The sequence below is a fragment of the Brenneria sp. g21c3 genome, from assembly GCF_040240345.1.
Taxonomy (GTDB): domain Bacteria; phylum Pseudomonadota; class Gammaproteobacteria; order Enterobacterales; family Enterobacteriaceae; genus Brenneria.
In genome coordinates this window covers 346,029-403,699 of sequence record NZ_JBEIAB010000004.1, presented here as the reverse complement: position 1 = coordinate 403,699, position 57,671 = coordinate 346,029, and the positions used below count along the sequence as shown (strand labels likewise).

At 59.8% G+C, this 57,671-nt stretch carries 53 protein-coding genes (2 of these 53 cut by a window edge); 17 read left to right on the top strand and 36 right to left on the bottom strand.

All coding sequences use genetic code 11. The annotated features are described in order from the left end of the window. The 3 genes in view from ABRZ28_RS09160 to ABRZ28_RS09150 are tightly spaced (each overlapping or abutting the next) and all read right to left on the bottom strand, a layout consistent with a single transcriptional unit that may run on beyond the window. Nucleotides 1–544, bottom strand: the 5' portion of a protein-coding gene (locus ABRZ28_RS09160; RefSeq protein WP_330520093.1) for an ABC transporter permease. Its footprint begins 377 nt before the window's first position; only the first 544 of its 921 coding nucleotides appear in the window; its start codon is at nt 542–544; its stop codon lies beyond the left edge, outside the window. Further along, the gene (locus ABRZ28_RS09155) at nt 544–1,401 is read right to left on the bottom strand and encodes an alpha/beta fold hydrolase (protein ID WP_330520092.1); all 858 of its coding nucleotides are present in this window, start codon (nt 1,399–1,401) and stop codon (nt 544–546) included. The genes ABRZ28_RS09160 and ABRZ28_RS09155 overlap by 1 nt, the downstream gene beginning before the upstream one ends. After that, nucleotides 1,394–2,848, bottom strand: a complete 1,455-nt coding sequence (locus tag ABRZ28_RS09150; protein ID WP_330520091.1) for an NAD(P)-binding domain-containing protein — start codon at nt 2,846–2,848, stop codon at nt 1,394–1,396. Before ABRZ28_RS09150 ends, ABRZ28_RS09155 begins: the two co-directional genes overlap by 8 nt. A gap of 260 nt (nt 2,849–3,108) precedes the next feature. On the opposite strand from ABRZ28_RS09150, the gene ABRZ28_RS09145 reads away from it, so the two are divergent. From ABRZ28_RS09145 to ABRZ28_RS09125, 5 genes are all read left to right on the top strand, one after another. Beyond that, complete coding sequence (locus tag ABRZ28_RS09145) at nt 3,109–4,074, top strand: LysR family transcriptional regulator (RefSeq protein ID WP_319603374.1); 966 nt, start codon at nt 3,109–3,111, stop codon at nt 4,072–4,074. Nucleotides 4,075–4,353: 279 nt separating this feature from the next. Further along, entirely contained in the window at nt 4,354–5,331 is a 978-nt protein-coding gene (locus ABRZ28_RS09140) for a tripartite tricarboxylate transporter substrate binding protein (protein WP_319603004.1), read from the top strand. After that, nucleotides 5,322–5,801 (top strand): tripartite tricarboxylate transporter TctB family protein, encoded by a 480-nt coding sequence (locus ABRZ28_RS09135; RefSeq protein ID WP_330520090.1) that lies wholly within the window; start codon nt 5,322–5,324, stop codon nt 5,799–5,801. Before ABRZ28_RS09140 ends, ABRZ28_RS09135 begins: the two co-directional genes overlap by 10 nt. Then, nucleotides 5,798–7,279 (top strand): tripartite tricarboxylate transporter permease, encoded by a 1,482-nt coding sequence (locus ABRZ28_RS09130; RefSeq protein ID WP_330520089.1) that lies wholly within the window; start codon nt 5,798–5,800, stop codon nt 7,277–7,279. The genes ABRZ28_RS09135 and ABRZ28_RS09130 overlap by 4 nt, the downstream gene beginning before the upstream one ends. A 48-nt stretch (nt 7,280–7,327) precedes the next feature. Continuing rightward, nucleotides 7,328–8,407, top strand: a complete 1,080-nt coding sequence (locus ABRZ28_RS09125; RefSeq protein WP_330520088.1) for an NAD/NADP octopine/nopaline dehydrogenase family protein — start codon at nt 7,328–7,330, stop codon at nt 8,405–8,407. 4 nt (nt 8,408–8,411) lie between these two features. Here the strand turns inward: ABRZ28_RS09125 and ABRZ28_RS09120 are convergent, their stop codons facing one another. The 13 genes from ABRZ28_RS09120 to ABRZ28_RS09060 form a co-directional block, all read right to left on the bottom strand. Further along, a complete protein-coding gene (locus ABRZ28_RS09120; protein ID WP_330520087.1) occupies nt 8,412–9,338 on the bottom strand; it encodes an ABC transporter ATP-binding protein in 927 nt (308 codons plus the stop codon). Continuing rightward, complete coding sequence (locus ABRZ28_RS09115) at nt 9,335–10,336, bottom strand: ABC transporter ATP-binding protein (RefSeq protein WP_330520086.1); 1,002 nt, start codon at nt 10,334–10,336, stop codon at nt 9,335–9,337. The genes ABRZ28_RS09120 and ABRZ28_RS09115 overlap by 4 nt, the downstream gene beginning before the upstream one ends. Beyond that, nucleotides 10,333–11,196: an ABC transporter permease gene (locus ABRZ28_RS09110; protein WP_319603010.1), complete on the bottom strand. Its 864-nt coding sequence runs from the start codon at nt 11,194–11,196 to the stop codon at nt 10,333–10,335. The genes ABRZ28_RS09115 and ABRZ28_RS09110 overlap by 4 nt, the downstream gene beginning before the upstream one ends. Beyond that, on the bottom strand, nt 11,193–12,149 hold the full coding sequence (locus tag ABRZ28_RS09105; RefSeq protein ID WP_319603011.1) for an ABC transporter permease: 957 nt from the start codon (nt 12,147–12,149) through the stop codon (nt 11,193–11,195). Before ABRZ28_RS09105 ends, ABRZ28_RS09110 begins: the two co-directional genes overlap by 4 nt. A gap of 12 nt (nt 12,150–12,161) precedes the next feature. Further along, on the bottom strand, nt 12,162–13,727 hold the full coding sequence (locus ABRZ28_RS09100) for an ABC transporter substrate-binding protein (RefSeq protein ID WP_330520085.1): 1,566 nt from the start codon (nt 13,725–13,727) through the stop codon (nt 12,162–12,164). Between the two features lie 90 nt (nt 13,728–13,817). Then, nucleotides 13,818–15,035, bottom strand: a complete 1,218-nt coding sequence (locus ABRZ28_RS09095; protein ID WP_319603013.1) for a M20 family metallopeptidase — start codon at nt 15,033–15,035, stop codon at nt 13,818–13,820. 247 nt (nt 15,036–15,282) lie between these two features. Further along, nucleotides 15,283–16,251 (bottom strand): rhomboid family intramembrane serine protease, encoded by a 969-nt coding sequence (locus ABRZ28_RS09090; protein WP_330520084.1) that lies wholly within the window; start codon nt 16,249–16,251, stop codon nt 15,283–15,285. A gap of 401 nt (nt 16,252–16,652) precedes the next feature. Next, nucleotides 16,653–17,333: a fumarate hydratase C-terminal domain-containing protein gene (locus ABRZ28_RS09085; RefSeq protein WP_319603015.1), complete on the bottom strand. Its 681-nt coding sequence runs from the start codon at nt 17,331–17,333 to the stop codon at nt 16,653–16,655. Continuing rightward, the gene (locus ABRZ28_RS09080) at nt 17,309–18,262 is read right to left on the bottom strand and encodes a fumarate hydratase (protein ID WP_330520083.1); all 954 of its coding nucleotides are present in this window, start codon (nt 18,260–18,262) and stop codon (nt 17,309–17,311) included. Before ABRZ28_RS09080 ends, ABRZ28_RS09085 begins: the two co-directional genes overlap by 25 nt. A 25-nt stretch (nt 18,263–18,287) precedes the next feature. After that, entirely contained in the window at nt 18,288–20,033 is a 1,746-nt protein-coding gene (locus ABRZ28_RS09075; RefSeq protein WP_330520082.1) for an L-aspartate oxidase, read from the bottom strand. A 2-nt stretch (nt 20,034–20,035) separates the two neighbouring features. After that, entirely contained in the window at nt 20,036–20,383 is a 348-nt protein-coding gene (locus tag ABRZ28_RS09070) for a succinate dehydrogenase/fumarate reductase transmembrane subunit (RefSeq protein WP_330520081.1), read from the bottom strand. After that, nucleotides 20,380–20,709 (bottom strand): succinate dehydrogenase/fumarate reductase transmembrane subunit, encoded by a 330-nt coding sequence (locus ABRZ28_RS09065; RefSeq protein ID WP_319603019.1) that lies wholly within the window; start codon nt 20,707–20,709, stop codon nt 20,380–20,382. Before ABRZ28_RS09065 ends, ABRZ28_RS09070 begins: the two co-directional genes overlap by 4 nt. A 3-nt stretch (nt 20,710–20,712) precedes the next feature. Further along, nucleotides 20,713–21,435, bottom strand: a complete 723-nt coding sequence (locus tag ABRZ28_RS09060; RefSeq protein ID WP_319603020.1) for a succinate dehydrogenase/fumarate reductase iron-sulfur subunit — start codon at nt 21,433–21,435, stop codon at nt 20,713–20,715. Between the two features lie 795 nt (nt 21,436–22,230). On the opposite strand from ABRZ28_RS09060, the gene ABRZ28_RS09055 reads away from it, so the two are divergent. The 5 genes from ABRZ28_RS09055 (at nt 22,231) to ABRZ28_RS09035 (ending at nt 27,065) form a co-directional block, all read left to right on the top strand. Beyond that, nucleotides 22,231–23,286, top strand: a complete 1,056-nt coding sequence (locus ABRZ28_RS09055; RefSeq protein WP_319603021.1) for an ABC transporter substrate-binding protein — start codon at nt 22,231–22,233, stop codon at nt 23,284–23,286. A gap of 3 nt (nt 23,287–23,289) precedes the next feature. After that, a complete protein-coding gene (locus ABRZ28_RS09050; RefSeq protein WP_319603022.1) occupies nt 23,290–24,960 on the top strand; it encodes a thiamine pyrophosphate-binding protein in 1,671 nt (556 codons plus the stop codon). Between the two features lie 71 nt (nt 24,961–25,031). Then, nucleotides 25,032–25,907, top strand: a complete 876-nt coding sequence (locus ABRZ28_RS09045; RefSeq protein ID WP_330520080.1) for an ABC transporter ATP-binding protein — start codon at nt 25,032–25,034, stop codon at nt 25,905–25,907. Between the two features lie 35 nt (nt 25,908–25,942). Further along, nucleotides 25,943–26,809 carry an ABC transporter permease gene (locus tag ABRZ28_RS09040; protein WP_330520079.1) on the top strand — a complete coding sequence of 289 codons (867 nt, stop codon included), beginning with the start codon at nt 25,943–25,945 and terminating at the stop codon, nt 26,807–26,809. Between the two features lie 133 nt (nt 26,810–26,942). Continuing rightward, entirely contained in the window at nt 26,943–27,065 is a 123-nt protein-coding gene (locus ABRZ28_RS09035) for a hypothetical protein (RefSeq protein ID WP_330520078.1), read from the top strand. 267 nt (nt 27,066–27,332) lie between these two features. Here the strand turns inward: ABRZ28_RS09035 and ABRZ28_RS09030 are convergent, their stop codons facing one another. The 11 genes from ABRZ28_RS09030 to epsC all read right to left on the bottom strand — a co-directional run bounded on the left by ABRZ28_RS09030 (nt 27,333) and on the right by epsC (nt 37,392). Continuing rightward, nucleotides 27,333–27,995 carry a methionine ABC transporter permease gene (locus tag ABRZ28_RS09030; protein WP_319603025.1) on the bottom strand — a complete coding sequence of 221 codons (663 nt, stop codon included), beginning with the start codon at nt 27,993–27,995 and terminating at the stop codon, nt 27,333–27,335. Further along, a complete protein-coding gene (locus ABRZ28_RS09025; RefSeq protein ID WP_330520077.1) occupies nt 27,967–29,148 on the bottom strand; it encodes a methionine ABC transporter ATP-binding protein in 1,182 nt (393 codons plus the stop codon). The genes ABRZ28_RS09030 and ABRZ28_RS09025 overlap by 29 nt, the downstream gene beginning before the upstream one ends. Further along, a complete protein-coding gene (locus ABRZ28_RS09020; RefSeq protein ID WP_319603027.1) occupies nt 29,145–29,981 on the bottom strand; it encodes a MetQ/NlpA family ABC transporter substrate-binding protein in 837 nt (278 codons plus the stop codon). The genes ABRZ28_RS09025 and ABRZ28_RS09020 overlap by 4 nt, the downstream gene beginning before the upstream one ends. Nucleotides 29,982–30,338: 357 nt before the next feature. After that, nucleotides 30,339–30,521 (bottom strand): hypothetical protein, encoded by a 183-nt coding sequence (locus ABRZ28_RS09015; protein WP_319603028.1) that lies wholly within the window; start codon nt 30,519–30,521, stop codon nt 30,339–30,341. A gap of 441 nt (nt 30,522–30,962) precedes the next feature. Further along, entirely contained in the window at nt 30,963–32,474 is a 1,512-nt protein-coding gene (locus ABRZ28_RS09010) for a SufS family cysteine desulfurase (protein ID WP_319603029.1), read from the bottom strand. After that, entirely contained in the window at nt 32,461–33,408 is a 948-nt protein-coding gene (locus ABRZ28_RS09005; RefSeq protein ID WP_319603030.1) for a family 2A encapsulin nanocompartment shell protein, read from the bottom strand. Before ABRZ28_RS09005 ends, ABRZ28_RS09010 begins: the two co-directional genes overlap by 14 nt. 56 nt (nt 33,409–33,464) lie before the next feature. Further along, on the bottom strand, nt 33,465–34,640 hold the full coding sequence (gene moeB / locus ABRZ28_RS09000; RefSeq protein ID WP_319603031.1) for a molybdopterin-synthase adenylyltransferase MoeB: 1,176 nt from the start codon (nt 34,638–34,640) through the stop codon (nt 33,465–33,467). A gap of 5 nt (nt 34,641–34,645) precedes the next feature. Next, nucleotides 34,646–34,930 carry a ubiquitin-like small modifier protein 1 gene (locus ABRZ28_RS08995; RefSeq protein ID WP_319603032.1) on the bottom strand — a complete coding sequence of 95 codons (285 nt, stop codon included), beginning with the start codon at nt 34,928–34,930 and terminating at the stop codon, nt 34,646–34,648. Between the two features lie 39 nt (nt 34,931–34,969). Continuing rightward, a complete protein-coding gene (locus ABRZ28_RS08990; RefSeq protein WP_319603033.1) occupies nt 34,970–35,395 on the bottom strand; it encodes a M67 family metallopeptidase in 426 nt (141 codons plus the stop codon). Further along, nucleotides 35,392–36,294, bottom strand: a complete 903-nt coding sequence (locus ABRZ28_RS08985; RefSeq protein WP_319603034.1) for a PLP-dependent cysteine synthase family protein — start codon at nt 36,292–36,294, stop codon at nt 35,392–35,394. Before ABRZ28_RS08985 ends, ABRZ28_RS08990 begins: the two co-directional genes overlap by 4 nt. 114 nt (nt 36,295–36,408) lie before the next feature. Continuing rightward, nucleotides 36,409–37,392 carry a serine O-acetyltransferase EpsC gene (gene epsC / locus ABRZ28_RS08980; RefSeq protein WP_319603035.1) on the bottom strand — a complete coding sequence of 328 codons (984 nt, stop codon included), beginning with the start codon at nt 37,390–37,392 and terminating at the stop codon, nt 36,409–36,411. A 315-nt stretch (nt 37,393–37,707) separates the two neighbouring features. Here epsC and ABRZ28_RS08975 point away from each other — a divergent pair, with 315 nt between their 5' ends. The 7 genes from ABRZ28_RS08975 to ABRZ28_RS08945 all read left to right on the top strand — a co-directional run bounded on the left by ABRZ28_RS08975 (nt 37,708) and on the right by ABRZ28_RS08945 (nt 46,005). After that, nucleotides 37,708–38,451 (top strand): aspartate/glutamate racemase family protein, encoded by a 744-nt coding sequence (locus tag ABRZ28_RS08975; RefSeq protein ID WP_330520076.1) that lies wholly within the window; start codon nt 37,708–37,710, stop codon nt 38,449–38,451. 210 nt (nt 38,452–38,661) lie between these two features. Further along, nucleotides 38,662–40,248, top strand: coding sequence for an ABC transporter substrate-binding protein (locus ABRZ28_RS08970; RefSeq protein WP_330520075.1), 1,587 nt, complete (start codon nt 38,662–38,664; stop codon nt 40,246–40,248). Between the two features lie 60 nt (nt 40,249–40,308). Beyond that, entirely contained in the window at nt 40,309–41,295 is a 987-nt protein-coding gene (locus tag ABRZ28_RS08965) for an ABC transporter permease (RefSeq protein WP_330520074.1), read from the top strand. Nucleotide 41,296: 1 nt separating this feature from the next. After that, complete coding sequence (locus tag ABRZ28_RS08960) at nt 41,297–42,184, top strand: ABC transporter permease (protein WP_330520073.1); 888 nt, start codon at nt 41,297–41,299, stop codon at nt 42,182–42,184. After that, nucleotides 42,181–43,869 carry an ABC transporter ATP-binding protein gene (locus tag ABRZ28_RS08955; RefSeq protein ID WP_330520072.1) on the top strand — a complete coding sequence of 563 codons (1,689 nt, stop codon included), beginning with the start codon at nt 42,181–42,183 and terminating at the stop codon, nt 43,867–43,869. Before ABRZ28_RS08960 ends, ABRZ28_RS08955 begins: the two co-directional genes overlap by 4 nt. 22 nt (nt 43,870–43,891) lie before the next feature. Next, a complete protein-coding gene (locus ABRZ28_RS08950) occupies nt 43,892–44,671 on the top strand; it encodes an SDR family oxidoreductase (RefSeq protein ID WP_330520071.1) in 780 nt (259 codons plus the stop codon). 74 nt (nt 44,672–44,745) lie between these two features. Then, nucleotides 44,746–46,005: a D-amino acid dehydrogenase gene (locus ABRZ28_RS08945; protein WP_330520070.1), complete on the top strand. Its 1,260-nt coding sequence runs from the start codon at nt 44,746–44,748 to the stop codon at nt 46,003–46,005. Between the two features lie 720 nt (nt 46,006–46,725). Here the strand turns inward: ABRZ28_RS08945 and ABRZ28_RS08940 are convergent. The 9 genes from ABRZ28_RS08940 to ABRZ28_RS08900 form a co-directional block, all read right to left on the bottom strand. Continuing rightward, a complete protein-coding gene (locus ABRZ28_RS08940) occupies nt 46,726–47,565 on the bottom strand; it encodes an ABC transporter permease (RefSeq protein WP_330520069.1) in 840 nt (279 codons plus the stop codon). A gap of 1 nt (nt 47,566) precedes the next feature. Beyond that, a complete protein-coding gene (locus ABRZ28_RS08935; protein WP_330520068.1) occupies nt 47,567–48,544 on the bottom strand; it encodes an ABC transporter permease in 978 nt (325 codons plus the stop codon). 45 nt (nt 48,545–48,589) lie between these two features. Beyond that, the gene (locus ABRZ28_RS08930) at nt 48,590–50,188 is read right to left on the bottom strand and encodes an ABC transporter substrate-binding protein (RefSeq protein ID WP_330520067.1); all 1,599 of its coding nucleotides are present in this window, start codon (nt 50,186–50,188) and stop codon (nt 48,590–48,592) included. A 170-nt stretch (nt 50,189–50,358) separates the two neighbouring features. Beyond that, entirely contained in the window at nt 50,359–51,276 is a 918-nt protein-coding gene (locus tag ABRZ28_RS08925) for a 4-hydroxy-tetrahydrodipicolinate synthase family protein (protein ID WP_330520066.1), read from the bottom strand. Nucleotides 51,277–51,303: 27 nt separating this feature from the next. Further along, on the bottom strand, nt 51,304–52,002 hold the full coding sequence (locus ABRZ28_RS08920; protein ID WP_442878680.1) for a TetR/AcrR family transcriptional regulator: 699 nt from the start codon (nt 52,000–52,002) through the stop codon (nt 51,304–51,306). A gap of 38 nt (nt 52,003–52,040) precedes the next feature. Beyond that, nucleotides 52,041–53,744, bottom strand: a complete 1,704-nt coding sequence (locus ABRZ28_RS08915) for a GMC family oxidoreductase (RefSeq protein ID WP_330520065.1) — start codon at nt 53,742–53,744, stop codon at nt 52,041–52,043. Continuing rightward, the gene (locus ABRZ28_RS08910) at nt 53,741–55,216 is read right to left on the bottom strand and encodes an NAD-dependent succinate-semialdehyde dehydrogenase (protein WP_330520064.1); all 1,476 of its coding nucleotides are present in this window, start codon (nt 55,214–55,216) and stop codon (nt 53,741–53,743) included. Before ABRZ28_RS08910 ends, ABRZ28_RS08915 begins: the two co-directional genes overlap by 4 nt. Nucleotides 55,217–55,794: 578 nt before the next feature. Next, entirely contained in the window at nt 55,795–56,556 is a 762-nt protein-coding gene (locus ABRZ28_RS08905; protein WP_330520063.1) for an SDR family oxidoreductase, read from the bottom strand. Between the two features lies 1 nt (nt 56,557). Beyond that, on the bottom strand, nt 56,558–57,671 hold the 3' portion of the coding sequence (locus tag ABRZ28_RS08900; RefSeq protein ID WP_319603037.1) for a class I adenylate-forming enzyme family protein. The gene runs 443 nt beyond the window's last position; only the last 1,114 of its 1,557 coding nucleotides appear in the window; its start codon lies beyond the right edge, outside the window; its stop codon occupies nt 56,558–56,560.

Sequence of the window (57,671 nt, the reverse complement as noted above, 5' to 3'; positions counted from 1 at the left end):
ACACCGCCAGCGTCGCGCCCGGCAGCACCAGATGCGCCAGTCCGCCGGACCCGCCGGTGGGAAACCAGCCGAGATTGACGGCGAAAAACAGGATAAGCATGATGCCGAGCCAGAATACCGGCGTCGCCTGCCCCAGCAGCGCGGCGACCATCACGATGAATTCCGCCAGCGTGCCGCGCATCAGCGCGGCGATCGCGCCGGCGACGGCGCCGAACGCCACGCCGAAAAACAGCGCCGTTCCCGCCAATGTCATGGTGGCGGGCATATGCCGCCACACCACCGACAGCGCGGGCTGCATATATTGAAAAGAGGTGCCGAAATCGCCGTGCAGCATCGCCCAGAGCGTATGGAAGTACTGTTCCAGCAACGGACGGTCCAGTCCCAGACTGTGGCGCATGGCGTCCAGTTCAGCCTGACCGGCGCCCACCGGCAGCAATAGCACGGTAGGATCGCCCAGTACGCGCGTGACAAAGAAAACCAGGGTGACCACGCCCCAAATCGCCACCAGCGCCTCCGTCAGCCGGGCCAGAATATAGCGAAACATCAATCAGCGCCTCCCGCGAGGAACGCCCTGATTTCCGCCAGCACCCGCTGATTGGCCTCAATGTGTACCGGATGATTGGCGCCGGCGATCTCCAGGTAGCGCGCCGCCGGAATGGCATCGGCAATCAGGCGCGACTGCGACGGCGGGCAAATCCAGTCATTGCCGCCGACGATAACCAGCGTCGGCGTCTTGATATCCGCCAGCCGCGCGCGCAGGTCGTAAGCCTTGTCGGCAAACAGCGCATTGTGGGTCTGCGCATGCAACGCCAGGGTGCGCGTGCGCTCCAGCGCCGCGTCGGCGTCGAACTGTTCGTAATAGAGCGGTTGCAACGCCAGCCATATCAGCCGCAGTTCCGTGTCGTCCACCACCCGATCGGAAAACAGCTTGTCGATCATCCCCAGCGATGCGCAAGGCGCTTTATGCAGGCGCGCCTTGAAATTGGCGATGGCTTCCGCCTCGTGATGATGGCTGGGCGCGGTGCCGCGCAGAATCAGATGATTCAGGCCGTGCGGGTATTTCACCGCATAGCTCAGGGCGATCATGCCGCCAAAAGAGCCGCCGATCAGCGTGATTTTGCCGCCGCCGGCCAGACGCTGCCGGAAGGCTTCAAGATCGTCGACCAACTGATCGAAGGTAAACGGCGGCGTCAGGCTGGATTGCCCGCAGCCGCGCTGATCGTAAGCCAACAGGCGATAACGGTCCGCCAGCGGCAGGAAAGCATTAAAATCGCCGCGATGATCGCCGATGCCGCGGCCGCCGTGCAGCACCACCACCGTTTCCGAATGCTCATCGCCCGCCAGCGCGTAAGTGAAGGCGGCGCCGTTGAGCGTAATACGTTGTGTCGCGTGGTTAGTCATGATCCCGTTCTTCCGCGTTGCGCCATTCATCGCCCTGCAACTCCGGCGTATCGAACGCCAGCAGGTCGTCGTAATGTTTCTGCCGATCTTCGACAAACAGGCTGCGGGCGATGCCCTGCGCCAGCCGCCGTCCGCCCTCGCTGACCGCCGGGATATCGCCGGACAACTTGCCGTGCGTCAGGGTCGAGGGATAGTTAAAACTGTGGATGCGCGTCAGCCACCGACATCGGCCGGGGATTTTCGGCTGGAATTCGAACGCCGGCCCCAGATAGGGCGACGTCGCCAGTTCGCCATTCTCCTCGCCGGATTCAGGCGTAAAACGGTCCTGCCAGAAGGCGATCTGGTCGGCGAAAAGACGCAGCTCGGGCCGATGGGATAAATCGACGCGAAATCCGGTGGCGAAAATAATGAAATCCAGCGGGAAACTGCCTGCCGGCGTGGTCAGCTCTACGCCCAGCGCCGTTTCCCGCAGCGCCGTGACCGGGCTGTTGAGATGAAAGAAGGCATTGGCATGGCGCGACACGCGCAGCGTGGAGTCGCGCGGCGGCGGGGTCTGCGCCGCCAGCGTGGTGGAGAGAAATTTCCATTTCCACGCATCGCTCAGGCCAAGAAATCCCTGCACCACGCCCTGACTGGCGATGCCGGTGAACTTGTTGATGCGCGGCAGATCCTGACGGCGAATAAACAAATCGACCTGACCCGCCCCGTATTCAAGCGCGGTGGCGGCGTTATCCATCGCCGAGGCGCCCGCGCCGATCACGCCCACTCGCTTGCCCGCCAGCGCGGCGAAGTCGATATCGTCGGCCGAGTGCGCCCAATATTTTCTCGCCAGCGCCTGCGCGAAATCCGGCACGTAGGGGCCGCCCAGACCGTCGCGGCCGCTGGCCAGCACCACGCGGCGAGCCAGATAACGCCGCGTTTCCTGCGTAACCCGATTATAGGTTTCCACCTCGATCAGATCGTCTTCCGCCGGTTGCAACAGCGTTACTTCCGTCTCGTTTAACACCGGAATATTCAGCGCCTGGCGATACCAGATCAGATAATCCATCCACTGGGTACGCGGGATCTTATCCAGCGCCGCCCACGCCTCTGCGCCGAACTGCGCCTGATACCAGGCCTGGAAGGTCAGCGCCGGCAACCCCAGCGCCGGCCCCGCCAATTGCTTGGGGGAACGCAGGGTTTCCATGCGGGCGAAGGTTTTCCACGGCCCTTCGCGTCCGGCGGGCGCCTTGTCGAAACACAGCACATTATCGATACCGAGCAGCTTGAGCGAGGCCGCCGCCACCAGTCCGCACATGCCCGCGCCTAAAATAGCGACGTCAACGACATACCGTCCTGCCGTATTGCGCGCATGAACCCAGGGCTTGGCCGGCAGTTCCAGCAGTTGCAAGTCTTCCCGCAGACGCGCTTCCAGATACGCTAATCCTTTCCCATCCAACGTGGTCATGTGTACAGCTCTCCCCTAACCATTATCCCCGCCATGTCCCTCTACGGGGGTAGCGATAAGACAAACCAATGATGCTTAAAACGCATTATTAACCGCTCTGTATGTCAATTCTTAATAATAAATTTGTCTGTGCTTATGCGTAAAATTGCGTGTACAAGTCAAAAAAGTTTCCGCATGCTTTAAAAAAATGGTCGACGGGTGAACGCGGCGTCAGTCGCGGCAACGTCGACGCGATGGACAAGAGAAAAGGAATGGACGGCATGTCGAAAACGGCGATTTTAGAAGATTTGGATTTACGTCAGCTTGAGGCGTTCTCAGCGGTGATTTCTTCCGGCAGCATCACCGCCGCGGCGAAAAACCTCCGCCGCTCGCAGCCCGCGGTCAGCCGGCTGATTCAGGAGTTCGAAAATAAAATCGGCTACCCGCTGTTTTTGCGCAACGGCCCGCGCATCACCGCCACCGAGCAGGCTTACCAGTTGCACGAGTCCGTCGAGCACGCCTTGATTTCGCTGCGGCAGGTTCAACTACGGGCGAAGGAAATCGCCGGAGAAGAAGAAAAACCGCTGATCATCGCCGCCACGCCCGCGATGGCGGCGGGCTTATTGCCGACGGCCCTGGCCAAAGTGGAACTTAGCACGCCGTTGCAAATTCTGAGTTATTCGGCGGAGCAAACGCTGCACGCGGTGATCGACGGACGCGCCGATCTCGCCATCAGCAGCCTGCCGCTGGATCATAAAAACGTTCATCGGCACTGGATTGGACAATCAAGGTGCGTGGTGGTGCTCAGTGAAGACGATGAGCTGGCGCGGCAGAGTGAAATTCGTTTGCAGGATCTGGCGTCCCGCAAAATGATTACCCTCTACAACCCCTATCGCCTGCGCCACCGTTTTGAAGACGCGATGAAAAAAGCCCGCATCCAGCCGCGCTACGTGATAGAGACCAACTCGTCGGCCAATGTACTGGCCTGCGTGCGGGCCGGGTTGGGCGTGGCCATCACCGAGCCGGTGACCGCCTACGGCCTGCCGCTGCAAGGCATGACGATCCGCGAGCTGGATATCGAAATTCCGTACCATTTCGGCGTGATTACCCCGCAGGCGAAAACGCCGCGAACCGTGGTATTGCAGATTGTCGACGCGCTGGAGAATACGGCCAGAGAATTATTGCCGAATTTCGCGTTATTTCATTCCGACGATCACCATAAAATCATGCTTTCGTTAAGTCACTAAAATGAAGGAAAAGCCCGGTGTAGGACAGCGATACATTCGCCGGCGGAAACCCCGCCCGCTCATCGGTTCGCTGTCCCCATGATCAGACGCGAACGGTCGCCGTAACGGATTATATTCAATCTCCGTTTCTGCGATTTTAAAATAAACGACAAAAATAAATTTTATTTTTATTCCAACCGGAAGGCATCCGCACGTCGTAATAACGCCGTGGCGGGCGGAGGACTTTCATTAAATAACCGCAGCACCATTAAAATAAAGATATTTATTGCGAGGGTAATAATGAAAATAAAACATCAATACCTTAATAAAGCCGTAATTGGACTGGTTGTATCCGGCGCATTATTTTCCGGCGGCGCGCTGGCCGAATATCCGGAGAAACCGATACAAATGCTGGTGGCCTTTGCGCCCGGCGGCGGTACGGATATCGCCGCCCGCTCGGTCGCCCACTATCTCGAAAAGCATCTGGCGAAAAACGCCAGCGTCGCGGTCATTAATAAACCCGGCGCCGGCGGGGAAATCGGCTGGACGGCGCTGGCGCGCGCCAAACCGGACGGCTACACCATCGGCATGATCAATCCCCCGGCGACCAATGCGCTGGTCGTGGAAGGCAAGGCGAAATACACCATGGATGATTTTCAGCCTATCGCCAATCTGGTTTATGACCCCGGCATTCTGGTCGTCAACCAGCAAAGCCCCTATCAAACCCTGGCGCAATTGATTGATGCGGCCCGACAGACGCCGGATAAGCTGGTTATCGGCACCTCCGGCGCGGCGGGTTCGTCGGAACATGTCGCCATTCTCAACCTCAACCGGCAGGCCGGCATACGGTTTAAAACCGCGTTCTTCGGCAGCACCGCGCCCGTGCGACAGGCGGTGCTGGGCAACCACGTTCCGGCGGCGACCATGAATCTCAGCGAAGCTCTGCCGCTGGTCAGGGAAGGCCAAATACGCATTCTGGGCGTCATGGCCGAGCAGCGCTCGCCGTGGTTAAAAGACGCGCCGACCTTCCGCGAACAACATATCGATCTGGTGGCCGGGGCGTCGCGCGGCATCGCCGCGCCCAAAGGCACGCCGCCGGAAATCGTCGCCCGGCTGGAAAAAGCCCTGCACGACGTCATCAACGATCCTGAGTATCTGGCCGCCGCGCAGAAAGCCGAAATCCCGTTGAATTATCTGGACGCTCAGGGCTACGGCAAACTGATTCAGCGTGTTAACGGCGATTTGGCCGAAACCTGGAAAATCACGCCATGGCGCTGAAATTGAACCCATCCCGCTGGCATACCGAGTTTTTTTTCGCCCTGCTGTGGATAGCGATCGCCGCGGGCATCTACGTCGGCGCGGCGGCATACAGCCCGAGCAGCGCGATCTTCCCGCGCGCGCTGGCGATGCTGCTGGCGCTCGGCGGTCTGGCTCAGACGATCCGGCTCTATCGGCGACGGACGCATGAAAACGGCGCGCCGCGGCGACTGCTGGACGCGCCGCTCAGGGTGGCGATCGGCTTCCTGATGGTCGCCGCCTATATTCTGCTGATGAATGCGATCGGTTATATCGCCGCCAGCCTGCTGTTTGGCGTCACGCTGCCGCTGCTGGCGGGGTATCGACGCCTGTGGCCGATTTTCGCCAGCGTAACGGGCTCGCTGCTGTTGATTGTGACGGTGTTTCGCATCCTGCTGGATCGGCCGCTGCCGCCGGGTATTGTCGAATCCCTGCTGGAGCGCGCGTTATGATCGAGGCCCTGCTCAGCGCCCTGCCGCATGTGCTGGCGCCGTCCAATCTGCTGGCGGTTCTGCTGGGAACCGTCTCGGGACTGGTGGTCGGCGCGCTGCCGGGACTGACCGTCACCACCGGTATCGCCGTTCTCATTCCCCTGACGTTCGGCGTCGATCCCCTCTTCGCGCTGGGCATGATGGCCGGTATGTATAACGGCGGCAGCTACGGCGGCGCCATTCCGGCGATTCTGCTGCGTATTCCGGGAACGCCCGCGTCGGTCGCCACCGTACTGGACGGCTATGCCCTGACGCGTCAGGGCAAGGCCGCCTATGCATTACAGGTGGCGGTTATTTCCGGCGTGATCGGCAGCGTGCTGTCCGCCATCGCCCTGATCCTGTTTGCGCCGGGACTGGCGAAGATCGGTCTGTTTTTCTCGCCGGCGGACTACTTCTGGGTCTCTCTGCTCGGTCTGGCCACCGTCACCTCGCTGCTGGGCGACGACTTTCTCAAGGGCGCGATCGCCGCCCTGCTGGGACTGGCGATCGGCACCATCGGGCAGGATATCTCCACCGGCGACGAGCGCTTTACCTTCGGCCTGCTGGAGTTGGCCGAAGGGCTGGATCTGGTGGTGTTGCTGACCGCGCTGTTCGCCTTCCCGCCGGTCATCCATATGTTTGAACACGCCTCCGCCGCCGGTCTCTCCGGCCATCTGTTAAAGCTGAAGCGTCAGGGCTCCGTGCTGGCGCAATGGCGACAGTTTATGCCGGTCTGGCTGCGCAGTTCGTTTATCGGCATTGTGATCGGCATCCTGCCCGGCGCGGGCGGCAGCATGTCCTGCTACCTCGCCTATAACGACGCCAAACGGCGCGACGACGATCCCGACAGCTTCGGGAAAGGGAATCCGAAAGGGGTGGCGGCCTCGGAAGCGGGAAACGGCGCCGATAACGCTTCATCGCTGATTCCCGCCTTAACGCTGGGCATTCCCGGTTCCGGCGTCGCGGCGGTCATTCTGGGCGGCTTGCTGGTGCAGGGATTACGCCCCGGCCCGCAGCTATTTCAGGAACACCCGGACGTGGTTTACGGCTTTATGCTGCAAATGCTGCTGTCCGCCCTGTTGCTGGCCGTGGTCGGCGGGTTGACCGCCACGCGGATTTTCGGTCAGGCGCTGCGGCTGCCGGCGGTTCTGCTGGCGCCGATCGTTATGCTGTTTATTACCGTCGGCATTTATGCGGTCAACAACGCCCAATTCGATCTTTACCTGTTTTTCGGCATCGGCATCGTCGCTTACTTCATGGAAAAGCTCGACTACCCGAGCGCGCCGATCATTCTCGGCGTGATGCTGGGGCCGATAGCGGAAACCCAGCTCAATCTGGCGTTAACGCTGGGCAACGGCAATCCGGCGACGCTGGCCGACTCCCCCTTGTCCCTGCTGTTGATCCTGTTAACGGCTTTCATCCTGTTCACGCCCTTCTGGCGCTACCGTCGAAAAAAATAACGCTGCCGGCCGGTTAACGCCGCCGGCAGAAAAAACAAAGGAATCATCATGAATGTAGCCATTCTGGGTGGCGGCAATATCGGCTTTGCCACCACCGCCTGGATATCCGGCGCCGGGCATCGGCCGATTCTCTGGTCGCCCGTCGCGCAAGATCTTGCTCCATTGCAGGCCAACGATAACCGGCTCTCTTTTACCGGCGTCATCAGCGGCGAGTGTCGGCCGGACGTCACGACGGATATCGCCTATGCGGTGAACCACGCGGACGTCATTTTCATCTGCGTGCCGGGATACGCGCACAAAACGGTGATTGACGCCCTGACGCCCCATATGCGCGACGAACTGCCGATTATCATCAACAGCGCCTGCTCGCTGAGCGCGCTGTACCTGTCAAAACGGCTGACCGCACGCCATATTGCTGCGCCGATCATCACCTGGGGCACCACCGCGCTCACCGCCCGCCGTCAGGCGAACGGCTATGAAGTCGCCATCATGGCGGCAAGAAAATTCGTCCATGTCGCCACGCTGCCGATGCAGGACAATGCGCGCGCCATCGCCCTGTGTACGGCGCTGTTCGGCCGCCGCTTTCTGGCTCAGCGCAATACGTTGGCGACGTCGCTGATCAATATCAATCCCATCGCCCATCTGGGGCTGGCGCTGTGCAACATCACGCGCATTGAAAGACAGGAAAGCTGGCCGCAATATCATTATCTGACGCCGGGAGTCGCCAATTTGATTTCCTCGCTGGAGCAGGAACGTCAGACGCTGGCGCGCCGGTTCGGCCTACAGTTGCACAGTATCGAAGAACATTTTCAGCAGTCGTTCAATGTTCCGCAAAACGAGCTGGCGGATATTGCGGCCGAACTGCACCGTCGACGCGGCGGCCCGGCCGGGCCGGTCAGCATGGATACGCGTTTCATTCTGGAAGATACGCCCTATGGACTGGCGTTTGCCGAAGCGATCGCGCAGAAAGCGGGAATCAATCTGACCCTGCACTCCTCGGTAATTAACGTGGCGGCCGCGATATGGAAAAGAGATTTACGTCATGAGAATAATATCCTGCCGGAGCTGGGATTGGAGGCGATGTCGCTGAACGAGTTTGATCAGGTTATTTGTTCCGGCTATCGGTGAAGAATCAGCTATCCGGACAGCACCGTACCCGGTGGGTAGGCGTTAACCAGTAATACTGATCCGGATGGCGGTTGCAGGTTTTACCGCCGTGGAACTCGCATCCCGAGGGCTGCGCGGCGCGCGGTAATGCCCGCGTCTGGTTTTTCAGCCGCGGGTGCGCCGGCGGGATCGCCTGTAGCAGATAGCGGGTATAGGGATGCTGCGGCGCGGCGAACAGTTCCGCGACGGCGCCCTCCTCTACGATCAGGCCGCGCGACATCACGCCCACGCGGTCGGCGATATGATGCACCACGCTGAGATCGTGGGCGATAAACAGATATGCCAGCCCCTGCTCGCGCTGCAAGCGCATCAGCAAATTCAGGATCTGCGACTGGATGGAGACATCCAGCGCCGATACCGGTTCATCGCAAACGATCAGTTTCGGCGCCAGTATCAGCGCGCGGGCGATACCGATACGCTGGCGCTGCCCGCCGGAAAACTCGTGGGGATAGCGCCGGCCATCCGCCGGACTGAAACCGACGCGAGTCAATATCTGCTCCACCTGTTGCCTGCGCCTGCCGGCATCGCGCTCGCCGTGAATAATCAGCGGCTCTTCAATGCTGTAGCCGATGGCGCGTTTTGGGTCGAGCGACGATAGCGGATCCTGAAAAATCATCTGCATATCTTTGCGCACCTCACGCCACTGACGGCTGTTTAAGCTCAACAGTTGCCGGCCGTCGAAGATAACCTCGCCGCCGGAAGCCGCGGTCAGGCCGAGCAGGCTGCGTCCGGTGGTGCTTTTGCCGCTGCCTGATTCCCCCACCAGCGCATAGGTTTCGCCGGGCGAAATATGAAAGCTGACATCCTCCAGCGCGGTGAATGGCTTAGCGCGCCATCCCTTGCCGGCAAAGGTTTTACTTAAATGACGCACGGTCAATAACGGTTCGCTCATACCAGCCCGCCTATCTCTTCCGCCCGCCAGCAGCGCACGCGATGGGTTTTATCCGATAAGGCGCGCAATGCGGGATGCTGCTCGCGGCAACGCGCCTGCGCATAAGGACAGCGATCGGCAAAGCCGCAGCCGGGGATGGCGACGGACAGCGCCGGCACCGTGCCGAGGATCTCCGGCAGATCGACTTTGCGCTCGCCGTCCAGTCTCGGCACCGCCTGCAACAGCGCGCGGGTATAGGGATGCAGCGGATTATCGAACAGGCTGACGACGTCCGCCTCTTCCACCACTTCGCCGAGATACATCACCAGCACGCGCTGACACAATTGCGCCACCACCGACAGATCGTGGGTAATCAGGATGATGCCCATGCCGCTATCGGCTTTGACCTTTTCCAGCAGGGCCAGAATCTGCGCCTGAATGGTGACGTCCAGCGCGGTGGTCGGCTCATCGGCGATCAGCAGCGCGGGACGGCTGGCGATCGCCATCGCAATCATCACGCGCTGGCGCATGCCGCCGGAAATTTCATGCGGATACGCCGCCGCGCAGCGGGGCGCATCGTCAATACCGACCTGATGCAGCAACGAAATCACCTCCGCCCGACGCTGCCGGCGCGTCAGCGCGCGGTGCAGGATCAGGCTCTCCTCAATTTGGCATCCCACGGTAAAAACCGGATTCAGGCTGGATAGCGGATCCTGGAAAATCATCGCCATCCGGCTGCCGCGCCAGCGCTGCAATGCGGCGGGCGACAGATCGTCCAACCGTTCGCCGTCAAAGATCATTTCGCCGGCGACGCGGCTGGAACGCGCCGGCAGCAGCCCCATCAGCGCCTGCGCCGTCACGCTTTTGCCGCAACCGGACTCGCCGATGACGCCCAGCGTTTCATGACGGTCGACGGCTAACGACAGATCGCGCACCGGCGCCACCACGCCCTCGCGGGTGGCGAACCTGACCTGTAATCCGTTCACCGAGAGTAAAGTTTGCGACTGACTGTGGTTCATCGGCCTGGGGTCTCATTTTTCAGTTGACGCAGCAGACGGCGCGTCAAGGGTTGCAGCCCGCGATCGGCGCCGTCGCGCAGCGCGTCGCCGACGATATTCAGCGCCAGAATCAACAGCACGATGGCGATACCGGGGAAAAAGGTCATCCACCAGGCGGTGAAAATCACCTTTTTCCCTTCCAGCAGCAGGTTGCCCAGACTGGGCATCGGCGCCGGAATGCCGGAGCCGAGAAAGCTCAGCGCCGCTTCGGTCAGAATGGCCACCGAGAAAATCCAGCTGACCTGTACGATCAACGGGGAGACGACGTTCGGCAGCAGGTGCAGCCAGATAATGCGCGCGCCGCTCGCTCCCTGGGCGCGCAGGGCTTCAATATAATTTTTCTCTTTGATCGCCAGCGCGGCGGCGCGGATCACGCGCGCCACCGAGGGGACGTACACCAGCGACAGCGCCAGCACCACATTGGCGGTATTCGGCCCCAAAATACCGACGATGGCGATCGCCAGCAGCAGCGAGGGAAAGGCGAACAGCCCGTCGCAGATACGCATCAGCAGCAGATCCAGCCAGCGATACCAGGCGCACAGCAGACCGATCGTCATCCCGATCACGCCCGCCGCCAGCGCGACGGCCGCGCCGACGGAAAGCGAAATCCGCACCGCCAGCGCCACGCGGACAAACAGATCGCGGCCGAAATTATCGGTGCCGAACCAGTGGGTCGCGCCGGGCGGTTGCAGGCGGGTTAACGGACTGATGGCATAAGGGTCGAACGGGCTGATGCCGCTGCCGCACAGCGAAAACACCAGGATAATCAACAATAGCGCGCCGCCTGCGACAAGCTGCGGCTGGATAAAAAACTTTTTCATGAGGCTTTACCGCTGACGGAAAGACGGGGATCGAGCAGATAGCTGAGGATATCGACCGCCAGATTAATCAGCACATAGCTGACGGTAATCAGCAGCACGGCGCCCTGAATCACGGTAAAATCGCGTCGTTCGATGGCATCGACCACCAGCGAACCGACGCCCGGAATGCCGAACACGCTTTCAATCACAATGGCGCCGGTGACCAGCGAGCCAAAGGATTCGCCGCAAACGGTCAGCACCGGCAGCAGCCCGTTTCTCAAGGTGTGGCGCAGCAAGACCGTGCGTTCCGGCACCCCTTTGGCGCGGGCGGTTTTAATAAAGCCTTCCTGGAGCACATCCAGCATCACCGCGCGCGTCATCCGCGCAATCAATGCCGCGATGCGAAAGCCCAGCGCCAGCGCCGGCAGGGTTAAATACCACAGGTTCAGCCACATATCGCCGCGGGTGGAGCTATACCCCACCACCGGAAACCAGCGTAGCCGCACGGCGAAAAAGAAAATCAGGAACAGGCCGAGCAAAAATCCGGGGATCGACATCCCCAGCGTCGCCAGCCACATGATAATGCGATCCAGAAGCCTGCCGTGCCGCCAGGCGCTGAGAATGCCGCCGCCGACGCCGAGCAGCAGCGCGATGCCCTGCGCATAAATCGCCAGCGCCAGCGTCGGTTGCAGGTGCTGGAGAAACAGCGACAGCACGCTGGCGTCCATCAACAACGAGTGGCCGAGATCGCCGCTCAGCACCGCGCCGAACCAGTGCGCGAACTGCGCCGGCAGGGGTCTATCCAACCCCATTTGCCGACGCAGCGCGGCGATGTCCTGCGGATTGGCGTCATTACCCAGGATCACCAGCGCCGGATCGCCCGGCGCCAGATGCACCAGGCAGAACACCACCACCGACACCACAAACAGCACCGGCAGCAACGCCAGCAAGCGATGGAGAATATACCAACCCATGCGTTGCTCCGCTTACTGCGCCGTGATGCCGACATTCCACAATACCGGCCCGATCAGGTCGTAATAGCCGTGAACATGATGTTTGATCGCCACCGCGTCCGGCGTGGTGCGTCCCAGCACGATCACCGGCAGGTATGTCCAGATTTGCAGGTGCAGTTTATCCACCAGCGGTCTGGCCGCCTGCAACGACGGCGCCTGCTTGATGTCGTCCAGCGTGGCGTCGATCTCCGGGCTGTTGCTCAGACCGGGAAATTTGGCGCGCGAGTCGAGGAAAGGATACTGGTGCAGCACCTGACGCATGGAGAACTCCAGCGCGCACAGATCGAACGTGCTCGGATCCTGACGCCGTTGCAGCACCGTGGCCCAGTCGTAGACATCCAGTCGGGATTTCACCCCAATCTGTTTGAGCACCTGCTGCGCCACAATCGCCAGGTTATACAGCTCGGCGTACTCCTTGGTGGCGATGATCACCACCTCTTCGCCGTTGTAGTCGGATTCCTTCACCAGTCGGCGCGCCTCATCCAGTTGATGCTGATTCCAGTATGGTTTGCCGGCTTCGCTATACCAGTCCACCTGCTCGGGAAAACCGAGGGAGGAACCCGCCTTGAAAAAGCGCTCATCGCTGTAGCCGGCCAACAGCGACTGATGCACATCCAGCGCCAGATTGAACGCCTGCCGCAGCTTCACGTCGGCGAACGGCCCGCGATGCTTATTGAACAGATAGGTGATCAGCGATCCGCCCGCCTCCGGCCGGTACAGTTCGACATCGCGCGCGTTGCTGAGCGCATCGATGTTATCTTTCGGCAGGTCGAAAACCACGTCATATTCGCCGGTCAGCGCCCCGGCCAGCCGCGTGGACTCATCGGTGATATAGCGGAACCAGATATCCCTGACGTCGGCTTTTTTCTGCCCCGACAGGCCGTTTGCCGGCTCGCTGCGGGAAACATAGTCGTCGTAGCGGGTGAGATGCAGGTACTCGCCCGGTTTAAACTCCGCCAGCTTATACGGGCCGGTGCCAATCAGTTGGCTGACCGGTTTTTTGCCGGCATTGGCTTCCTCTATCAGCCGTTTGGGCATGATCGAGGCCAGATTTTTCAAATCGGCCAGCACGTTGAGCGTGATCAGCGACGGCGTCTGCACCGTCAACCGCACGCTGTCATCATCGACTTTGCTGAACTGCGCGCCCGGCAGGTTGGCTTTGCCCTGCGTCGACACCGCCAGCCAGCGGTTCATCGACGCCACCACATCATCCGCCGTCAACGGTTGACCGTCGTGAAAACGGATGCCCTTGCGCAGCACAAACGTGTAGGTTTTGCGGTCATCGCTGAGCGTATAGCTTTCCACCAGCTCCGGCACCGGTTCGAACTTGTCGTTGATGGTGAACAGTTGTTCAAAAATATGGCGCACCACATCGGTGGTGGCGCTGTTGGTGGTCAGGTAAGGATCGAGCGTACCCGGCCGCTTGCCGTAGGCGATATTCAACGTCGCGTTGCGATCGACGGCATCGGCCTGCGCGATTCCCCAGGGTAAGCTGGTCACCAGCAGCAGTGCGGCGAGCGGAAAAGTGAACCACTTCATTGATGGGAAACTCCCTTAATGTTGTCATGGCGAAATTGTTGTCATGGCGAAATCGTGGTGATGAGAACGGCGTCGTTACGGCAAACGCATTCAGGCCGCGCGCGTGACAGCGTCACGATTGGCGAATTCGTCTTTGATCTCCTGCAACAACCGGGCATCCGTCAACAGACGCAGCCCGCTGCGCGCCAGTACTTTCGCCCCGGCGAGCAGCGCCGTGTAGCCCAGCGGCGAGTTGGCCGCTTCCCGAAACGGCACCGTGTGGCCGACCAGGTCGTCCGGGCCAATCTTGATGGTGGGATGCGCGGTGGGCACCGCGTGGCTGATATCGCCGGCGTCGGTGGAGCCGATGCCCTGTTTGTCCGTCAGATCGACGCTTTCCCCTACTGCGGTAAACTCCTCCAGCAGCAGGGTATTCAGCCGATGGTTGATATTAAAATCACGCGGGCCGACCTGATGCTCAATCTTGACCGTCGCGCCGGTCGCCAGCGCCACGCCCTCGGCGATGGCGCGAATGCGCGGCTCCAGCGCGATCACTTCCTCGCGGGTTTTGGCGCGAATGTAGTAATGCGCCGAGGCGTATTCGGGGATCACGTTCGGCGCCTGACCGCCATTGGTGATGATGCCGTGTACCCTGACGCCATCGGGCAACTGCTGGCGCAATACGCTGATGCCGTTGTACAGCAGCACCAGCGCATCCAGCGCGTTGACGCCTTTATCGGGCGAGCTGCCGGCATGGGAAGGTTTGCCGTAAAAATGGAAATAGAGATGATTGTTGGCCAGCGACGGGCCGGTGAGGCGGGTTTTGCCGGACGGATGCACCATCAGCGCGACATCCACATCCTCCAGCAACCCGTGCTCGACGAAACGCGCCTTCACATTGCCGTTCGGGCCGCCTTTGCCGCGCAGTCCGCCCTCTTCGGCCGGCGTACCCAATACCGCCACGCGTCCGCCGGTGACGTTGATGACCGACGCCAGCGCGATCGCCGCCGCCACGCTGGTGACCCCGATAATGTTGTGGCCGCAGGCATGGCCGATATCAATCAGCGCGTCGTATTCCGCCAGAAAAGCGATGGTCGGGCCGGGTTTACCGCTGTCTTTCAGCGCATAGAAGGCCGTTTCATGCCCCGCCACGCCGGAGGTGACCTGAAACTGATGCTTCGCCAGCAGCCTGGTAAGCAGCTGATTGGCGTAATATTCGTTATTGCCGGTTTCCGGGTGGGCATGAATATCCCTGGAAACCGTAATATATTCCTCACTGTGTTTTTCGATGCTCTCTTCCAGTTGCGAAAATAACGCCGCGACGCTCATGTTTATGTCACCAGATTGTTATAAAACGAGAGCTACAGTTAACGCGGCGCGTTTAATAATTAAAAGCATCGATTTTTGCTTTCTATATACATTTTTTGATTAAAACGACAGACCGATAATGCATTGCGGATAACGAACCGGGAGCAAAAGCCCCCGGTTCGCGATGATTTATTGGGTCTGTTCAGTCAGACAGCGATAGCGCGGCAGCGACTGCTCATCGCGCATTGTCTGAGAAACCGGCAGACTTTTATTCATATCGATAAATTGAGTGCGCCGGTTCTTCAACCAGTCGCAGACCGTTACGCGGCGTCTGCGCCGGATCGGCGGCATAGTCCGGCCACTCCTGACGGGCTATCTCGATCTGCGCCAGACGATCAATTTCAGCCTGCGCTTTCGCCTGCCGCGCCCGTAATTCATCCGCGCTTTTCTGGACTTCTTTCGCCATTGCCTCCAGTACCGCACTGCGCACGCTGTCGCTGCGTTTATCATTATGCCGCGCGCTCAGGTTGTAGCCGACGGCGCCCGTGATCATCAGCGCCAGCGCCACATAACTCAGGATCAGTGCGCGCCGGCTACACCGATGCAGGGCATAAATCGCCGCCGGCAGGCTAATCAGCACGCCGAAAATAAAGCCGCTGATGTGCGCGATATGATCGATGTTCTTTTCAAACAGGCTATAACCAAACAACATGAAGAGCGCCAAAGCGCCGTTTTTAACATCGAAGGTCAGTTCATTATAAGTATTGAAAGTAAGAAACCGCCTGACCGCTACCCCGGCAATCGCGTAAATGGCGCCCGATGCGCCAACCGTCAGGAAGATCATGATGGGAGAAGCGTGGAACATCGCCTGATAAAGTTGGCTGGGATGGTCGTTAAAATGCCATGCGGCGCTAACGAAATTGGACAGAACGCCGCAGCTAAGATAGATAAACAGATAGAAAATCCGTCCAATCTGTTGTTCGGCCAGTGTCCCGACGGCCAGCAAAACCGCCATATTCATCGCCAGATGTTCGAGATCCTGATGCAGGAAAAGAGCGCTGAGCAAACGCCAACCGTCGCCAGTCACAGAAAGCTGCGCAACATTCGCGCCCATCTTGTAAAGATCGCCCAAGGAAAACGAAAGATCCCCGTCGCCCACACGACATTGCCAGATAAACACCGCCACATTGACCGCAATAATAAGCAGCGTGACGATGGGCGCTCGCCATCCTTTCATGATATGAAACTCCCTTTTTCAATTTTTTATATACCCTAAATAATTCGAGTTGCAGGAAGGCCAATGCACCAGCAACTTGAAGTATGACGGGTATGGTAAATAAATTTAACAATAGCGGAAAGTAAACCTTTCCTCGCACATCCGGCAACGGCGACCGCCGAGGCCGGAAAGGCATGCATTTTAAAGTCAATGGCGATGAATAACCACTGTGATACGCGTCGGCAAAAACGGGGGATTTCGCCATAACGCAACTATGCGGCTTTAGGAAGCGCGGTGTGGTTGATGAAACAGCGCGCCATTGCTGATGGCTTATTTTGCGGATGTATGCCCGGCGCAGCGATTTGAACGACCGCTTTTCCAGCGCCGCGCGGGGAAACGGCGTGAGATGCGCGGCCGTCCGGCTACATCAGTTCCTGTCGGCGATCGTCGGTTTCGCCGTAGCGGTGCAGCGTCGGCGGCTTAAGCCCCTGATAAAGCGCGTCGATGCCGGCATTGATGAGCTGATTATGCTGTTCAAACAGCGAGTTGCCGCGCAGATCGCTTTCGACGATAAACGGGCCGAACCGCTCCACCTCAAACAGCCACATCGCCTGGGCGATGCCCAGTTCCGCCAGCCAGTGAACGTCGATAACGCGCCTGATGCTCCGCCCCAGCAGCGCGCCGGTGCCGTAACCGACCGTGGTCAGGTAGATCGCCCCGGCCGGCACCAGCACCTGCCGGTATTGCTCCGCCGGCATGCCGCCCTTGCCGAGCACGATATTGCTGCCGGAGAGCGACAACCAGCGCGCCATCCAGTTGGCAAAGCGAAAGCTGGCGGTGGCGGTGACGGCGCCCACCTGATAGCCGCCGACGCCGTCCGGCGCCGCGGCCGGCGAGCAGTGGAAATTCACCTGGCTGATCGCGCGCAAATCCAGCGGCAACGGGCGTCCCTCATCCAGGATCAGGCGATAGACGCCTTCGCGGGCGGTGTAAATATTGCCGCTGAGATACACCACCGTGCCGATTTCCAACTGCGCCAGATCCTCGGCGGATACCGGCAACGTTAGTTCAACCACTTTCAGTTCGTCAGATTTTCCGGCCATTCCACACTCTCGCGTCGCAAATAAGGCGTGAACCAGACGGGGTCGGTACGATAGCTGACCGAGCCGTCGGCATGGATCCGCGCCGTGGCGCGGCGTGAAGCAAGACAAAAGGTATGCAGGCTGACCGGCATGCCGCCGGTATGGGTGTAGCCCACTTCGATATGGCAGTCCGCCACCATCGAACGCCCTTCCAGACCCATCGCGCCGATGCCGAGCGAATTGCCCAGCGCCAGAATGTCCAGTTCCAGTTGGGCGATGCGCGGGTCAGGGTTACGATCGCCCACCACCCGCAGGCAGGCGGCCTGTTTGCCGAGTTGCATGCAGGTGTCCTTCGAGCCGCCGATGCCGATGCCGACGATCGCCGGCTGGCAGGCCAACCCGCGCTTGCCGAACGCAATCAGCGTATCCAGCGCGAAACGTTTGATGCCGTCGATGCCGTCGCCGGGAAACAGCATGCGGTAGTCGGTGCCGAACAGCCCGCCCTTGTGTACGGTCGTGATATCCACCCAGTCGGCGTCCGGTTCGAACGACCATTCGATTTCCGGCGCATTGATGCCGACATTGTTGTTGAACTCCGTGCGCCATAAAGGATGAACGCGATTGGGGCGCAAAGGAATATCCTGCGTCGCCCGCGCGGTGGCGCGGCGCAGCGCGCGCTCGACGCCGACAAAGCCGTTATCGACCGCGGCATTGTTGCCCCACTTGATGTAATAACGCGGCAGCCCGGTATCGGCGCACATCGGCCGGCGATCGTCGCCGGCGGCCTGCCAGTTTGCGATCATCGTATCCAGCACGAAACGCGACAGCGCGCCGCTTTCCTCCCGCAGCATGGATTTGATTTTGTCGCGATAATCCGCCGGGATATCGATGGCGGCGCGTTGCATGATTTCGTAGGCAGCCTGTTCCACCCGTTGGATGGCGACGCTCATGATGCGAACTCCCGATTGAATAATGTCATATTGCTTCCTTTTCGGCGGGTTCCGTCAACAGCGTTTCCCCCGGCCTGACGAGGTCAAACGCCACCGGCACCTGCTCCAGATGCAGCGTCGCGCCAGCGTCATCGCTGCTGATGCGCGTATAGCGGCTGGTCGCCAGATCGCCGGTGGCGGGAAAATCTTCCCGGAAATGCGCGCCGCGGCTGTCGTTGCGCGCCAGCGCCGCCGTGGCGATAGTGCGCGCGATCAGCAGTTGGCTGTCCACATTCAGCCAGTCGTGCCAGCTCAGGTTGTAGCGCCGCTCGCCGTCGCGCACGCCAAAGGTCGCCAGTTCGCCGAGGTACTGATCCAGCCGGTCGGCTCCGCTGACGATGCCCTCGCGGGTACGCATCACGCCGACGTGATCCCACATGGTCTGCGCCAGTGCTTCACGCAACGGCGCCAGCGAGCCGGGCCGGGCGGCAAAGGCACGTTCGGCGCGGGCGATGCCCGCCTCGATGCGCGTACGATCCGGATCGCGCCAGCCGTCGCCCCGCTGAAGATAAGCCGCCATCGCGTCGCCGGCGATACCGCCGAATACCGTGGAGCAGGCCACGCCGTTGCCGCCCAGTCGGTTCGCGCCGTGTACGCCGCCGCTGTCCTCGCCGGCCACATACAAACCGGGCGAGGTGGTGGAACAGTCGACCTCGAACTCCACGCCGCCCATCAGATAGTGCGCGGTAGGCACCACTTCGACCAAGCCGCCCGCCAGGTCAAAACCGCAGTCGGCGCAGCGGGACACCATGCCGGGAAACAGCCGGCGCACCTTCTCTTCCCCCAGGTGCTTCATCTGGATAAACACGCCGCCCATCGGCCCGGTGCGGCCCGCCCGCATCTCGGCGTAAATGCCCCGGCTGACCACGTCGCGCGTGGCGCGTTCGCCGCGCGGATCATAGCGCTGCATAAAGCGCTCGCCCTGCCCGTTGAGCAGATAGCCGCCCGCGCCGCGCAGCCCTTCTTCCAGCACCGTACCGGTCATGCGCGTGTCCGGCCCGCCCAGCAGCCCGGTGGGATGGAACTGCACCATCTCCATGTCGCGCAGGCGCAGGCCGTAGCGCAGCGCCATCGCCAGCCCGTCGCAGGATTTCTCGCCGGAGGGCGTATGGTAACGATACATGGTGGGGCCGGCGCCGGTGGCCAGCAGCACGGCTTTCGCCTGAATCAGACGATAGACGCCGCGGCGCAGATCGATAAACAACACGGCGGCGATGCCCGAACCGTCCGCCGCCGGGATCAGTTCGATGGCCCGGTGCTCTTCCAGCTCGCGCACGCCCGCGCCGCGCACCTTCTCCATCAGCCGATTGATGATCTCGATGCCCGTCAGATCGGACTTGTGTACCGTGCGGTCGAAGGTCTGACCGGCAAAGGCTTTTTGATGCAGGGTGCCGTCGGGATTGCGGTCAAAAAAACAGCCGACTTCGTTCTCCAGTTCGCGCACCCGTTCTATTGCGCCGGCCACCAGTCGCCACACCAGATCCTGCCGCGGCAGCCATTTGCCGCCGTTCAGGGTGTCCATCACGTGCCGCTCTATCGAGTCGCCGGCCGCCAGCGCCACGTTGTAGCCGCCCTGCACCATCCGGGTACAGCCGCTTTTGCCGAGCAGCCCCTTGGTGGCGACGGTCACGTCCAGCGCGGGATTGGCCCGGCGCGCGTGCAGAGCGGCGAACAGCCCGGCGCCGCCGGAACCCAGGATCAAAATGTCGGTTTTTATGCTCTCGAACGGCATCGCTAGAGCACTCCCATAATAAAGACGGCGCCGACGGCCAGGGAGAATCCCGTTCCCCAGCCAATCCAGCCGAAGCGCGCCTGTTGCGGATGACGCCAGTTCAATGTTTCCAGCGCCAGCAGACGCAGCCCAAAGCTCACATGCAGGCAGAGCAGCACCACCAGTCCCCACTCCGCCGCTTTCACCAGCGGCAGATCGCTGAAGCGGATCACGCGCTCCAGTTGGGCTTCTCCCTCCAGCGCCAGACCGAGCACCAGAAAATGCGCCGGCAGAAACAGCGCCAGCGCCAGCCCGGACAGACGATGGCCGATAAAAGCCAGATAGCCTTTTTGACGGCGTAAAACCTTCATAGTCCCCCCACGGCGATCACGGCGCGCATGCCGAGGATCAGTAATAACACGGCCAGCCCCAGGCAAATCCCGCCCGCGGCGCGGTAACCAACGCCCGCCCATTCGATCAGAATGGCGCGCACGCCCAACGGCGCATGCAGGGCGACGCAGATCACGAAGGCGGAGTAAAACAGCAGCCAGCCGACGCTTCCCTGAGTACGCCCCAGGATGGCCCCGGCGCTAAGACCGCTGTGCGTCGCATAGAGGATGACGCCCAGATGGATCAGCACAAAGGGGATCAGGAACAAGGTGCTGAGCCGTTGAATAATGAACAGTTTTCTTTCCATCGCTTACGCCTTCCTGAACCATTGCCAGAGCGAAACCCGCTTCAGACCGGCGATACTGCGGGTAGGACTCAGCCCGATCGGACAGCAGGCCATGCAATTGCCCTGCATATGGCAGGCGCCGACGCCGCCGGCCGCCGTGACGCGCGCCTGCACATCGGCGGCCGCCTCATGGCGCTCATCGTTGACGAGCGTCCAGGCGCGGTTTAGCGCGGCCGGGCCGAGGTAGCGTTTGTCCCAGGCCACCACGTCGCAGGCGGCATAGCAAATGCCGCAGTTGATGCACTCAATCGCCTCGCCGGCGAGGCGGCGGCGAGCGCCTTGCGGGTCGATACGCGCCGGATCCTCCCGACGGCTGCGGCTGGCGCTGAACTCGCCGCCCGCCTGTCGCCACTTGGTGAAAAATTCGCGCATGTCCACCACCAGATCCTTGATCGGCGGCAGATTGCGCAGCGGTTCCAGCACCAGCTCGCCGTTGTCGGCCACCCGGCTGACGTGCGTCCGGCAGGCCCAGCGCGGGGTGCCGTTGACCATCATCGCGCACGAGCCGCACACGCCGACCCGGCATGAAAAGCGGTAAGACAAGCTGGGATCCTGCTGCTGCTGTATTTCCGTGACCACGTCCAGTACCGTTTGATTATCCCGCCGGGGTACCGAATAAACAGCGTGTTTATTACCCGGTTCGCCGCGCGCGATTTTCACCCGTAATATTTTTGCTTCCTTAGCCATTTTTTCATTAACCATTTATTTTTAATTCGACATTGCCGCAACTTCAAATGAAGAAAGGAATAAGTCTGTTAGATATATATCCACAACGGACATTACCGGCAGCAATCACCCTCGCCCAGTCCACGGGCGCTAATAACATTAATAATCATTCGACAATAATAAATGAAATATACCGACCATACTGTCGCCGGCATGATAGATAGAAGATATTGCGGTATACCACTATAATTCCCAGGGTTACCCCTCCAAACAATCAATTGTGGATAAGTAAAACCAAAATTCGCAAAAAGGAAAAATGTGTAATGGCCGCTTCCCGTCGCCGCGGATAATTACTTATAACGACAAGAAAATAAACAAACGCGCCCCGCACAAGCGCCGTCTCCCGTGTTGCAACGCGGCGCGCGCGGCCGACCGGGCGCGATAAAGCGCTCGTTTTCAGCGGAAAAACGTGTTATTCAGTTTTTGATCGATTGTTTATCTTCTATGCCATGAGGAAACTGTTTCATGAAATGAAATAACAATTACACATAGCTTATTACAAAATGCGCTTTAGCAAAAAAAGACGCTGAGCTTATGCTGCACCCCATATTTCGCTAGCACGGAATATATTAAATTAATGTAATCAATAATAGTTAATTAATTATTAGCGGGTCAACATCACATTATTAATAAAATATCGGACACGGACATTTTCATCAGCAATATCGCGGTTGAATCAGATCAATGCCACGCTCGATATTTTAGTTGTGCATGATTGACCATCGTGAATTTCACACATTTCAATGGACTCTATGTATGAAAAAAATAAGCAACAACGCGGTTAAGCCGACCCGTTTTTTGTCCCGCAAGCTGATCGGCATAACCTCGGCGGCCAGCCTGCTGGTCTCGTCGCTGGCGCTGCCGATGCAAGCCTACGCGGAAGGCCAGTTACGCATCGCGCAGCAGTTCGGCATCGTCTACCTGCTGCTTAATGTGGCGCAGGATAAACAACTGATTGAAAAACACGCCAAGGCCGAAGGACTGGATGTCAAGGTAGACTATCTCCAGCTCTCCGGCGGCGCGGCGGTCAACGATGCGCTGCTGTCCGGCTCGGTGGACATCGCCGGCGCGGGCATTGGTCCGTTGTTCACCCTCTGGGATCGCACCAAAAACCGGCAAAACGTGCGGGCCGTGCTCGCGACCGGCAGCTTCCCTTACTACCTGGTCAGCAACAATCCGAATGTGAAAACCATCGCCGACTTCACCGATAAGGATCGCATCGCGGTGCCGGCGGTCGGCGTTTCCGTCCAGTCCCGCTATCTGCAACAGGCTTCGGCGAAACTGTGGGGCGACAAGGAGTACAACCGCCTCGATAAGCTCCAGGTGGCCGTGCCGCATCCCGACGCCACGGCGGCCATTATCAGCGCCGGCACCGAAATCACCGCCCACTTCGGCAATGCTCCCTTCCAGGAGCAAGAGCTGGCGGGCAACCCCAACGCCCATATCGTCCTGAACTCTTATGACGTACAGGGCGGCCCGACCTCGCCGGTCGTGCTTTACACCACGGAAAAATTCCGCAAGGAGAATCCGCGCACTTACCGCGTGTTCGTCAACGCCCTGGCTGAAGCGGCGGACTTCACCGCGCAGAACCCGGAAGAAGCGGCCGATGCCTTTATTCGCATCACCAAGTCCAGAATCGACCGCAAACTGTTATTGGATATTCTCAAGAGTCCCGAGTCGAAATTCAGCATCACCCCGCAGAATACCTTGCAGTTGGGGCAGTTCCTGCACCGCGTAGGGGCCATCAAAAACAAACCCGAGTCGGTGAAGGACTACTTCTTTGACGATCCGCACGTTGCGTCAGGGAGCTAAATCATGACGCTGGCTTCCGGCGCCGATGTCGTGACGTCCGCCAGGCCGGCAGACGCCGCCGCCCGCAAGGTGGCGGACGCCGTCGCCGAGACGCTGGTCAACTTCGGGGCGCGCTTCGTCTTCGGTATTCCGGGTAATGACGTGCTGGAACTGATGCGCGCCTGCGAGGAACAGGACATCCGTTATGTTCTGGCCCGCTCGGAGCCCTCCTGCGCATTTATGGCCGACGCGGTCTATCAGCTTACCGGCGCGCCCGGCGTCGTGCTGCCGGCGCTGGGGCCGGGTCTGGCGAATATGGTTTCGGGCATTGCCGGCGCCTTGCAAGATCGCAGCGCGCTGTTGGTGCTCGCCGGCAGCGTCGAACGGGATCTGGCCGGTATTTACAGCCACCAGATCATCGATCAGACCGCCTTGATGCGGCCCGTTACCCTGTATGCGGACACGCTCAATCCGGCGCGTTCGGCGCAGCAGACCGCCAGAGCGCTGGATATCGCCACCGGCTATCCGCCGGGCCCGGTTTTCCTTGATGTCGCGGCGGACGTAAGCCGCGCCCCCAGCGCGGAACCGGCGTTTAGCCCGCAAAGCCGTCATGCCGGCGGCTATCTGTCGCAGGATGAGCAAACGCAGATCGTCAGCATGCTGCGCGGGGCCGAACGCCCGCTGGCGTTGATTGGACAGGGAGCCTTGTTCGGGCCGCAGCCGCAAACGGTCAGCGACTTTATTCAGGCCAGCGGACTGCCGTTTCTCACCACCTATAAGGCCAAGGGCATCGTCAGCGAATATCACCCCAACAGCCTCGGCGCGCTGGGGCTTAGTCCGGTGATAGACGCCATCCAGCGCGAGGCCGTCGACGCGGCCGACCTGCTGGTGCTGATAGGCTTCGATCCGATTGAACTGCGCAGCGCCTGGCTGGATGCCTGGCCGGCCGGGAAAACGGCGATCACGCTGGACTGGGCGGCGCTGAATCAGCGGATATTTCCGGCGGGCCGCGCGTACTACGGCAATCTGCACGGCAACCTGCAACGTTTGCAGCAGCGCTGGAACAGCGAGCCGCCGGCGCGACGGGCCGACTGCCAGCGCCACCGCGCCCGTCTCGCGCCGCTGGTATCCCCGCCCCCGGCGCATCGGGATATCAGCCCGGCGGCGCTGTTCGCCGAGCTTGATCGCCAAATGACGGCGGAATGGCTGGTCACGCTGGACGTCGGCGCGCATCGGATTCTGGCCAATCACGTCATTCGCTGTCGCCGCCCCCGACAGTTGCTGCAATCAAACGGATTTGGCTGCATGGGTTACAGCCTGCCGGCCGCCATCGCCGCGCAATTGCTCTATCCGCGGCGGCCGGTCATCGCCGTGACCGGCGACGGCGGTCTGCTGATGACGCTGGGTGAACTGACGGTCGCGCGCGACCTGGCGCTGCCGCTGGTGGTGATAGTGCTTAACGACGCGGCGCTATCGCTGATTCGCCTCAAGCAGTCGAAGAGCGGGCTGGACGAGCGCGGCGTGCGTTTCCGCGAGACGGATTTCGCCCTGGTCGCGCAAGGGATGGGCGCGCGCGGCATTCGGGCGCATAACATCGACGAGTTCCGTCAGGCCCTGCGTGAAGCCGTCGCCGGCCGGCAGTTCACGGTGATCGATGCCGCCATCGATCCGACGGAATACACCTGCCAGATGTGACGGCGAACGGCCCCTATCGGGGTTGTCCGTCAGCCACGCTGGCTTTTAGCACACAACGAGAGGGGAGAATCATGCCTTTTCAGTCATTGCAAACCGCCGGCGCGTCGCCACAGCCGGCCACGCCTTTACTACAGGTGGAAGCGGTCAGCCTGGAATACGCCACGCGCGAACGCCGGGTACGCGCCACCGACGAGGTGAGTTTCGATATTTTTCCCGCCGAGCGCTTTATCCTGCTCGGCCCTTCGGGCTGCGGCAAATCCAGCCTGCTGAAAGCCGCGGGCGGATTTCTGCCGCCGGTCAGCGGCCGTATCCTGTTGGAAGGGAAAGAAATCACCAAACCCGGCCCGGAGCGGATGATGGTTTTTCAGGAGTTCGACCAGCTTCCGCCGTGGAAAACCGTACTGGAAAACACCCAGTTCCCGCTGCGGGTCACCGGCAAGCTGTCCGCCGCCGAAGCGCGGGATCAGGCGATGTATTATCTGGAAAAGGTCGGTCTGGCGGATTTCGCCCATGCCTGGCCGCATACGCTGTCCGGCGGGATGAAGCAGCGCGTGGCGATCGCTCGCGCGCTGGCGATGAAGCCCAAAGTGCTGCTGATGGATGAGCCCTTCGCCGCGCTGGATGCGTTGACCCGTCGCAAAATGCAGCAAGAGTTGCTGGAATTGTGGGAGGAAGTACGCTTTACCCTGCTGTTCGTCACCCACTCCATCGAAGAGGCGCTGGTGGTCGGCAACCGGATCCTGCTGCTTTCGCCGCATCCGGGACGGGTGCGCGCCGAACTCAACAGCCATCAATTCGCCCATAACGATGAGGGCGGCAGTGAGTTTCAGGCCGCGGCGCGGCGGATTCATGATTTGCTGTTTCCAACCGGCCAGCCGGTGGAACCGGTCGCCGCGGTTCCGGACGCTGAGCCGCATCGCTCGCTGGCGGGTCAACATACCGGTTGAACCCTTCGCTTTGTCATATTGAAAAAGGTTTTACCATGAGTCAACTTCCACCTGTTCGACCGGAGTATCTGAGAGATCTGGCTCCGCTGTCCGATGCTAAAGTCGTCCAGCCGCTGCCGCTGATCAACCGCCTGTGGAATATCAGCGCGATACGCAAAACCGTGCTGCTGGTCTTGCTGGCGCTGTTATGGGAACTGGCGGCGCGCTGGCAAGACAATGATTTGCTGCTGCCCTCTTTCACCCAGGCGGCGGCGGCGTTTATCGACGATATGCGCAGCGGCGAACTGCCGGCGAAAATCGCCATTTCCCTCGGCACGCTGATTAAAGGCTATGTCATCGGCACCGCGCTGGCGCTGGCGCTTAGCGCGCTGGCCGTCTCCACCCGGCTGGGACGCGATCTGCTTTCCACCCTGACCTCCATGCTGAATCCGCTGCCGGCCATCGCGCTGCTGCCGCTGGCGCTGCTCTGGTTCGGCCTTGGCACCAATAGCCTGATCTTCGTGCTGATTCATTCCGTGCTGTGGCCGATGGCGCTCAATACCTATTCCGGTTTCCTCGGCGTGTCCGATACGCTGCGCATGACCGGCCGCAACTATGGCCTGAGCGGACTGCGTTACGTGTGGCATATCCTGATACCGGCGGCGCTGCCGTCGATTCTGTCCGGGTTGAAGATCGGCTGGGCCTTTGCCTGGCGCACCCTGATCGCCGCCGAACTGGTATTCGGCGCATCGAGCGGTCAGGGAGGGCTGGGCTGGTATATTTTCCAGAACCGTAACGAGCTGTATACCGATCGGGTTTTCGCCGGTCTGGCATCGGTGATCATTATCGGTTTGCTGGTTGAGACGCTGATTTTCGCCACGATTGAGCGCATCACCATTAAGCGCTGGGGTATGCAGCGCTGATAGGCACGCCCCCCTCCGTCATTCCCGCGCAGGCAGGGGGCAGTCAATGGCTGCATGCGGTTTCAGCAACCGATCCCCGCCTACTGCCGCGGGGATGACGAGGTTGTGAGCCGCGGGGATGATGAAAGCGTAGATGTGGATGGCAAGAGTGCAGACCACCACTTACGCCCCCTCCGTCATTCCCGCGCAGGCGGAAATCAGTCAATGGCTGCATGCGGTTTCAGCAACCGATCCCCGCCTACTACCGCGGGGATGACGAGGTTGTGAGCCGCGGGGATGACGAAAGCGTAGATGTGGATGGCAAGAGTGCAGACCACCACTTACGCCCCCCTCCGTCATTCCCGCGCAGGCGGGAATCAGTCAATGGCTGCATGCGGTTTCAGCAACCGATCCCCGCCTACTACCGCGGGGATGACGGGGTTGTGGGCCGCGGGGGTGATGAAAGCGTAGATGTGGATGGCAAGAGTACAGACCACCACTTACGTTCCCCTCCGTCATTCCCGCGCTGGCGGGAATAGAGGGTTCAGCGATTTCTGAGCCGCCGCGCGTAGCGGTCGCCGGTAAGTTGCACCACGGTAACCATGGCGATCAACATGGCGATGACGATAACCATCACCTGCGTATCAAAACGCTGGTAACCGTAGCGGATCGCCAGATCGCCCAGCCCTCCCGCGCCGACGGCGCCCGCCATCGCCGATGAACTGATCAACGCCACCAGCGTGATGGTTAAACCGCCGACAATCCCCGGCAGCGCCTCGGACAGATAAACATGCCACACGATGTCCCACTTCTTGCAGCCCATCGCCTGCGCGGCCTCCACCAGACCGGGATCGACCTCACGCAGATTGACCTCGACAATGCGCGCGAAAAACGGCGTCGCGCTGATCGCCATCGGCACGATAGCCGCCCAAACGCCGATGGTGGTGCCGGCCACCCAGCGGGTAAACGGAATCAGCGCCACCAGCAGCACGATAAACGGGGTGGCGCGAAACCCGTTGATAATGCCGCCGACGATGCGGTTGAAACGGGGAGACTCAAGAAAACCGCCGGGAACGGTGACAATCAGCAGCACCGCCAGCGGGATGCCGGCCAGAAAGGCGATAAATCCGGAAACGCCGACCATGGTCAAGGTATCGAAAAACGCCTGCGTATACCGGTCAAACGGAATAGTGAGCGACAGGGACATAGCCAATCACCTCGATTTGGTGCGCAACGGCCTGCGGCCCTTGCGTCAGCGTGGTTAAATCAGGCAGCGCCGCATCGGCGGGCATCGCCAACAGCAGTCGGCCGTGCGCGTGTCCCTGTATGCGGTCCATGCCGCCGTGTATCAGACGAACCGACGTCTGCAACGCCTGAGCGATACGGGAACAATCCGGCTCCAGTCCCCCCGCGCCGGTGTAGGACAGCCGCAGGATACGCTCGCAGGCCACGCCGTCCGCCGGCGGAAGGGATTGCAGGCGATATTGCAAATCATCCGGCAAACCCTGCTGCAACGGCGCCAGCAGCGCCCGCGTCGCTTCGTGCCGCGGCGAGCCGAAAACCTGCCACACGTCGCCCGCTTCCGCGATGCGTCCCTGCTCCAGCACCAGCACCCGATCGGCGATGGCGCGGATAACGCTCATTTCATGGGTGATCAGAATAATGGTGATGCCCAGCCGCCGGTTGATATCACGCAGCAATTGCAGGATGGATTGCGTCGTTTCCGGATCCAGCGCCGAGGTGGCTTCGTCGCACAGCAGAATCTCCGGCGAGGTAGCCAACGCTCTGGCGATGCCGACACGCTGTTTCTGCCCGCCGGAGAGTCGGCCCGGATAGCTATCCTGCTTATCCTGTAGCCCCACCAGCGCCAAAAGTTCGCCGACGCGCCGCGCGATTTCATCCTTCGCCACGCCCGACACCTTCAACGGCAGCGCGATATTCTGCCATACCGTCTTGGCCGACAGCAGATTGAAGTGCTGAAAGATCATGCCGACCCGACGGCGCAAACCGACCAGCTCGGACTCGCTCAGTTCGCCGATATCCACGCCATCGACCAGCACTCTGCCGCTCGTCGGCTTATCCAGGCGGTTGATGGTGCGCAGCAGGGTGGATTTCCCCGCCCCGCTGCGGCCGATAATGCCGAAAATACAGCCCGCCGGGATCGTCAGGCTGATGTCCTGCAACGCATGAACCGGCGCATGCGCCGAGGGGTAAATTCTGGAGATATGCTCAAACGTCACCGAACCCGCGCCGCGATTGCCGGTCTGCGCCGCGGAGAACGGCGCATCGGCGGGCCGTTCGCCCGCCTGCGTTTGCAAAAAGGCCGACGCCACTTTCAATACCGATGTCGCCTGCCTCATTGCGCTTTTCCGTCCTTCAGCCACGGCAACGCGTACAGATTAGGATCATTATTGAAGCGTTTGGCGATGGTCTCGCGCACCGCCGGCGAGTTTTGATAGATGGCGACAAACTTTTTCAATACCGGATCGTTGGCGCGATCGCTGCGCGCGGTGAAGCTCATCGCGTAGTAGCTATCGCTTACGCCGGAATAGAGTAACGCCTCGCTCGCTTTCTTTGGCGTACCGGCGTTAAAGAAGTAAGAGGGCCAAACCACGGACAGATCCAGATCCTGCAATGAACGAATCAACTGCGGCCCTTCAATCTCGAAAAATTGCAGGTTTTTCGGGTTCTCGCTGATATCGTTCAGCGTGGCGTCGGTGGCGTCGCCGTTGCGTAGCTTGATAAGTCCGGCTTTCTGCAACAGCAGCAGGCCCCGCCCCTGATTCACCGGGTCGTTGGGTACGCCGACTTTGGCGCGTTCCGGCACCGCTTTCAGGTCGGTTATCTTGTTCGAGTAGATACCGATATTCTGAAGCAGCCCGAAACCGATATTCTGTAACTTGTAACCCCGTTCTTTGATGGCGTTTTGCAGGAACGGCTCATGCTGGAAAAAGTTCAGATCGATGTCGCCGTTATTCAGCGCTTCATTCGGCAGCGTCCAGTCGGTAAATTCCACCAGTTGCACGTCGATGCCCTGCGCTTTCGCCTCATCGACGACGGCCAGGACGGCATCGGAGGTCGCCCCGGCCGTCGAGCCTATTTTCACCACATCGGCCGCCTGAGCCGTCAGCGCCAACGCCAGCAATGCAGCCGCATATCCTTTAGCCAGTATTTTCATGTTGATGCTTTTCATATATTTCCTCATTAGCGCAATACGTATTGCTAATAACCTTTTAATAAATAGGGTTAGCATTCGAACGCAATGGTTGCGATCGAATATTTAATTATTTTCAGCAGTGAAAAATGATGATGTTGTTGATTAATTTCGACAGCGATTCATGAAGTGACCGTTTGATTATTTCCAGAGGCGGATGAGATAAATTATCCTGACCTGAATATTTCCGTACGCGTGAGGATCGCGCCCGCTATCCCTGCTGTTTTTAAATTGCCGTATGCATCCTTTTGTCAGCCGGCGTGTTATTGCCCGGTCGCTGCATTAGCCGGGCACAGCTCATTCCAGTAGCTCTGGCGAATCAATCGACGGTAATGGCTATTCCGTTCGATTTGATACCAGATAGACGTTACCTGTTTCGATGCCATAGATATATCCCATAGAGAGAATGACTTCCGATATTCCCGATTCGTCCGCCGCCGATACGATAAGCGGCGGCGTTATTAATTGGTCAATCCGGCAACGCAGCGCATCCGATATATTTGCCAACCAGTTCGTCATATTTTTTCTCCTTGCCTCGCTATCGTTCGGTTTATTCCCTCTCAGTGATATCCGTCATACTTCAAGCTGCATGTGCGTTGGCTGCGTTCAGTCACCTGAATCACTTACCTGTGTAAACTCATCGGGATTAAATGAGAGACTTCCTGTCTCTCACCGAAGGCCAGCCGTTGGCTGGTCAAATTCGTTCCCGACGAATTCGTCCTTCCCTTGCCGCCTTCCTGCAACTCGAACTATTTAGGGTATAAGCGCATAGCCCAAAAAAACAAAGTAATTATTTATGCTTTGATTATGCGTGAGACGGATAATGCGAATTAACATGGCGCGCCGACAAAACCTATAATGACGGCCCGGCCGCCCCCGGCGGGGAAACGCGGAAGAACGCCCTCCGCGCTTGCTCCGTCCAGCCCGCTTGATCGGCGTCGGCAAAACAAAACCCGGCGATCAACGAAAAGCGGATGCCGCCCCGTCGGCCAACCGCGCTATTTTTTCCGCCAGCAAATCGATCTCCTGCGGCGTGTTATAAAACGCGATGGAAGGCCGTACCGTGCCTTCATAGCCGTAATGACGCAAAATGGGCTGCGCGCAGTGGTGTCCGGCGCGCACCGCAATCCCTGACTGGCTGAGATAACGACCGACGTCCTCATTGGCATGATGGTCGAGCACGAACGACAGCACGCTGGTCTTCTGCGGCGCGGTGCCGATCAGACGTAGACCGGGGATCTGCGACAGCTTTTGAATGCCGTATTCCAGCAGCGCATGCTCGTAGGCGGCGATATTCTCAATACCCAACGCCGTGACATAATCAATCGCCGCCCCCAGACCGACCGCGTCGGCGATATTGCCGGTACCCGCTTCAAACTTGTGCGGCGCCTTCTGGTATTGCGTCAGTTCAAACGTCACGTCCGCAATCATATTGCCGCCGCCCTGATAGGGCCGCGCCTGCTCCAGCGCCTCCGACTTGCCGTACACCACGCCGATGCCGGTCGGCGCGAACACCTTATGGCCGGAAAAGACGAAGAAATCCGCATCCAGCGCGCTGACATTGACCGGAATATGCGAAATGGACTGCGCGCCGTCAATGGCGATCCGTACGCCAAAACTGTGCGCGATACTCACCAGTTCCTGCACCGGCGTGATGGTTCCCAGCGCGTTGGAAACATGCGTCGCCGAAACGAAACGGGTTTTCCGGTTAAACAGCTTGATGTATTCGGACAGGATCAACTGCCCGTGCTCATCCACCGGCGCCACGCGGATAACCGCGCCGGTCTCCTGGGCAATCAACTGCCACGGTACGATATTCGCATGATGCTCCAGCAGGGTAAGGATAATTTCATCGCCGGGTTGCAGCAGCGGTTTTACGTAACTGTGCGCAATGAGGTTCAGTCCCTCGGTGGTGCCGCGGACGAAAACGATATTGTCCTGACTGGGCGCGCCGATAAAACGCGCGACCTTATCGCGCGCGGCTTCATAGGCATCGGTCGAACGGGCGGCCAGCGTGTGCGCCGCACGGTGGATATTCGAGTTTTCATGCTCATAGTAGTAGCTGATACGCTCGATAACCTGCTTTGGCCGATGGGTGGTGGCGGCGTTGTCCAGCCAGACCAGCGGGTGTCCCTCCACCCGTTCGGACAGAATCGGGAAATCGGCGCGAATCTGATCCACCGGCACCGATCCGACCCGCGATAACGGCGCCGGATCCGGCGTCCGGGCATGCAGCGACGGGTAGCCATTAACCGGCGACGGCGCGGCCTGGTCATGGTGTCCCAACGGCACGACCCGTGGCGCGTAGGGCGCCGCCTGTCCTCCCGTCGCGTCAGGAAAATGGCCGGATAGCAGCGCATGCAGATCGCTTTCGTCCGGCAAGCCGTAATCATGCGCCGACAGGCCGTCGGACTGATAGCCCGAAAACGACGCCCCCGGCTCAAAAGGAAGCCGCGATTTATTCGTAGTCATAGTACTCACCCACTTCAACATCTTCTAATACCGCGATGGCATCATCGGCCAGAATGGCGGCCGAGCAATAGAGTGAAAGCAGATAAGAAGCGACGCCGTTGTCGTCGATGCCGCGGAAGCGGACGGATAATCCCCGAGATTGCTCATTGGGCAGACCGGACTGGTACAGGCTCAGCACCCCGCGCTTCGCTTCGCCGGAGCGAATCAGCAAAATATTGGTTTTCCCGCCCTGTCCTTTCGGATTTTTCAACCCGTCGACGAACAGCTTATCGCTCGGGATCAGCGGAATGCCGCGCCACAAAATAAATACGCCGCCGTTAATCGTCGCCGTTACCGGCGGCACGCCGCGGCGCGTCGCCTCGCGCTGGAAGGCGGCGATGGCGCGCGGATGCGCCAGGAAAAACGACGGTTCTTTCCACACTTTGCTCAGCAACTCATCGAGATCGTCCGGCGTCGGCCGTCCGTTGCGCGTCTGAATGCGTTGAGAATCCGCGATGTTCTTCAATAAACCGTAATCGTCGTTGTTGATTAGCTGGCTTTCCTGACGCTCCCGCAGACTCTCAATCGCCAGCGCGATCTGCTCGCTGGCCTGATCGAAGGGCGAACTGTAAACGTCGGCGATTTTGGTATCGATGTTAACGATGGTGGCGATGGAGTCGAGCTGATACTCGCGCGGACGGGTTTCATACTCGATATAGCCCTGAGGAATCTCGACCTGCGAAGGATCCTGACTGCACAGCACATCCAGCGGCGTGTCGCCCTCCACCACTTTATTCACCCGGTATATCCCGGCCTCCAGCCCTTTAGACTCCAGAAAGCGGGTAACCCAACGCGGCGTAATCGCGCCGAACTGCGGCGCCGTTTTGGTTACGTTGGCCAACTGATAAGCCGCATCACGCCCAAGCGCATTAATTACTGGTTTTTTATCTGCCATGATTATTCCTTAAATTATCCAGAACACATTTTGATTGGTACACGAATAAAGCGCTTTCAATATTGCGGCAAGCTGGTATCCACTTCTCTGGCCCAGGCATTGACGCCATCTTTCAGGTTCAGCAGCTTGCCCTGGTAGCCCGCCTGCTGGAGCGCCCGAATGGCGAAAATACTGCGCTGACCTATCTTGCAGAGAAATACCGCATCGACGGCCGGATCGAACTCATCGATGCGGCGGGCGATCTGACCTAACGGCACCACCTTCGCGCCGGGGAATTTGACGATTGCCCGCTCATGGGGCTCGCGAATATCAATGAGTTGCAGCGGCTCACCGGCGTCCAGCCGCGCCTTCAACTCCGCGGCGCTGATGCTTTCCACCGGAATCTCGTCCTCTGCGGGTTTAAGGCCGCAGAACTCTTCGTAATCAATTAACTCTGTAATGTGCGGATGCTGACCGCAGATCGGGCAGCCGGGATCTTTTTCCAGCTTTAATTCGCGCTGGGACATCTGCCACGCATCGAACAGCAACAACCGCCCGACCAGGCTATCCGCGCCGCCGACGATCAGTTTGATGACCTCCGCCGCCTGAATGGTGCCGATAATGCCCGGCAGCACGCCGACCACGCCGCCTTCCGCGCAGGATGGCACCAGTCCGGGCGGCGGCGGCGCCGGATACAGGCAGCGGTAGCACGGGCCTTCTTTAGCGTAAAAGACGCTCGCCTGACCTTCGAACTGAAATATCGAGCCGTATACGCTGGGTTTGCCCAGCAATACACAAGCATCGTTAATCAAATAACGCGTGGGATAATTGTCGGTGCCGTCAGCGACCACATCATATTCCCGAATGATATCCTGCGCATTCTTGCTGTTGAGTTGTGTGTTGTAGGTCACGACATGGCAATCCGGATTGATGGATTTGATCCGATCTTTGGCCGATGCCACTTTAGGACGATTAATGTCTTTGGTGCCGTGAATAATCTGGCGCTGTAAATTCGACACTTCGACAAAATCGAAGTCCACCAGACCGATGGTGCCGACCCCGGCGGCGGCCAGATATAACCCCAGCGGCGCGCCCAGGCCGCCCGTTCCCACCAGCAGCACGCGGGCGCTTTTGATGCGCTGTTGTCCTTCAAGGCCGATTTCGGGCAATAACAGATGGCGACTGTAACGGGCTATTTCCGCATTGGATAATTCCACCAGCCGCTCATCAGGAATAATACTTGCGAGTTGCATGCCGTTTAGTCCTTTGTTCCACCGGCGATGGCCGGCACTAAAATAACCTCATTGCCTGCGCTCACCGGCGTAGCCAACCCGCCGGTGTTTTTGATATTGCTGTCATTCACATACAGATTGATAAACGAACGCAATGCGCCATCCGCTTCGTATAAATGCTGACGGATATCGGGGTAGCGATCCGCCAGCGCTTCGATTAACTGGCCGACGGTATCGCCCTCCAGCTGAATTTTTGACTGACCATCGGTAAAAGCGCGCAGCGCTGTCGGAATCAGTAAGGTGACGGACATAGGGTATACTCCTTAAATCTTGCGTTGATTGGGTTACGGTCAAATGACGTCGACGTTTTCCTGCTCGAATTGTTTGCTCGCGGGCGAGAGCCGCCAACTGGTAAACGCCCCCGCCTCGCGGGCGGCGACCGCAACGATGATGTAGGAATAAAACGGCAATGCGTGCGCGCGGTCATACTCCGACGGCAGCGCGGGATGATCCGGGTGCGAGTGGTAAAAACCGACCACATCCAGCGCCTCGCGTCTGGCGATACGCTCCGCCCACAGGAAATCATCCGAGGTGATGACGAACCGGTGATACTGCTCGTCTTCCTCACGGGCGTTGTCTATCGGCAAAATCTGCGCCACGATGGTGTCGCCCTGCGTATCGCTGGCGCCCAGCAGCACGCCGCAACATTCGTTGGGATAGGTTCTCTCACCCTCGCGTCGGATTTTCTGCTCGATGTCTTTCGTTAGCTTGATCATGATTCTTCGTCCCAAAAAGTGTCCGACAGATAACGCGAACCGGTATCGCACAGCAGCGTCACCACCGAGGAACCCGCCGGCAGCGTGGCGGCGAGTTTCAACGCGGCCGCCACGTTCGCTCCGGACGATATCCCGACGAACAGTCCTTCACGCCGGGCCAGCAGCCGGGAGGTGGCGTAGGCTTCCTCGGTGGTGACGGTAATTACGCCATCCGGCAGGCTTTCATCCAAAATGCCCGGCTTGATGCTGCTCGCCATATGTTTGGTCCCCTCAATGCCGTGAAACGGCGAGGCGGGCTGCACCATAAATGATTTAATCGCGGAATTTTCCTGCTTTAAGCGGCGGGAACAGCCGATAAAGCTGCCGGAGGTACCCACGCTGGCAACAAAGTGGGTGACGCGCTGCTCGCTCTGCCGCCAGATCTCCTGGCCGGTGGTGGTGTAATGAATCAACGGATTAAGACTGTTGTTGTATTGATCCGGATAGAAATACGTCCCGTCATCGGCCTCCACCAGCGCTTGCACCGCCAGATAGGCGCCGTCGGATCCTTCCAGCGAATCGGTCTCCACAATCTCCGCGCCAAAGCTGCGGATAATTCGTTTGCGCTCGGCGCTGGTATTCTGCGGCATAAAAAGTTTGACCTTAAAACCGAGCACCGCGCCCAGCATGGCGTAGGCAATGCCGGTATTCCCGCTGGTGGCGTCGACCAGCGTTGTTTCGCTGGTCAATTTGCCGCTGGCGAGGCCGTCCAGCACCATGGCTTTCGCCGCCCGATCTTTTACCGAACCGCTCGGATTCATAAACTCCGCCTTGCCCCAGACAGTCACGCCTGAAGTATTTCCGGGTAAATGATTGAGCGCCAGCAACGGGGTATTTCCCACCAGATCAAGAAGAGTCATCTCGATTATTTCCGTTATTTCATTATTATTTATTCAGCCACTGCGATCGTTGCTATCGTTCGTTTATTACTGGCTTGCTTTAAATAACGTTTTAAAAAAAACGTTAAGATAGAATTAAATACCATCGCCATCCTGATATTTGGTTTGCAATACCGACGCCTGCCGAATATTACTGCCGGGCGGCACGTCGCGGGTTACCCACACATTGCCGCCTATCGACGATTTCGCGCCGATGGTGATACGCCCCAGCAAGGTGGCGCCGGCGTAGATAACCACGTCATCCTCGACAATCGGATGGCGGGGATAACTCTTTTGCAGCACGCCGGAATCATCCACCAGAAAGCGCTTCGCCCCCAGCGTCACCGCCTGGTAAATACGCACGCGTTTGCCGATGATCGCGGTTTCGCCGATCACCACGCCGGTGCCGTGGTCGATAAAAATTCCCACGTCGATCTGCGCGCCGGGGTGAATATCAATCCCGGTTTCGCTGTGGGCTTTTTCACTGACGATCCTCGCCAGCAGCGGCAATCCGAGAAGATAGAGCTGATGGGCGATCCGGTAATGGATCACCGCGTAAACGCCCGGATAGCAGAGCAGCACTTCATCGACGCTCTTGGCCGAGGGATCGCCCTGATAAGCGGCCAGAATATCGATATCCAACTGCCGACGGATGGACGGCAGTTGCGACGAAAACTGTCTGACGAGATGAATCGCTTTGGCCTCATCGCTGTCCTCGTGCGACGGCGATGAACCGGACTGACGCGCCAGATTGGCGCTGTAGCGTAATTCGAGATACGCCTCTTCCATTAAGCGGTCGAGCGTATTACTCAATAAATAACCGACATAATAATCTTCGCTCTCTTTTCTTATCGAGCTGATGCCCAAACGCATGGGATATAATATTTTCAGAAGATTATTGACGACGGCGGAAAGATTTTCTTTGGAAGGCAACAGGCGTTTATTCTGATATTCACCGACCGAATGATTATCCCGCCATTCATTTCTGGCCTGACTTAATTCCGATACGATGCTATCCAAACCCCAACGACTATTATTTTGCTGAATAAAAATAGATTCACTGACTTCTACATTATTCATAACCGATTACCTATTAAAGCCAGAGATTTATATCTAAAAGTTATTTACATAAATAGGCTTATTACTTCCTGAAAGCAAATGTTTTTATTTGCTTTCAATTGCCGAAATACAACTAAAGAAAGGCGTGAGCGCATCGCGGCGCGGCCAATGCCGCCAAAGCGCTTTATGCGGCGTCATCCGACGATTGCCGATATGCGCCGGACGAAAATGGATATTCAATAAATTTTCTATGCCGCGAGCCTATTTTTGTTAGCGTTGCGCCGGTGACGCCTCAGGTCATAAAACCTTTAACCTAATGAAACATAAGGCATTAATATGAATATCGATGTTGATGCGGCGCGACAGGCCGCTCCCCTCCCCACGCTGGGCATCCTGCTGTTGAACACCCGTTTCCGCCGCTATCAGGGCGATATCGGCAATCCCGCCACCTGGCCGTTCCCGGTGCGCTATCGGGTGGTTGAACAGGCGGAACCCCGGCATATGGGGCATCTGGCGCAACACGATCTGCTCGCGCCGTTCCAACAGGCGGCGCAGGCGCTGATCGACGACGGCGTGGTCGGCATCGTCACCAGCTGCGGCTACCTTGCCTATTATCAGCAGGAACTGGCCGCCTGGTCGCCAGTCCCCGTAGCCACCAGCAGCTTGCTACAGTACGGCTTAATCCGGCAGTTGCTGCCCGCCAATCGCTATCCGCTGATTCTGACCTTCGACGAAAGCACGCTGACGGGCGATTATCTGCAAAAGGTCGGGATCCCGCCGCAGGCCGCCGTCGCCGGCGTCGATCCGCGCACAGCCTTCGTGCGCGCCATTCGGCAAGGCGAAGATGACGTTCCCTACCAGCTCATCAGGCATGAGGTGCTGAGCGCCGCGCAACAGGCGCTGGCGCGTTTCCCCGCGGCGGGCGCGCTGTTGCTGGAATGCACCAATCTCGCTCCGTTCAGCGCCGAACTGCGTACCCGTTTCGGTCTGCCGGTATTCGATGCGGTCACGCTCGTCAACGGTTTTTACGCGGCGCTGCGGCCGCCGGTCTGGGATGGCGGCGCGTCTTGGAATCTGTAGCGCGCCGCTTACAGTTTTAGCGGGAGATTGCCGCCAACCGTCTCTTTTTTCATCCGTTCCGGCGGATCGCCGCCGGCGATGATTATGCATTTTTTGACCAAGCATAGCCAAATTTAAACGTTCGTTTTAAATGGTCGTTCAAATACGATGACGACAATGCTTGCAAAGTAAAGGCATATGACATGTCCAGGCGACTACAGGATTGAAAAGATGAACAAACGCATTGTCCTCTCTTTACTGTTATTCATGAGTTCGAATGCTATCGCCGACGCCCAGACGACCGGGCAAACGCCTCAGCGCGGCGGTACGTTGAATTTTCTGGTGGAACCGGAACCGCCGGTGCTGACGACGCTGGTCAATACAGCGGGGCCGATATTGAAAGTGAATGCCAAAGTGATAGAAGGGCTGCTGAGCTATGATTTCGATCTCAAACCCATCCCGCAGTTAGCGACAAGTTGGGAAATCAGCCCGGACGGCAAGCGCTATACGTTCCATCTGCGTCAGGGCGTGAAGTGGCACGACGGCAAAGATTTCACCGCCGCCGACGTCGCGTTTTCCCTCCTCGCGGTGAAAAAGTACAATTCGCGCGGCCAGGGAACTTTCGCCAGCGTCACCGCGGTAAAAACGCCCGATCCCCATACCGCCGTCATCGAACTGTCGCAACCGGCTCCTTATCTGATCAGCGCATTTTCCGCCAACGAAGCGCCCATCGTACCCCACCATCTGTACGAAGGAACGGATATCCGCAGTAATCCGCACAACGCCGCCCCTATCGGCACCGGGCCGTTCGTCTTCAAGGAGTGGGTGCGCGGCAGTCATATCATTTATCAACGTAATCCTGACTATTGGGATCGGCCGAAACCCTATATCGATCGATTGGTGGTCAAATTCATTCCCGACGCCGCCGCCCGCACCATCGCTTTCGAAACCGGCGCGGTCGATCTGGGCAGTGAAACGCCGGTCCCGCTAAGTGAAATCGCGCGCATCAAGAATAACCGCAAACTGGGCATCGAAACCGGCGGCTACGGTTACGGCCCGACGCAAACGCGCATCGAGTTCAATCTGGATAATCGCTATCTGAAGAACCTGAAAGTGCGGCAGGCCATCGCGCATAGCATCAACCGCGATGTGCTGAAAAACGTGGTGTGGTACGGCTATGCGGTCAACTCCCCTACGCCGATCACCCCTGAACTGGCCCGATTCCACGACGCCGCGCCCTCCCCCTACGCCTTTAATATCAAGCAGGCTGAAACGCTGCTGGATGAAGCCGGATTCCCCCGCCGGGCCGACGGTATCCGTTTCCGACTGACCCACGACTACTTGCCGTACGGCGACGGCTTCAAACGCGTGGCGGAGTATGTCAAATCGGCGCTGGCCAAGGTGGGGATCGACGTCACCATCCGTTCGCAGGATTTCGCCACCTACATTAAACGCGTCTATACCGATCGCGATTTCGATTTCACCAACCACTCCATTTCCAATTTGTTCGACCCGGCGGTAGGCGTACAGCGCCTGTACTGGTCGCAGGCGTTCCAACCCGGCGTTCCCTTCGGCAACGGTTCCCACTACCGCAACCCGGAGGTCGATCGCCTGTTGGAGCAGGCGGCGGAGGAGATTGACCCGGACAAACGCGCCGAGCTGTATAAAGCGTTTCAGCGCATTGTGGCGCAGGAATTACCCGACCTGAATCTGTTGCAGATCAAGCGCCTGACCCTCTACAACCAGCGCGTCCACAACCATCTGACCGATATTCAGGGAGTCAACGGCTCGCTGGCCGATGTCTGGCTGGAACAATAAATCGACCCGACCGTCGTTCCCCGCCGGCGGGGAAACACCGGCAAACGCGAAAGGAAGACGATGAATAAATTTGCACGAACAGGGCGCGTCCTGCGACGCACGATACTTCATGCGCTCCCGACCGCCATCGGTATCGTCATCGCGGTTTTTTTCCTGCTGCAACTGGTACCCGGCGATGCGGCGGACGTGCTGGCCGGGGAATCAGGCAGCGCCACCGCGGAAACCCTGACCCAGTTGCGCAGCCAGTTCGGTCTCGATCGGCCGATTCTGCATCAGTTGTACAGCTATCTGCACAATCTGGCGCATCTCAGTCTGGGGTTTTCGCCGCGCTATAACGCGCCGGTAACGGAACTGATCCTGTCACGTCTGCCCGGTACGCTGTTGCTGATGCTGCTCTCGCAGGCGGCGTCCGTCCTCCTCGGCATCGCGTTGGGAACCGTCATGGCGGTTTGGGCGGGCAAATGGCCCGATCGCCTGCTGTCTTTGCTGGCCCTGTTGCTCTATTCCACGCCTGGTTTCTGGATCGGTCTGATGGCGCTTATCGTGTTTTCCGTCCATCTCGACTGGCTGCCTGGCGGCGGCAATATCACCATCGGCGCCGACCTGCGCGGCTGGGACTATGTTCAGGATATGCTGCGGCATGCGGTGCTGCCGGTGCTGGCGCTGAGCAGCTTCTTCATCGCCATCTATGCCCGGCTGACCCGCGCGGCCATATTGGAAATCAACCGGCAGGATTTCGTGCGCACCGCGCACGCCAAAGGCCTTGCGCCGCTGGTCATCACCGTGCGTCACGTTCTGCGCTGCGCGCTGCTGCCGATCACCACGGTGGCGGGAATGCACTTCGGCAATCTGCTGGGCGGCGCGGCGGTGGTGGAAACCGTGTTCAGTTGGCCGGGACTGGGACGTCTGGCGCTGGACGCCGTGCTGGCGCGCGATTTCAACGTCCTGCTCGGCGTGCTGTTGCTCTCCGCTTTGCTGGTGATCGTCGCCAACGTGCTGGTCGATTTACTGCAAGCCTGGCTCGATCCCCGCATCAAGGTACAGTGAAATGAAAAATTCTCATTCCGCCGCTACGAGCGCGCCGCGGCAAAATCGCCTGTCGCCGGAACTGCGCGCCTTTGTGCGCAATCCGGCCGGCATGGCGGGACTGACGCTGCTCTTGCTGGTCGTGTTCATGGCGCTGGCCGCGCCGGTTATTTATCCCGACGATCCGCTTGATATGGCGGCGCAGCCGTTCCTGTGGCCCGGACAGGATCCCGACTATCCGCTGGGAACGGATTCCCTGGGCCGCGACGTCGCCGCCGGTATCGTCCACGGCGCGCAGGTGTCGCTGCTGATCGGCTGCGGTTCGGTGCTGGTGAGCCTGCTTATCGGCACGCTGGTCGGCAGTCTGGCCGGTTATTTCGGCGGCCGGGTCGATGACCTATTGGTACACCTCACCGAATTATTTCAAACCTTCCCGACCTTTCTGCTGGTGGTGGTGCTGGTGGCCATCGGGCAGCCATCGGTGACGCTGATCTCCAGCGCCATCGGCATCGCGTCATGGCCGACTATCGCCCGTCTGGTGCGCGCCGAGTTTCGCACGCTGCGCGAAAGCGACTTTGTGCTTGCCGCGCGCAGTCAGGGATTCTCCAGTCTGCGCATCATTCTACAGGAGATGCTGCCGAATGCCCTGCCGTCGATTATCGTCACCACGTCCGTTATGGTGGCTTCATCCATTCTGATTGAATCGGCGCTCTCGTTCCTCGGCTTTGGCGATCCCAATCGCGTCAGTTGGGGCTCAATGATCGGCGCCGGACGCGAATCCCTGCGCACCGCCTGGTATCTGACCACGCTGCCGGGCTGCGTGCTGGTGCTGACCGTACTGTCACTCAATCTGGTGGGCGATGCGCTTAATGACGCGCTGAACCCACGTCTGCGGGAGAGAAACACATGACGCCGTTATTGGATATTCAGGATCTGCATGTCGCCTTTCCCGGTCATCAGGCCGTCCGCGGGCTGAACTTAACCATTCGGCCCGGCGAAACCCTGGCGCTGGTCGGCGAATCCGGTTGCGGCAAGTCGGCCACCGCCCTGTCGCTGATGCGTCTGATCGCCGAACCCGGCCGCGTAAAGGGGCGTATTCTGTTCGAGGGACAGGATCTGCTGACCCTGCCGGCATCCGCGATGCGCCGACTGCGCGGCAACGCCGTTTCGATGATTTTTCAGGAGCCGATGACCTCGCTCAATCCGGTGCTGTCCATCGGACGACAGATCGGCGAAACGCTGCGCGTACACCAGTCGCTGAAACCGGCCGCCGCTCGCGCCAGAGCCATCGAGCTGCTGGATTTGGTCAAAATCCCCGAGCCGGCCCGGCGCATCGACGACTATCCGCACAATCTGTCCGGCGGCCAGCGCCAGCGGGTGATGATCGCCATGGCCGTCGCCTGTCAGCCGCGCCTGCTGATCGCCGACGAGCCGACCACCGCGCTGGACGTCACCATTCAGGCGCAAATTCTCGAACTGCTCGACCGTCTGCGCCATGAGCTGTCGATGAGCCTGCTGCTCATCACCCACGATCTGGGGCTGGTGGCGCGCTGGGCCGACCGGGTCGCCGTGATGTACGCCGGACGCAAGGTGGAAGAAGCGCCGACGGCGCAGCTGTTCGCCGCGCCCCGACACCGTTACACGCAGGGCCTGCTCGCGACGTCGTTACACCTGGAACAGGATACGCACTACCATACCGGCCGTCTGGCGGAGATCCGCCACGGGTTCGAAAACGACGAACCGACCTTCACCCTGTTCACGCCGCCGTCGTTGCCGGCGCATACTCCCGACCGGAACGGTCGCCCGCTGCTGTCGTTAAAAGGCGTCCGCACCGAATACCAGACGTCGCAGGGACGTATCGCCGCCGTGGATGACGTGTCGCTGGATATTTTTCCCGGCGAGACGCTGGGTCTGGTGGGCGAATCCGGCTGCGGCAAATCCACGCTGTCGAAAACCATTCTGCGCCTGCTGCCGTCGGCCCAGGGACAGGTGATCCTCGACGGTCAGGACATCACCCGTCTGAAAGAGTCGCAGCTACAGCCGTTGCGCCGTCAGGTGCAAATGATATTTCAGGATCCCTACGCCTCGCTCAATCCGCGGCACGATATCGCCCATATTCTCGAAATACCGCTGATCGTACATAAGATTGGCGACAAAGCCGAACGCCAGCGCCTGATCCGGCAGATGGCCGACCGCGTCGGGCTGACGCAAAGCAGCCTGTCGCGCTATCCGCATGAGTTTTCCGGCGGCCAGCGCCAGCGCATCGGTATTGCCCGCGCGCTGATCGTGCGGCCGAAACTGGTCATCTGCGACGAACCGGTCTCCGCGCTCGACGTCTCGATCCAGGCGCAAATTCTCAACCTGCTGGTTGAACTGAAAAACGATATGGGACTGGCGCTGCTGTTTATTTCCCACGATTTGGCCGTGGTGCGCTATGTCGCCGACAGAGTCATGGTCATGCAGTACGGACAAATCGTGGAAAGCGGCGATCACCGCCGAATCTGGCGACAGCCGCAGCATCCCTACACCCGTCAGCTTATCGATGCGGTCCCCAGCGGACAGCGGAATGCGCCGCCGCGCCAGGCTAGCGCATAGTCATCTCACCGGAGTTTGTGCAATGAATTTAGGCATTGAAGGCAAAAAAGCGCTGGTCTGGGGCGGCAACCGGGGGTTGGGTAAAGCCGCGGCATTGCAACTGGCGCGCGAAGGCGTGCAGGTGACATTACTGGCCAGAACGGCGTCCAGTTTGCAACAGGCGCAGCAGGAAATCCGGCGGCTCAGCGGCACGACGCCGTCGACGCTGACGGCCGACATCACCACCGAACAGGGGCGGATGGCCGCGCTGGCGCTGTGTCCGCAACCCGATATTTTGATTAATAACGCCAGCGGCCCCGCGCCCGGCGACTTTCGTCAGTGGGATCGCCAGCAGTGGCTGGCGGCGCTTGACGGCATGATGCTCGGCCCGATCGAGATGATGCGTCTGACCGTCGACGGCATGACGGCGCGCGGTTTTGGCCGCATCGTCAATATCACGTCGCGCAGCGTCAAAATCCCCCAACTGGAGCTGGGCTTGTCCAACAGCGCCCGCTGCGGCCTTACCGGCTTTGTCGCCGGGCTGTCCCGCTCCGTGGTTCGGCATAACGTCACCATCAACAATATTCTGCCCGGCATCTTCGCGACTGAAGGTCAGTGGCGACACATTCAGGCGCTGGCGCGACAAACCGGACGCGATGTCGATCAAATCCGACAGGAACGCGCGGCGGCCAACCCGGCCCGACGCTACGGCGAGCCGGAAGAGTTCGGCGCCGCCTGCGCCTTTTTGTGCTCTCGTCAGGCCGGTTTTATCACCGGCCAGAATCTGCTTATCGACGGCGGCAGCTATCCCGGCACCTTTTAGCCATGGCGCAGACGACCAGACGATGCCGCCCCGACGCAAATTCCCCCTATTTCATCTCAGACAGGAACATAACCATGAAAGTGATTGTACTCGGCGCCGGCGTGATCGGCGTCACCACCGCCTGGTATCTGCACCGGCAGGGATTCGAGGTGGAAGTGATCGACCGCCAGCCCGGCGCGGGGCTGGAGGCCAGTTTCGCCAACGCGGGCGGCGTCTGCCCCGGATTTTCCGGCCCCTGGGCCGCTCCGGGCATGATGATGAAAGCGCTGCGCTGGCTGTTCGACGCGCAGGCGCCGTTGAAATGGCGGCCCCGCCTCGATGCCGCTCAGTGGCGCTGGCTGTGGCTATTCGCCCGCGAATGCCGGCTCGAACGTTACCGGACCAACAAGGCGCGCATGCAGCGCATCGCCCAGTACAGCCAACGCTGCCTGCAAGAACTGAAAGAAGAAACCGGCATCCGCTACGAACAGCAAGCGCTGGGCGTTCTGCAACTGTTCAGCACCCAACAGGAGTTGGATATGGCCGGTCAGGCGTCCCGCGTGCTGACGGGCTTCGGCGTCGATCACCGTATCGTGGACGCCGCCGGCGCCAGGGCGATCGAACCGGCGCTGGCGCAGGCCAACGTGGCGCTGACCGGCGGGCTGCACCTGCCGCGCGATGAAACCGGCGACTGCGCCCTCTTCACCCACGAACTGGCGCAACGCCTGCGACGACAAGGAGTATCCTTCCATTTTAATACGGCCATCGCCGCGCTGATGCGGGACGGACGTCGGCAACGCGTCGTAGGCGTCGAGACCGACCGCGGCCCGCTTACGGCAGACGCGGTGGTGGTCGCGCTGGGCAACAATGCCGCCCAACTGGTCAGGCCGCTGGGCATCCGGCTGCCGATCTATCCGGTCAAGGGTTATTCCGTCACGCTGGATATCAATAACCCGGATGCCGCGCCCCGCTCGTCGGTGATGTTTGAGTCCCGTAAGGTGATGATTACCCGGCTGGGCGACCGTCTGCGCGTGGCCGGTATCGCAGAAGTGGCCGATTTTTCCACCCGACCGAACGACAAATCATGCGCTTTCGTCGCCGACACCGCCAGGGCGCTCTTTCCCCACGCCGGCGATTATCACAATATCGAGCAGTGGTGCGGCCTGCGCCCGATGACGCCGGACGGCCCCGGCTACATCGGCGACACGCCGTTCTCCGGACTGTTTCTGGCCTGCGGCCAGGGCTCCAACGGCTGGACCCAGGCGGCGGGCGTCGGCCGACTCGTCGCGGACGCCATCGCCGGCAATGCGCCGGCGATCGATCTGGAAGGATTGACGCTCGAACGCCATCTCTGACCCTGGGCGGGGAATCTGCCGATGGCGGTCTGCGGTTTCAGTAGAAGATCCCCGCCTACTACCGCGGGGATGACTGGGGGGGAGCCGCGGGGATGACAGGGTTGTGAGCCACGGGAATGACGAAAGCGTAGATGTGGATGGCAAGAGTGCAGACCACCACTTACGTCCCCCACCGTCATTCCCGCGCAGGCGGGAATCACTCAATAAGGGTCTGTGGTTTCAGCAGAAGATCCCCGCCTACTACCGCGGGGATGACGGGGTTGTGGGCCGCGGGGATGACAGAGTTGTGGGCCGCGGGGATGACTGGGTTGTGAGCCACGGGGATGACGAAAGCGTAGATGTGGATGGCAAGAGTGCAGACCACCACTTATGTCCCCCACCGTCATTCCCGCGCAGGCGGGAATCACTCAATAACGGTCTGCGGTTTCAGCAAAAGATCCCCGCCTACTGCCGCGGGGATGACAGGGTTGTGAGCCGCGGGGATGACTGGGTTGTGAGCCGCGGGGATGACGAAAGCATAGATGTGGATGGCAAGAGTGCAGACCACCACTTACGTCCCCCTCCGTCATTCTCGCGCAGGCGGGAATCACTCAATAACGGTCTGCGGTTTCAGCAGAAGATCCCCGCCTACTGCCGCGGGGATGACTGGGGGGGAGCCGCGCGAATGACGGGATTGTGGGCCGCGGGGATGACTGAGGGGGGTGAGGATTGCGCCGTTTATCAGCGTCGGCGTATCAACCGGGGATTGCCGGCATCGTTGATGGCGTCGCCCAGCATATTCAGCGCCAACACCGTCAACAAGATGCAAATGCCCGGAATAATGGCGATATACCAATTGGTGCGAATCGAGGCCCGGCCGAGATTGACGATGGTTCCCCAGCTCATCACGTTGGGATCGCCCAGACCGAGAAACGCCAGCCCGGCCTCGGTGGTGATGGCGCTGGAAACCAGCACCGAAGACGCCACCACGATAGGAGACAAACTATTGGGCAGGATTTGGGTCAGCAGAATGCGGCAATCGGACATGCCCAACACGCGGCAGGCCTGCACAAATTCGGCGCTCTTCACCCGCATCACCTCGGCCCGCATCAGCCGGGCGACCATCGGCCATGAAACCAGCGCGATGGCAAAGATAATGGTGCCGATGGACGGCGTAAGCACGGCGACGATCACGATGGCGAACAGAAAGCTGGGAACGGTCTGGAAAGCGTCGGTGATGCGCATCAGCACGCTATCGACGGCCTTGCCGTAAAAACCGGCCAGCGTGCCGAAGGCGATCCCCACCACACAGGCGGCCAACGTAGAGGCCACGCCCACCCACAGCGAAATACGGGCGCCATACAGCAGGCTGGTCAAGATATTTCGTCCCAGCGTATCGGTGCCGAGCGGCTGACCGGGGTTCGTCATCGGCCACTGATAAGGTCTGGCCGCCATCGTCCACGGGCCGTTCGGATAAAAATAGTGAGCGGACAGCGCCATCAGCAGCACCATCAACAACAGCAACGCGCCGATAGCGCCGGAAGGCGACTTCAGCACGCGCAGCAGATAGGCGTTTCGCATATCAAGACATCTCCACTCGAGGATCGATGCGGGTATACACAATATCAATCAGCAGATTGACCACCACCACCACGCAGGAAGTGACGATAAGAATACCGAGGATCACGGCGTAATTGCGCTGGAAGACCGCGTTATAGGCCAATTGGCCGATGCCCGGCAGGCCGTAAATCGTCTCCGCCAGCACCGCGCCGCCGAATAACTCGGCTATCTGGAGTCCGGCCATGGTGACCACGGGCAGCAACGCGTTGCGCAACGCATGTCCCAGGATCACATGCGAGGTTTTCAGACCTTTGGCATAGGCGGTACGGATATAGTCCTCGTCCATGACTTGCAACATGGCGGCGCGGGAGAGCCGCGTATAGATGGCGATGTAATACAGCGACAGCGAAAGTACCGGCAACACCAGATGGCGCGCCACGTCCGCCGCATGACCGAGCAGCGACGTTTCCAGCCCCGGCGTGCCGAGCCCGGATAAGGGAAGCCATTGCAGCTTGACGCAAAAGATGATGATCAACCCGATCGCCGACAGAAATATCGGCGTGGCATAGAAAAACAGCGCCATCACGGAAATCAGCACATCCACCGGCCGGTGGGCGAAACGCGCGGCCAGCACGCCGTTCAGCGTGCCGATAAACAGCGCGACCACCACCGAGCACAGCACCAGCAGCGCCGTCGTCGGCAGCGCATGCAGGATTATCGGCAAGACGGGCGAAGCATCTTGCAGCGAATACCCCAGATCGCCGCGCAAGATATTGCCGACATAGGCGTAAAGCTGAATCAGCACCGGCTGATCCAGGCCCAGCCGCTGCCGCAGCGCATCCATCAGTTGCCGGTCGCCGCTCTGCCCCACCATCACGTCCACCACATCGCCGGGGATGGCGTGCAGCAGAATAAAATTGCCGACGATGACGATCAGCAGGACGCATACCGACTGTAGCATGCGTTTGACGATATAACGCCAGAATGTCCGATTCACCACAGTAGCCCCCCGTCTCTCATCTCATGTCTGCCCGACAAAGCGCGCTTACCTGCTCAACCAGACGCTGGCGAAATTGCTGCCGCCCGCGCCGTGCGCATTCACCGTATGGTTGTGTACCTTGTTGCTGGCGACGGTAACGTGTTCGACGGAGATCAGCGGCAACACCGGCAGCTCGGTCATCGCCAGGCGTTGAAACGCAAGGTAGTGCTGTTTACGTTTTGCCGGATCAATCTCGCTGGCGGCCGCCTCCAGAATGGCGTCCATCTGCGGATTGATATAGTGAGCGCCGTTGGAGAAGCCGACGCCGATCTTGAAGCTTTGCGACCAATAGCTGCGATGCGTACCCACCGTGGGATCGGATCCGCCGTCCATATCATTGATCGTCATCTGGAAATCCCGGTCGGTATAAACGCGCTTTACCCAGCCGGCAAAATCCTGCGTCCGCACCGTGACGTCAATCCCGACCTGTTTTAGCGCCTCGCGGGCATAGGCCGCGATCTGGTTCTGAAAATCGCCGTAGGGCAGCGGATCGATCGTCAGCTTGAAACGCACGCCGCCGGCTCCCGGTTTATAGCCCGCCTCATCCAGCAATTTCTTCGCTTTCTCAATATCGTAGGGATATTGCGGCACGCCGTCGGTGCTGTGAAGCTCGGTCAGACTGGTGTGGATCGGCGTATCGGCCGGTTGGCCGTAACCAAAAAAGATATTATCGCGGATCCAGTTGCGATCGATGGCATGGGCGATGGCCTGACGCACCTTCTGATTGCTCAACACCGGATCGTCCAGATTGAACTCGGCCAGTTCCACTTCGTTCTTGGTCTCATAGCCTTTGGTGGTAATGGTGAAACGCCCCGACGCCTTGAGACGCGGCAGATCGGCCAGCGGAATCAGGCTCTGCTGCGCCAGTTGCGCGCTGCCGGACTCCAGCGCCGCGGCTACCGTGGCCGGATCGCTAATGAAGCGGAAAACCACCTTGTCGAGATAGGGCTTGCCCTGATCCCAGTAATCGGGATTACGCACCAGAACCAGATCCGCGCCCGGCGTAAAGGAGGAAAACTTGAACGGACCGGTGCCGACCGGCTTCAGGTTATACGGGTTGGTCAGGACATCCTTGCCCTCGTAGAGATGGGCGGGCAATACCTGCGCCTGATCGGCGCCCAGACTCTTCAGTATCCCCGGCGCCGGCTTGCTCAAAATGAATACCGCGGTATAAGGGTCCGGCGTCTGCACGTCGCTCAGTTGACCGAAAATGGTGCGCCCGCGCGGATTATGAACTTTCCAGACATTCAGCGCCGAATAGGCGACGTCTTTGGCGGTAAACGCCTGACCGTCGTGCCAATGCACGTCTTTGCGCAGATGAAAGGTGATTTTCAGACCGTCGGGACTGATTTCCCAGCGGGTCGCCAGTTTCGGCTGCGGGTTAAGATCAAAATCATAACTGACCAGCCCGTCGAATATTTTGGTGGAGGTGACGATACTGGCGCCGGCGGTGGTCGGCCCGGAGGTCAATATTTGCGGCGCCGGCGAAACGATCATATCAAGGGTGCCGCCTTTCACCGGTTCTTCCGCGAAGATAAAGGAGGAATAAGAACTTATTGTCAGTAGCAGAGACGCCGACAATGCGGTTATTTTATGTGGCAACATAATTCTGTCCTCTTTTCATAAATAGATGTATGCGTCATTATTTTATTCAGCGATAAATAAATATTATTTAAATTATTGCTAAACGCGCGCAGCAGAGCAGCCTGGCGTTATTATTTCCGCCAGCCATTTTTATTTATTATTCCTTTATTAGATTTGTATTTTTAATTCAATTAAAAAGACCAACCGTATTTTTCGGCCAACCCCAATTGCTTAACCACATCGACGCCGCGCTGCAACGCATCGCCCTGAAGATTGCTCAGCGGACGACGCAGACTGCCCGCCGGCAGACCGACCGCCTTCATCAGCGATTTCACCGCCACCGGATTAATGGCCGAATAGGTATAGTGCAGCAGCGGCAGCAGATGTTGATACGCCGCGCGAAAACGCGCCGCATCGCCCGGCTCGCGCCACGGGCGGGAGATCTCCGCCAGCTCGGCCGGCGCGATGTTGCCGGTCATATTCGCCGTGCCATGCCCGCCCAGCGACATCGTCGGCACCACCAGCCCCAGATTGGGCGAGTCGCAGCACATCACGGCGACATTGGGATTGCCCGCCAGAACCTGCGCCACCTGCCCCACCCGCGTTGTGGATTCCTTATGAATGACGTAGTTGGGATGCTGGAAAATACGCAACAGCGAATTCCAATGCAGATCGGTTTTCACCCGCGGCGGATTATTATAAATACCCAGGGGCAAATCCGTCGCATCCGCAATTTCCAGAAAATAGCGCTCAATATCATCTTCACTGGCGCAAATATAGGCCGGCGCGGCCAAAATCGCGCCATCGGCGCCCTGATCACGGGCATAACGCACATAATCGATACTGGTATCGGTGTTATTTCCCGTGCAACCATAAAATATTTTCATGTCGCCGGTTTTAAACGACGCGGTGCGCCGGATAATTTCTTTTCTCTCTTCGGGAGACAACATGGAAACCTCTCCCGTCGATCCCATAATCAATACCGCCGACGTGCCGTTACCGGCCTGAAAATGCAGTAAGGTGCGAAACGCTTCATAGTCCACCGTCCCATCTGCATTAAAAGGGGTAATAATCGCCACAAAAGACCCGGTAATTAAGTCGTTGCTCATCGCTGCCTCCCATAGAAAGAAAATGCGTTATTTGCCGTCGTTGCCGGCGCCTAATCCCAGCGGCGGCGCGTTAAAGCCGGCCTCCACGAAGCGCAGCAAATTAGCCAGCACCTCATCGTCGTCGTCGCTGTTGCACAATCCGCGGGACAGAATAGCCAGTCGTCCGGACTGCGGATCGGAGTCCGCAAGCACATGCATGGCCGCGCCGCGCGCGAATTCATAGCGCCAGATGATTTCTGCCCGCGTCAGCTGCGGCGCCGCGCGCTCAAACGCCGCGAAAAAACGCTCCGCGACGTGATCAAACTTGTCCGATACCAGCGCGGTGACCGACTCCCTGGGCGCGGCGCGCAGATGCTGGAGCAGTCGAACCGCGATGCGTCCGCCGTCCGGCGCGCGCGCCGTTTGCACCAGCGGCCGCAGCAAGGCGTCCAGCACCGCCGCCGCCGGCGGCGCCTCGTGGCGGTATTTCTCCTCCACCGTATCCAGCAGGCGCAGACGCATGGCGTTCAGCGGATCCAGCACCGTGTTCAAGACCGCCTTCAACAGGCCGTCTTTCGAGCCAAAGTAATAGTTCACCGCGGCGATGTTGACGCGCGTCGCTTCGGTAATTTCACGGATCGTGGTCAATTCTCCGCCCTTGCTGGCAAAAATATTGATCGCCTCGTTCAGGATCCTTTGCCGGATATCCGGCTCCCTGGTTGCCGTTTCTGATCTGCTCTCTGCCACGATGTCATTCTCCTTCAGGGGTAAATAGCCCTATCTTCCTACGCCGTCGCCGCCTCGCGCAACGCGGCATCCGCAATTTTTTCCGCCACCATCATGGTCGGCAACGCCGTATTGGCTCGCGGCAACGTCGGCATGACCGACGCATCGGCCAGCCTTAGCCCCTGTACGCCGTATACCCGACCGCCGGGGTCGCATACCGCCAGCGGATCGTCCGCCGCGCCCATGCGCGCGCCGCACGACACATGCCACACGCCATGCGTTTTCTCGCGCACGAACGCTTCCAGCAGGCCGTCGTCATTCAGCAAGCTGTCCAGCGGACGGCCCTCCGCCATCGCATGGCGGGTCAACAGGCGGCGTAATGGCGCGGAATGATCGAGCGCGAAGGCCAATAGGGTGGTCAACAGCTTATTGCGGAAATTGATTTGCCCCAGATCGCGGATACGTTCGCTGTAACTGGTCGGGAACAGGTCGCTGACGCAACCCTGTAAATCGGGATGCTGGAATAACCGGGCGATCAGCCGGAACCCCGTTTTCAGACGTTCGATATCCCGCCGATCGTCCAGCAGATTGAGCTCTACCCGCGGCTCCTCATAGGGATCCGCGGACGTCACGGTGATGCGCCCGCGGGAATACACCTTGTTGATCCAGGTCATCAGCGCGCCGATACGTTTGCCGACCGGATGCCAGCCCGCCTTCATCATCGCCACCATATACATATCGCTGGCCGGCATCTGTTCCAGCCCGGAGGAGTAGCGCAGCGCGACATGAATGTGCCGACGCAGGCTGGCGGGCAGCATCTTGTCCGGCGGCAGAATGCCGCTGATGGAGATGGTGGGATGCTCCTGTACGTTGGCGCCCACGCCCTGCGCGTCAACCACCAGCGGAATACCCGCCGCCTCCAGTACCTGCCGCGGTCCGATACCCGACTTCAGCAGCAGCGCCGGCGTATAGATGCCGCCGCAAGACACCACCACTTCCCGTCCGCGCACGCTGCTCTCCTGCCCGTCAGGCTGACGCAGCCGGACGCCGACCACGCGCGTGCCTTCCAGGATCAACGTCAGCGCCTGAGTATGGGAAAGAATATGCAGATTCGGGCGCGAACGCGCGGCATTGTCCAGATAGCCGATAGCGGTGGAAACGCGGCGATTGTAAAGGTTGGAAATGGCGACCGGGAAATAGCCGTCGCCGAATTCCGCGTTCTGGTCTTGCAGCCGCGCGTAGCCCGCCGCGCCGAACGCCGCGGCGGCGGCTTTCGAGAACGCCGGCCAGACATCGGGATAGATGCGCCGGATAGGGATGGGGCCCCGATCGCCGTGCAGCGGCCCTTTGAAATCCATATCCCGCTCCAGCCGCTTGTAATAAGGCAGCACGGCGTCCCAGTCCCAACCTTCGGCGCCCGCGTCCACCCACTCCTGATAGTCTTCGGGCGTTCCGCGATTGGCCTGCATATCGTTCAGGCTGGAGTTGCCGCCCATCAGCCGTCCCTGCTCATAGCGGACGGGCGGTTGGTCGCCGCGTATCGCGGCGGGATGCAAATGCACCCGCAGCTTGCCCCACAGGTTGCGCTCGTTGAAATAGGCGATCCGCGGATAACTGTCGAGGATCGCCTCCTCAACCCGATCCGGCGGCGTATCGCGCCCGCCCTCGATCAGCAGCACCTGATGACGCCCGTCTTCGGACAGCCGCGCGGCCATAATGCAGCCGGCAGTACCGCCGCCGACCACAATGTAGTCATAAATCATGATTCCACCCTTATGCTTTTGTACTGCAACCAGCCGTTCAATCCGGCCTCCCCGCCTTCATACCCCCATCCGCTCTGCTTCACGCCGCCAAAGGGCGTAAACGGCGAGCTGGCGGTAAAACCGTTCACGCCGACAATGCCCGCCTCCAGTTGACGGCTTAACCGACTGCGCACGGTTTCATCGCCGGCCAGCACATACGCCGCCAGTCCGAGCGGCAGGCGGTTGGCCTGCTGCACGGCGTCGTCGAGACTGTCGACGCTATTGATGAGGGCGACCGGGCCAAAGGGTTCTTCCTGCATGATGCGCGCGGTCGACGGCACGTCGGCCAGCACGGTCGGCGCAAAAAAGTAGCCGACGCGATCGCGGCGTTCGCCGCCGGTCAGCAGCCGCGCGCCCTGAGCGACCGCATTCTCCACCAACGCCTGTAACGCAGCGAGGCGTCCGGCATGCGTCAGCGGGCCGACCTGAACCTGCGGATCGTCGCCGTCGCCGACAATCAGCGCGTTGGTATGACGCACGAATGCCTCGCTGAACGCGGAGGCGATGCGGCGATGTACATAAAAGCGCGTCGGCGAGGTGCAAACCTGTCCGGCATTACGGAACTTGGCCGCCACCGCCTGTCGGGCCGCGAGTTCGATATCGATATCGTCCCAGACGATCACCGGCGCATGGCCGCCCAGTTCCAGCGTGGAAGGCAACAGATGTTTCGCCGCCAGTTCGGCCAGTTGACGGCCCACGGCGACCGATCCGGTAAAGGAGAATTTCCTGATTACCGGCGAAGACAACAGGCGGCGGCTGATCGCCGCCGGATCGCCGTAGAGGATGCTCAGCGCGCCCGACGGCAATCCCGCCGCGATCAATATCCGCGCCAGTTCAAGCGGCGCGGTCGGCACGCGCTCGTCCGGTTTCAATACCACCGTGCAACCGGCTGCCAGCGCCGGCGCGAGTTTGCGGGCGGCCAGCAAGAGCGGAAAATTCCACGGGGTGACGATCGCCACCGGCCCGAACGGCTGCTGAACCACCTGCCAGCGGCTTTCTCCTTGCGCGTCGGGATAGATCTGTTCCCGCGCACGGCGCGCCAGTTCAGCATAATAATCAAACACCTCGGCGCTGGCGTTCACCTCCGCCCGCGCCTCGCCGCCGGTTTTCCCCTGTTCCCGCGTCAACGACGCGGCAATGGCCTCAAGGTTGTCGCGCAGGCGACCGGCCGTTTCGGACAGGACGGCGCTACGCGTCTCCGGCGACGCCTGCGACCAGGAATGAAACGCCGCGACCGCCAAAGCCCGATCGACGATCGCGTCGTCTGCCGGCGCCAGTTGCGCCACAACCTGTTCGGTCGCCGGATTGAGCACCGGCAGCAAGGGCGTCGCATCCCGACTCTGCGCCCATGCGCCATCAATCAGGCTGGCGATAAGCGGCGTTTCCCCCTGCGATGATAAAGAAACCGTTTTACATTGCCCTGTCACCGTCATGGCGATTATTCCCGTTAGTCAATTTGCAACCCGCGTCAATCAACGCGGCTGAAAATTTTTATTTATGACGCTAGCGATGACACATCATAAAGAGATTAAAACGGTTATTTGAAATGCTTTTTTTAACTTTCCATAGCTGAATTCCGTGACTATGAAAACCGGCGCTTTAGCCGCAGGAAAATATAAGTATTCTTTGTCGATGCGCAGTGAGGGGGATATAAAATGAATGCGGGATGTTTAAGCTAGCACAAATCTGGCTGGAGCCACGTTGAACGCGGTTTACCGCGGCTCGGAAGGGTGAAAGCGTCATGCGGCCAACATCGCTGCTATTTGCAAGATGAAGAATATCCTTTGGCTTAAATAATTCGCCGCCGCGCGTCATTCGTCGGGAAATAGATTAACCGACGTAATGTTTTATCATGCCGGAAATAAAACGCTGACCGGATATCGGGGATTGATCATTTTTTATTCCTTCCTGATTTTATATAAAAATCAAATTTAAGAGATTCCGGCCGATAAACTCAGACCCGCGCCATGGTTAACAACCGGCGCTCAGCGGCAAACGCGGCATCTTCCGGTTACAACCGCTGACCGCCGCTGGCATCGATACGCTGACCGGTGACCCAGCCGCCCGCCTCGCTGGCCAGAAAGGCCACCACGGCGGCGATATCCTCCGGTTGCCCGACTCGTCCCAGCGCCACGCCGCGCGCGATCTGCGCGGCGGATTGCGGGTCGCTGGCGCGGGGGTTCATTTCGGTGGCCGTCGCCCCCGGCAATACCGCGTTCACCGTTATTCCCCGTTTCCCCAGCTCGCCGGCCAGCAGTACGCTCAGCGTTTCCAGCGCCGCTTTGGCCGGCGCATAGGCCGCCATATCCGCAAACGCGGCGCGGGTTCCCATCGAAGAGATATTGATGATTCGTCCGCCGTCGCGCAGCAGGGGGATCGCCTGCTGGGTCAGGAAAAAAGGCGAGATGAAATTAACCTGCAACAGGGCGGAAAGCTGCGCCGGGGTAATTTCAGCGATCGTCGCGCGCCCGCCCTGACCGGCGTTGTTGACTAAAATATCAAACCGCGCTTCGCCATAGCGTTGAATAAGCTCGGTCTGTAATTGTCTGATGAGCGAAAACGCGCCGTCCGCCTCATCCAGCGCGGCGGAAATGGCGAATGCCCGGCCGCCGCCCTGCTCGATTTGCGCCACCAGTTGCGCCGCTTCCCGCCGCCCGCGGCGAAAATGCGCCGCCACCGTCACCCCTTGCGCGGCCAGCGCCAGCGCGATGGCCCGGCCGATTCCGCGGCTGGCGCCGGTCACCAGCGCGATTCTGGGCTTGAGGGTCGTCATTTCACACCGCCTGCCGCGTCGCGGCCCAGCCGTTGCGCGCTTCCAATTCGCGCGCCAGTTGCAGCAAGGCATGGCGATCCACCTTGTTGGTTCCCGCCCAGGGAAGTTCATCGACAAAGGCGATGCGCCGCGGATGCTGGTAGGCCGGCCCATGACGCAACGCATGCTGCCTGAGCGCCTCGGATGAGAGAGTATGCTCCGGATGCAGCACCACAAACGCGACCGGCATCTGGCCGCGCTCATCATCCGGCAGCGGCACCACGGCGGCCTGACGCACCAGCGGATGCGATTCGAGCGTTTTCTCCACCTCCACCGGGAAAATATTTTCGCCCGAGCAGACGAACATATCGTCCGCGCGGCCGGTGAAATAATAGAATCCCTGTTCATCGCGATGCATTACGTCGCCGCTGTAATACCAGCCGTCATGCAACACCTGCGCGCTTTTTTCCGGCAGCCGGTGATAGCCCGGCGTGACCGCCGGATTGCGCATACACAGCACGCCGTCGTTTTCCGTGGGTCCATCCACCAGCTTCACCTCGCCGGCGGACAGCGGATAGCCCAACGCCAGCGGCGGCGTGGGAATGCCTGCCGGATGGGGGCCGAACACCGCCGGCCCCGCCTCCGTCGTGCCGTAACCGTGGGTGATGGCCGCATTGGGAAACGCGGCCTGAATGCGCTCCAGCAACGAAAGCGACATCGGCGCGGATCCCAGCATCAGTTTGCTCAGCGCGGAAAAATCATGTCCCGCCAGCAACCGACCGTCGCCCACCAGACGGGCGAACATGGTGGGTACCGCCGTGACGATATTAATCCGGTAACGCGAAAGCGCATCCACATAGCGTTTCACGTCGAACGACGGCAACACCACCAGCAGGCCATTCACCGCGAAGACCCGCTTGGCCAGGAACAGGCCGTTCATATGAAACAAAGGCTGCGCCAGCAGGTAGCGGGACTGCGGGCCGTCCGGCTCGACGCCGCCGCTGCGGGTGACGCGCAGCGCCCAAAGCTGTCCCTCATGGGTCAGCGGCACGCCTTTCGGACGGCCGGTGGAGCCGGAGGTGTACAGCATCATCGCCAGCTCGCCGGGCGCCGGCGTCACGCTGTCAAACGCCTGC

Bases quoted from the DNA above. Each gene is read 5' to 3' on its own strand.
- ABRZ28_RS09005 (WP_319603030.1), bottom strand. From the start codon at position 33,408: ATGGCAGATAAAAAACCAGTAATTAATGCGCTTGGGCGTGATGCGGCT.
- ABRZ28_RS09060 (WP_319603020.1), bottom strand. From the start codon at position 21,435: ATGGCTAAGGAAGCAAAAATATTACGGGTGAAAATCGCGCGCGGCGAA.
- ABRZ28_RS09120 (WP_330520087.1), bottom strand. From the start codon at position 9,338: ATGAGCGAACCGTTATTGACCGTGCGTCATTTAAGTAAAACCTTTGCC.
- ABRZ28_RS08995 (WP_319603032.1), bottom strand. From the start codon at position 34,930: ATGTCCGTCACCTTACTGATTCCGACAGCGCTGCGCGCTTTTACCGAT.
- ABRZ28_RS09125 (WP_330520088.1), top strand. From the start codon at position 7,328: ATGAATGTAGCCATTCTGGGTGGCGGCAATATCGGCTTTGCCACCACC.
- ABRZ28_RS09055 (WP_319603021.1), top strand. From the start codon at position 22,231: ATGAAAAAAATAAGCAACAACGCGGTTAAGCCGACCCGTTTTTTGTCC.
- ABRZ28_RS08945 (WP_330520070.1), top strand. From the start codon at position 44,746: ATGAAAGTGATTGTACTCGGCGCCGGCGTGATCGGCGTCACCACCGCC.
- ABRZ28_RS09075 (WP_330520082.1), bottom strand. From the start codon at position 20,033: ATGCCGTTCGAGAGCATAAAAACCGACATTTTGATCCTGGGTTCCGGC.
- ABRZ28_RS09015 (WP_319603028.1), bottom strand. From the start codon at position 30,521: ATGACGAACTGGTTGGCAAATATATCGGATGCGCTGCGTTGCCGGATT.
- ABRZ28_RS09085 (WP_319603015.1), bottom strand. From the start codon at position 17,333: ATGGCCGGAAAATCTGACGAACTGAAAGTGGTTGAACTAACGTTGCCG.
- ABRZ28_RS09155 (WP_330520092.1), bottom strand. From the start codon at position 1,401: ATGACTAACCACGCGACACAACGTATTACGCTCAACGGCGCCGCCTTC.
- ABRZ28_RS09065 (WP_319603019.1), bottom strand. From the start codon at position 20,709: ATGGAAAGAAAACTGTTCATTATTCAACGGCTCAGCACCTTGTTCCTG.
- ABRZ28_RS08975 (WP_330520076.1), top strand. From the start codon at position 37,708: ATGAATATCGATGTTGATGCGGCGCGACAGGCCGCTCCCCTCCCCACG.
- ABRZ28_RS09050 (WP_319603022.1), top strand. From the start codon at position 23,290: ATGACGCTGGCTTCCGGCGCCGATGTCGTGACGTCCGCCAGGCCGGCA.
- ABRZ28_RS08965 (WP_330520074.1), top strand. From the start codon at position 40,309: ATGAATAAATTTGCACGAACAGGGCGCGTCCTGCGACGCACGATACTT.
- ABRZ28_RS09030 (WP_319603025.1), bottom strand. From the start codon at position 27,995: ATGTCCCTGTCGCTCACTATTCCGTTTGACCGGTATACGCAGGCGTTT.
- ABRZ28_RS09100 (WP_330520085.1), bottom strand. From the start codon at position 13,727: ATGAAGTGGTTCACTTTTCCGCTCGCCGCACTGCTGCTGGTGACCAGC.
- ABRZ28_RS09070 (WP_330520081.1), bottom strand. From the start codon at position 20,383: ATGAAGGTTTTACGCCGTCAAAAAGGCTATCTGGCTTTTATCGGCCAT.
- ABRZ28_RS09145 (WP_319603374.1), top strand. From the start codon at position 3,109: ATGTCGAAAACGGCGATTTTAGAAGATTTGGATTTACGTCAGCTTGAG.
- ABRZ28_RS08925 (WP_330520066.1), bottom strand. From the start codon at position 51,276: ATGAGCAACGACTTAATTACCGGGTCTTTTGTGGCGATTATTACCCCT.
- ABRZ28_RS08910 (WP_330520064.1), bottom strand. From the start codon at position 55,216: ATGACGGTGACAGGGCAATGTAAAACGGTTTCTTTATCATCGCAGGGG.
- ABRZ28_RS09110 (WP_319603010.1), bottom strand. From the start codon at position 11,196: ATGAAAAAGTTTTTTATCCAGCCGCAGCTTGTCGCAGGCGGCGCGCTA.
- ABRZ28_RS08985 (WP_319603034.1), bottom strand. From the start codon at position 36,294: ATGACTCTTCTTGATCTGGTGGGAAATACCCCGTTGCTGGCGCTCAAT.
- ABRZ28_RS09025 (WP_330520077.1), bottom strand. From the start codon at position 29,148: ATGAGGCAGGCGACATCGGTATTGAAAGTGGCGTCGGCCTTTTTGCAA.
- ABRZ28_RS09105 (WP_319603011.1), bottom strand. From the start codon at position 12,149: ATGGGTTGGTATATTCTCCATCGCTTGCTGGCGTTGCTGCCGGTGCTG.
- ABRZ28_RS08930 (WP_330520067.1), bottom strand. From the start codon at position 50,188: ATGTTGCCACATAAAATAACCGCATTGTCGGCGTCTCTGCTACTGACA.
- ABRZ28_RS09090 (WP_330520084.1), bottom strand. From the start codon at position 16,251: ATGAAAGGATGGCGAGCGCCCATCGTCACGCTGCTTATTATTGCGGTC.
- ABRZ28_RS09150 (WP_330520091.1), bottom strand. From the start codon at position 2,848: ATGACCACGTTGGATGGGAAAGGATTAGCGTATCTGGAAGCGCGTCTG.
- ABRZ28_RS09035 (WP_330520078.1), top strand. From the start codon at position 26,943: ATGTGGATGGCAAGAGTGCAGACCACCACTTACGCCCCCTCCGTCATT.
- ABRZ28_RS08905 (WP_330520063.1), bottom strand. From the start codon at position 56,556: ATGACGACCCTCAAGCCCAGAATCGCGCTGGTGACCGGCGCCAGCCGC.
- ABRZ28_RS08950 (WP_330520071.1), top strand. From the start codon at position 43,892: ATGAATTTAGGCATTGAAGGCAAAAAAGCGCTGGTCTGGGGCGGCAAC.
- moeB (WP_319603031.1), bottom strand. From the start codon at position 34,640: ATGCAACTCGCAAGTATTATTCCTGATGAGCGGCTGGTGGAATTATCC.
- ABRZ28_RS08990 (WP_319603033.1), bottom strand. From the start codon at position 35,395: ATGATCAAGCTAACGAAAGACATCGAGCAGAAAATCCGACGCGAGGGT.
- ABRZ28_RS08960 (WP_330520073.1), top strand. From the start codon at position 41,297: ATGAAAAATTCTCATTCCGCCGCTACGAGCGCGCCGCGGCAAAATCGC.
- epsC (WP_319603035.1), bottom strand. From the start codon at position 37,392: ATGAATAATGTAGAAGTCAGTGAATCTATTTTTATTCAGCAAAATAAT.
- ABRZ28_RS09020 (WP_319603027.1), bottom strand. From the start codon at position 29,981: ATGAAAAGCATCAACATGAAAATACTGGCTAAAGGATATGCGGCTGCA.
- ABRZ28_RS08970 (WP_330520075.1), top strand. From the start codon at position 38,662: ATGAACAAACGCATTGTCCTCTCTTTACTGTTATTCATGAGTTCGAAT.
- ABRZ28_RS09130 (WP_330520089.1), top strand. From the start codon at position 5,798: ATGATCGAGGCCCTGCTCAGCGCCCTGCCGCATGTGCTGGCGCCGTCC.
- ABRZ28_RS09095 (WP_319603013.1), bottom strand. From the start codon at position 15,035: ATGAGCGTCGCGGCGTTATTTTCGCAACTGGAAGAGAGCATCGAAAAA.
- ABRZ28_RS09135 (WP_330520090.1), top strand. From the start codon at position 5,322: ATGGCGCTGAAATTGAACCCATCCCGCTGGCATACCGAGTTTTTTTTC.
- ABRZ28_RS09115 (WP_330520086.1), bottom strand. From the start codon at position 10,336: ATGAACCACAGTCAGTCGCAAACTTTACTCTCGGTGAACGGATTACAG.
- ABRZ28_RS09140 (WP_319603004.1), top strand. From the start codon at position 4,354: ATGAAAATAAAACATCAATACCTTAATAAAGCCGTAATTGGACTGGTT.
- ABRZ28_RS09080 (WP_330520083.1), bottom strand. From the start codon at position 18,262: ATGAGCGTCGCCATCCAACGGGTGGAACAGGCTGCCTACGAAATCATG.
- ABRZ28_RS08915 (WP_330520065.1), bottom strand. From the start codon at position 53,744: ATGATTTATGACTACATTGTGGTCGGCGGCGGTACTGCCGGCTGCATT.
- ABRZ28_RS09010 (WP_319603029.1), bottom strand. From the start codon at position 32,474: ATGACTACGAATAAATCGCGGCTTCCTTTTGAGCCGGGGGCGTCGTTT.
- ABRZ28_RS08940 (WP_330520069.1), bottom strand. From the start codon at position 47,565: ATGCGAAACGCCTATCTGCTGCGCGTGCTGAAGTCGCCTTCCGGCGCT.
- ABRZ28_RS09040 (WP_330520079.1), top strand. From the start codon at position 25,943: ATGAGTCAACTTCCACCTGTTCGACCGGAGTATCTGAGAGATCTGGCT.
- ABRZ28_RS08955 (WP_330520072.1), top strand. From the start codon at position 42,181: ATGACGCCGTTATTGGATATTCAGGATCTGCATGTCGCCTTTCCCGGT.
- ABRZ28_RS09045 (WP_330520080.1), top strand. From the start codon at position 25,032: ATGCCTTTTCAGTCATTGCAAACCGCCGGCGCGTCGCCACAGCCGGCC.